This window comes from Oceanobacillus sp. CFH 90083 (assembly GCF_009389585.1).
GTDB lineage: Bacteria > Bacillota > Bacilli > Bacillales > Amphibacillaceae > Oceanobacillus.
Window position 1 is genome coordinate 1 of record NZ_VIYG01000017.1, and the last position, 57,671, is coordinate 57,671.

General features: G+C 40.1%; 51 protein-coding genes and 1 other annotated feature (1 of these 52 running past the window's edge). Of the genes, 17 read left to right on the forward strand and 34 right to left on the reverse strand.

Going from position 1 to position 57,671, the window contains the following annotated elements; genetic code table 11:
* Positions 1 to 158: 158 nt before the first annotated feature.
* Genes FLK20_RS18675 through FLK20_RS18685 form a run of 3 tightly spaced genes read right to left on the reverse strand, consistent with a single transcriptional unit; the run spans position 159 to position 3,133 of the window.
* Positions 159 to 515, reverse strand: coding sequence for a YxeA family protein (locus FLK20_RS18675; protein ID WP_152658112.1), 357 nt, complete (start codon positions 513 to 515; stop codon positions 159 to 161).
* A gap of 1 nt (position 516) precedes the next feature.
* Positions 517 to 2,379 carry an FtsX-like permease family protein gene (locus tag FLK20_RS18680; RefSeq protein ID WP_152658113.1) on the reverse strand — a complete coding sequence of 621 codons (1,863 nt, stop codon included), beginning with the start codon at positions 2,377 to 2,379 and terminating at the stop codon, positions 517 to 519.
* Entirely contained in the window at positions 2,366 to 3,133 is a 768-nt protein-coding gene (locus FLK20_RS18685) for an ABC transporter ATP-binding protein (RefSeq protein WP_152658161.1), read from the reverse strand. Before FLK20_RS18685 ends, FLK20_RS18680 begins: the two co-directional genes overlap by 14 nt.
* 425 nt (positions 3,134 to 3,558) lie before the next feature.
* On the opposite strand from FLK20_RS18685, the gene FLK20_RS18690 reads away from it, so the two are divergent.
* Positions 3,559 to 4,269 carry a response regulator transcription factor gene (locus FLK20_RS18690; protein ID WP_152658114.1) on the forward strand — a complete coding sequence of 237 codons (711 nt, stop codon included), beginning with the start codon at positions 3,559 to 3,561 and terminating at the stop codon, positions 4,267 to 4,269.
* A 67-nt stretch (positions 4,270 to 4,336) separates the two neighbouring features.
* Positions 4,337 to 5,713, forward strand: a complete 1,377-nt coding sequence (locus tag FLK20_RS18695) for a sensor histidine kinase (protein ID WP_152658115.1) — start codon at positions 4,337 to 4,339, stop codon at positions 5,711 to 5,713.
* Positions 5,714 to 5,841: 128 nt separating this feature from the next.
* On the opposite strand, the gene FLK20_RS18700 is transcribed toward FLK20_RS18695, so the two are convergent.
* The 5 genes from FLK20_RS18700 to FLK20_RS18720 all read right to left on the reverse strand — a co-directional run bounded on the left by FLK20_RS18700 (position 5,842) and on the right by FLK20_RS18720 (position 12,117).
* Positions 5,842 to 7,386: a solute symporter family protein gene (locus tag FLK20_RS18700; protein WP_152658116.1), complete on the reverse strand. Its 1,545-nt coding sequence runs from the start codon at positions 7,384 to 7,386 to the stop codon at positions 5,842 to 5,844.
* A complete protein-coding gene (locus tag FLK20_RS18705; RefSeq protein WP_370453215.1) occupies positions 7,383 to 7,730 on the reverse strand; it encodes a DUF485 domain-containing protein in 348 nt (115 codons plus the stop codon). The genes FLK20_RS18700 and FLK20_RS18705 overlap by 4 nt, the downstream gene beginning before the upstream one ends.
* 327 nt (positions 7,731 to 8,057) lie before the next feature.
* Entirely contained in the window at positions 8,058 to 8,810 is a 753-nt protein-coding gene (locus FLK20_RS18710) for a LytR/AlgR family response regulator transcription factor (protein WP_152658118.1), read from the reverse strand.
* Positions 8,807 to 10,576 (reverse strand): LytS/YhcK type 5TM receptor domain-containing protein, encoded by a 1,770-nt coding sequence (locus FLK20_RS18715; RefSeq protein ID WP_152658162.1) that lies wholly within the window; start codon positions 10,574 to 10,576, stop codon positions 8,807 to 8,809. The genes FLK20_RS18710 and FLK20_RS18715 overlap by 4 nt, the downstream gene beginning before the upstream one ends.
* Entirely contained in the window at positions 10,576 to 12,117 is a 1,542-nt protein-coding gene (locus FLK20_RS18720) for a solute symporter family protein (RefSeq protein ID WP_227995157.1), read from the reverse strand. The genes FLK20_RS18715 and FLK20_RS18720 overlap by 1 nt, the downstream gene beginning before the upstream one ends.
* 317 nt (positions 12,118 to 12,434) lie before the next feature.
* Between FLK20_RS18720 and FLK20_RS18725 the strand changes: the two genes are divergently transcribed.
* Positions 12,435 to 13,322, forward strand: coding sequence for a fructose bisphosphate aldolase (locus tag FLK20_RS18725; protein ID WP_152658120.1), 888 nt, complete (start codon positions 12,435 to 12,437; stop codon positions 13,320 to 13,322).
* Between the two features lie 79 nt (positions 13,323 to 13,401).
* Here FLK20_RS18725 and FLK20_RS18730 read toward each other — a convergent pair whose 3' ends face one another.
* From FLK20_RS18730 to FLK20_RS18750, 5 genes are all read right to left on the reverse strand, one after another.
* A complete protein-coding gene (locus FLK20_RS18730) occupies positions 13,402 to 14,841 on the reverse strand; it encodes a YfcC family protein (protein WP_227995158.1) in 1,440 nt (479 codons plus the stop codon).
* Positions 14,842 to 14,954: 113 nt separating this feature from the next.
* A complete protein-coding gene (locus FLK20_RS18735; RefSeq protein WP_152658121.1) occupies positions 14,955 to 16,106 on the reverse strand; it encodes a M20 family metallopeptidase in 1,152 nt (383 codons plus the stop codon).
* 411 nt (positions 16,107 to 16,517) lie between these two features.
* Positions 16,518 to 16,853, reverse strand: coding sequence for a hypothetical protein (locus FLK20_RS18740; RefSeq protein WP_152658122.1), 336 nt, complete (start codon positions 16,851 to 16,853; stop codon positions 16,518 to 16,520).
* 2 nt (positions 16,854 to 16,855) lie between these two features.
* Complete coding sequence (locus tag FLK20_RS18745; protein WP_152658123.1) at positions 16,856 to 18,772, reverse strand: DUF6792 domain-containing protein; 1,917 nt, start codon at positions 18,770 to 18,772, stop codon at positions 16,856 to 16,858.
* A 14-nt stretch (positions 18,773 to 18,786) separates the two neighbouring features.
* Positions 18,787 to 19,464 carry a hypothetical protein gene (locus FLK20_RS18750; RefSeq protein ID WP_152658124.1) on the reverse strand — a complete coding sequence of 226 codons (678 nt, stop codon included), beginning with the start codon at positions 19,462 to 19,464 and terminating at the stop codon, positions 18,787 to 18,789.
* Between the two features lie 361 nt (positions 19,465 to 19,825).
* On the opposite strand from FLK20_RS18750, the gene FLK20_RS18755 reads away from it, so the two are divergent.
* On the forward strand, positions 19,826 to 20,413 hold the full coding sequence (locus tag FLK20_RS18755) for a LysE family translocator (RefSeq protein ID WP_152658125.1): 588 nt from the start codon (positions 19,826 to 19,828) through the stop codon (positions 20,411 to 20,413).
* A 246-nt stretch (positions 20,414 to 20,659) separates the two neighbouring features.
* Here FLK20_RS18755 and FLK20_RS18760 read toward each other — a convergent pair whose 3' ends face one another.
* The 3 genes from FLK20_RS18760 to FLK20_RS18770 all read right to left on the reverse strand — a co-directional run bounded on the left by FLK20_RS18760 (position 20,660) and on the right by FLK20_RS18770 (position 23,481).
* Positions 20,660 to 21,607 carry a nucleoside hydrolase gene (locus FLK20_RS18760; RefSeq protein ID WP_194165687.1) on the reverse strand — a complete coding sequence of 316 codons (948 nt, stop codon included), beginning with the start codon at positions 21,605 to 21,607 and terminating at the stop codon, positions 20,660 to 20,662.
* 10 nt (positions 21,608 to 21,617) lie between these two features.
* Complete coding sequence (locus tag FLK20_RS18765; RefSeq protein ID WP_152658126.1) at positions 21,618 to 22,559, reverse strand: nucleoside hydrolase; 942 nt, start codon at positions 22,557 to 22,559, stop codon at positions 21,618 to 21,620.
* Between the two features lie 61 nt (positions 22,560 to 22,620).
* A complete protein-coding gene (locus FLK20_RS18770; RefSeq protein WP_152658127.1) occupies positions 22,621 to 23,481 on the reverse strand; it encodes an oxidoreductase in 861 nt (286 codons plus the stop codon).
* Between the two features lie 144 nt (positions 23,482 to 23,625).
* On the opposite strand from FLK20_RS18770, the gene panB reads away from it, so the two are divergent.
* Genes panB through panD form a run of 3 tightly spaced genes read left to right on the forward strand, consistent with a single transcriptional unit; the run spans position 23,626 to position 25,671 of the window.
* On the forward strand, positions 23,626 to 24,438 hold the full coding sequence (panB, locus tag FLK20_RS18775; RefSeq protein ID WP_152658128.1) for a 3-methyl-2-oxobutanoate hydroxymethyltransferase: 813 nt from the start codon (positions 23,626 to 23,628) through the stop codon (positions 24,436 to 24,438).
* Entirely contained in the window at positions 24,435 to 25,295 is an 861-nt protein-coding gene (gene panC / locus FLK20_RS18780) for a pantoate--beta-alanine ligase (RefSeq protein WP_152658129.1), read from the forward strand. The genes panB and panC overlap by 4 nt, the downstream gene beginning before the upstream one ends.
* The gene (panD, locus tag FLK20_RS18785; protein WP_152658130.1) at positions 25,288 to 25,671 is read left to right on the forward strand and encodes an aspartate 1-decarboxylase; all 384 of its coding nucleotides are present in this window, start codon (positions 25,288 to 25,290) and stop codon (positions 25,669 to 25,671) included. Before panC ends, panD begins: the two co-directional genes overlap by 8 nt.
* Positions 25,672 to 25,792: 121 nt before the next feature.
* Here the strand turns inward: panD and FLK20_RS18790 are convergent, their stop codons facing one another.
* The 3 genes from FLK20_RS18790 to FLK20_RS18800 form a co-directional block, all read right to left on the reverse strand.
* Positions 25,793 to 27,679 carry a beta-glucoside-specific PTS transporter subunit IIABC gene (locus tag FLK20_RS18790; protein ID WP_152658131.1) on the reverse strand — a complete coding sequence of 629 codons (1,887 nt, stop codon included), beginning with the start codon at positions 27,677 to 27,679 and terminating at the stop codon, positions 25,793 to 25,795.
* A gap of 69 nt (positions 27,680 to 27,748) precedes the next feature.
* Positions 27,749 to 29,164 carry a glycoside hydrolase family 1 protein gene (locus FLK20_RS18795; protein ID WP_152658132.1) on the reverse strand — a complete coding sequence of 472 codons (1,416 nt, stop codon included), beginning with the start codon at positions 29,162 to 29,164 and terminating at the stop codon, positions 27,749 to 27,751.
* Between the two features lie 284 nt (positions 29,165 to 29,448).
* The gene (locus FLK20_RS18800; protein ID WP_194165688.1) at positions 29,449 to 31,347 is read right to left on the reverse strand and encodes a BglG family transcription antiterminator; all 1,899 of its coding nucleotides are present in this window, start codon (positions 31,345 to 31,347) and stop codon (positions 29,449 to 29,451) included.
* Between the two features lie 112 nt (positions 31,348 to 31,459).
* Here FLK20_RS18800 and FLK20_RS18805 point away from each other — a divergent pair, with 112 nt between their 5' ends.
* Together FLK20_RS18805 and FLK20_RS22320 are read left to right on the forward strand one after the other, a co-directional pair.
* Positions 31,460 to 31,582, forward strand: coding sequence for a DUF454 family protein (locus tag FLK20_RS18805; protein ID WP_370453217.1), 123 nt, complete (start codon positions 31,460 to 31,462; stop codon positions 31,580 to 31,582).
* A gap of 61 nt (positions 31,583 to 31,643) precedes the next feature.
* The gene (locus FLK20_RS22320) at positions 31,644 to 31,877 is read left to right on the forward strand and encodes a DUF2269 family protein (protein ID WP_370453216.1); all 234 of its coding nucleotides are present in this window, start codon (positions 31,644 to 31,646) and stop codon (positions 31,875 to 31,877) included.
* Positions 31,878 to 32,148: 271 nt separating this feature from the next.
* Here the strand turns inward: FLK20_RS22320 and FLK20_RS18815 are convergent, their stop codons facing one another.
* Entirely contained in the window at positions 32,149 to 32,925 is a 777-nt protein-coding gene (locus tag FLK20_RS18815) for a MurR/RpiR family transcriptional regulator (protein ID WP_152658134.1), read from the reverse strand.
* 129 nt (positions 32,926 to 33,054) lie between these two features.
* Here FLK20_RS18815 and pfkB point away from each other — a divergent pair, with 129 nt between their 5' ends.
* The 5 genes from pfkB (at position 33,055) to FLK20_RS18840 (ending at position 38,135) form a co-directional block, all read left to right on the forward strand.
* Positions 33,055 to 33,975 (forward strand): 1-phosphofructokinase, encoded by a 921-nt coding sequence (pfkB, locus tag FLK20_RS18820; protein WP_152658135.1) that lies wholly within the window; start codon positions 33,055 to 33,057, stop codon positions 33,973 to 33,975.
* A gap of 17 nt (positions 33,976 to 33,992) precedes the next feature.
* On the forward strand, positions 33,993 to 35,894 hold the full coding sequence (locus tag FLK20_RS18825) for a fructose-specific PTS transporter subunit EIIC (RefSeq protein ID WP_152658136.1): 1,902 nt from the start codon (positions 33,993 to 33,995) through the stop codon (positions 35,892 to 35,894).
* Positions 35,891 to 36,829, forward strand: a complete 939-nt coding sequence (lacD, locus tag FLK20_RS18830; RefSeq protein ID WP_152658137.1) for a tagatose-bisphosphate aldolase — start codon at positions 35,891 to 35,893, stop codon at positions 36,827 to 36,829. Before FLK20_RS18825 ends, lacD begins: the two co-directional genes overlap by 4 nt.
* Before the next feature lie 238 nt (positions 36,830 to 37,067).
* Complete coding sequence (locus tag FLK20_RS18835; protein ID WP_152658138.1) at positions 37,068 to 37,559, forward strand: hypothetical protein; 492 nt, start codon at positions 37,068 to 37,070, stop codon at positions 37,557 to 37,559.
* Between the two features lie 177 nt (positions 37,560 to 37,736).
* Positions 37,737 to 38,135: a (deoxy)nucleoside triphosphate pyrophosphohydrolase gene (locus FLK20_RS18840; protein ID WP_152658139.1), complete on the forward strand. Its 399-nt coding sequence runs from the start codon at positions 37,737 to 37,739 to the stop codon at positions 38,133 to 38,135.
* A 79-nt stretch (positions 38,136 to 38,214) separates the two neighbouring features.
* Here FLK20_RS18840 and FLK20_RS18845 read toward each other — a convergent pair whose 3' ends face one another.
* Genes FLK20_RS18845 through FLK20_RS18875 form a run of 7 tightly spaced genes read right to left on the reverse strand, consistent with a single transcriptional unit; the run spans position 38,215 to position 44,670 of the window.
* Positions 38,215 to 39,060, reverse strand: coding sequence for an SDR family oxidoreductase (locus FLK20_RS18845; protein WP_152658140.1), 846 nt, complete (start codon positions 39,058 to 39,060; stop codon positions 38,215 to 38,217).
* 2 nt (positions 39,061 to 39,062) lie between these two features.
* Positions 39,063 to 40,139 carry a mannonate dehydratase gene (uxuA, locus tag FLK20_RS18850; protein WP_152658141.1) on the reverse strand — a complete coding sequence of 359 codons (1,077 nt, stop codon included), beginning with the start codon at positions 40,137 to 40,139 and terminating at the stop codon, positions 39,063 to 39,065.
* Positions 40,140 to 40,158: 19 nt separating this feature from the next.
* On the reverse strand, positions 40,159 to 41,175 hold the full coding sequence (locus FLK20_RS18855) for a zinc-binding alcohol dehydrogenase family protein (protein WP_152658142.1): 1,017 nt from the start codon (positions 41,173 to 41,175) through the stop codon (positions 40,159 to 40,161).
* 15 nt (positions 41,176 to 41,190) lie between these two features.
* Complete coding sequence (locus tag FLK20_RS18860) at positions 41,191 to 42,465, reverse strand: TRAP transporter large permease (protein ID WP_152658143.1); 1,275 nt, start codon at positions 42,463 to 42,465, stop codon at positions 41,191 to 41,193.
* The gene (locus tag FLK20_RS18865) at positions 42,462 to 42,950 is read right to left on the reverse strand and encodes a TRAP transporter small permease (protein WP_152658144.1); all 489 of its coding nucleotides are present in this window, start codon (positions 42,948 to 42,950) and stop codon (positions 42,462 to 42,464) included. Before FLK20_RS18865 ends, FLK20_RS18860 begins: the two co-directional genes overlap by 4 nt.
* Positions 42,947 to 43,966, reverse strand: coding sequence for a TRAP transporter substrate-binding protein (locus FLK20_RS18870; protein ID WP_152658145.1), 1,020 nt, complete (start codon positions 43,964 to 43,966; stop codon positions 42,947 to 42,949). The genes FLK20_RS18865 and FLK20_RS18870 overlap by 4 nt, the downstream gene beginning before the upstream one ends.
* A 29-nt stretch (positions 43,967 to 43,995) precedes the next feature.
* Positions 43,996 to 44,670 carry a GntR family transcriptional regulator gene (locus FLK20_RS18875; RefSeq protein WP_152658146.1) on the reverse strand — a complete coding sequence of 225 codons (675 nt, stop codon included), beginning with the start codon at positions 44,668 to 44,670 and terminating at the stop codon, positions 43,996 to 43,998.
* Positions 44,671 to 44,766: 96 nt separating this feature from the next.
* Between FLK20_RS18875 and allD the strand changes: the two genes are divergently transcribed.
* Positions 44,767 to 45,777 (forward strand): ureidoglycolate dehydrogenase, encoded by a 1,011-nt coding sequence (gene allD / locus FLK20_RS18880; RefSeq protein WP_152658147.1) that lies wholly within the window; start codon positions 44,767 to 44,769, stop codon positions 45,775 to 45,777.
* A gap of 89 nt (positions 45,778 to 45,866) precedes the next feature.
* On the opposite strand, the gene FLK20_RS18885 is transcribed toward allD, so the two are convergent.
* Complete coding sequence (locus FLK20_RS18885) at positions 45,867 to 47,081, reverse strand: MFS transporter (protein ID WP_152658148.1); 1,215 nt, start codon at positions 47,079 to 47,081, stop codon at positions 45,867 to 45,869.
* A gap of 60 nt (positions 47,082 to 47,141) precedes the next feature.
* Positions 47,142 to 47,398: a binding site (T-box leader), on the reverse strand.
* A 170-nt stretch (positions 47,399 to 47,568) separates the two neighbouring features.
* Between FLK20_RS18885 and FLK20_RS18890 the strand changes: the two genes are divergently transcribed.
* Positions 47,569 to 48,531: an L-lactate dehydrogenase gene (locus tag FLK20_RS18890; RefSeq protein ID WP_152658149.1), complete on the forward strand. Its 963-nt coding sequence runs from the start codon at positions 47,569 to 47,571 to the stop codon at positions 48,529 to 48,531.
* 540 nt (positions 48,532 to 49,071) lie between these two features.
* Here FLK20_RS18890 and FLK20_RS18895 read toward each other — a convergent pair.
* The 3 genes from FLK20_RS18895 to FLK20_RS18905 all read right to left on the reverse strand — a co-directional run bounded on the left by FLK20_RS18895 (position 49,072) and on the right by FLK20_RS18905 (position 52,879).
* Positions 49,072 to 50,511 carry a four-carbon acid sugar kinase family protein gene (locus FLK20_RS18895; RefSeq protein WP_152658150.1) on the reverse strand — a complete coding sequence of 480 codons (1,440 nt, stop codon included), beginning with the start codon at positions 50,509 to 50,511 and terminating at the stop codon, positions 49,072 to 49,074.
* Position 50,512: 1 nt separating this feature from the next.
* Positions 50,513 to 51,415, reverse strand: a complete 903-nt coding sequence (garR, locus tag FLK20_RS18900) for a 2-hydroxy-3-oxopropionate reductase (protein WP_152658151.1) — start codon at positions 51,413 to 51,415, stop codon at positions 50,513 to 50,515.
* Positions 51,416 to 51,502: 87 nt separating this feature from the next.
* Positions 51,503 to 52,879, reverse strand: coding sequence for a GntP family permease (locus tag FLK20_RS18905; RefSeq protein WP_152658152.1), 1,377 nt, complete (start codon positions 52,877 to 52,879; stop codon positions 51,503 to 51,505).
* A gap of 969 nt (positions 52,880 to 53,848) precedes the next feature.
* On the opposite strand from FLK20_RS18905, the gene FLK20_RS18910 reads away from it, so the two are divergent.
* On the forward strand, positions 53,849 to 54,463 hold the full coding sequence (locus FLK20_RS18910) for a GntR family transcriptional regulator (RefSeq protein WP_152658153.1): 615 nt from the start codon (positions 53,849 to 53,851) through the stop codon (positions 54,461 to 54,463).
* Positions 54,464 to 54,803: 340 nt separating this feature from the next.
* Here the strand turns inward: FLK20_RS18910 and FLK20_RS18915 are convergent, their stop codons facing one another.
* From FLK20_RS18915 to FLK20_RS18925, 3 genes are all read right to left on the reverse strand, one after another.
* Positions 54,804 to 55,571, reverse strand: coding sequence for a 2OG-Fe dioxygenase family protein (locus tag FLK20_RS18915; RefSeq protein WP_152658154.1), 768 nt, complete (start codon positions 55,569 to 55,571; stop codon positions 54,804 to 54,806).
* Positions 55,572 to 55,941: 370 nt separating this feature from the next.
* Complete coding sequence (locus tag FLK20_RS18920) at positions 55,942 to 57,027, reverse strand: DUF871 domain-containing protein (RefSeq protein WP_152658155.1); 1,086 nt, start codon at positions 57,025 to 57,027, stop codon at positions 55,942 to 55,944.
* 84 nt (positions 57,028 to 57,111) lie between these two features.
* Positions 57,112 to 57,671: the 3' portion of a PTS transporter subunit EIIC gene (locus tag FLK20_RS18925; protein WP_152658156.1), read on the reverse strand. It continues 808 nt past the right edge of the window; only the last 560 of its 1,368 coding nucleotides appear in the window; the start codon falls outside the window, past its right edge; it ends in the stop codon at positions 57,112 to 57,114.

The following is a 57,671-nucleotide window of genomic DNA, read 5'->3' on the forward strand; positions in this document are numbered from 1 at the left end:
TCTGTTTTTACCGGGTTTTGTCCCAGCCTCATTTTTTATACGAAAACAACCAAATTAAAAAACCTCCGCTTAAGCATATAGACTTAGCTTTGTTACCATTTATTAAAAAAAGCCATATAAGGTGCAACATATCTTACACCTTATATGGCTTACTTTTACTACAGCACTTCCTCCACCGCAGCCGGCAATTCTTCTTCCGCCACTTCATCATACGACGAAACTTCATTATCCTTATTTACATAGAGCATAAGATACGCTCCTTGACGTAATTCCTTTTGCGCAGAGAATGTCACTTCGATTTCTTCTCCATCCTCTGTATAAGCCGGCTGTTCATACCAATACGTGGTCATCACTTCACCGGTATCCAATCGATCTTCTTCTGTATATGCCGGTTCATCAATCTCAACATAGACATGATCTTTCCCTGCTCTATTAAAGTCAACTGTTGCCAAAACCACAATCGCAGCAACAAATAACAGAACTACACTAAGCATCATTATGGTTACTTTCTTCATTTTAGCCCTCCTGCGTAACTGTTTGGGTAATTGTTTTATTAAATCCCCGAACCGTCATCACGTAATATAAAATATAAATCATTGTATAAGCTGCCATCCAAAGAATGATCGGCTCCCACAGATTCATCTGTAATAGATTAGAAAATGCCATCAATGCAACGGTTCCATGCATTAACCCTAAAACCAGCGGTGCCAGAAAAATAAGGCCGACTTGATAGCGGACGGTTTTTTTCATCTCTGTTTTCGAAACCCCGATTTTATATAGAACCGTATATTTACCCTTATCTTCTTCTGCCTCTGTCATCATTTTAAAGAAGATAATACTGCCTGTAGCCACTAAAAATACTAAGCCAAGGAAACTGCCGACAAACAGCATTGCTCCTGAAGACTCTATCGAATCCTGATAGTTTTGTACAGCACTGGAAAAATTCTCAGTTTTTGCTTCCAGCTCCTTCGAAAGATCTAAATGATTTTTAAAATCGTCTATCTGTACTGCTTGATAAGCTGTATGCTCACCGTCCAGCTCCTGGAAAGCTGTATCATCTACAACTACAGTGGTTCCCGGCAATGTAGGAATATTAAATAGCGGTTCTTCATAAAACTCTTCCACTTTCTTAATATCCCCAGCAGCTAATTCAATTGTTTCAGCCTGTTCCTGCCACCGCTCATCATAAAAAGGATCAACAACAATGGCTTCACCTTTTTCCAGATCGATATTATCTATATCCCAGCCCAGTGCTTCTGCCAGATTTAGAAAGGCGGTTTCATCAATAACATGATAAGATTCATCATATACTTCTCCTTCAACGACAACTTCTTTTGTCTCGAAGCTGACTTCACTTTCTATCAAGGCAGCAGGTATATCCTGCTCCTCCCCTTCCCACATAAAGGAAAAAGGCACAAACGCTTCTACATTTTTTTCTGTATTATAATACGTTCCAAATATCGCTCCGCCCGCTGTAATCGTTGTAGCACTCAGCGTCGCAATAATTGTTAATGTTTTTGCATTTCCGCGGATCCGGTAAAGGAGCTGGGAGGATGTCATTAGATTCAGGCCCTTCCAAGCCCAATTTTTACTTTTCTTCAATAGATTTAAAACATAAACAAGCACACTGTTAAATAAAAGATACGAGCCTAAAATCGTTAAGCCGATAATCACTAGGGGCATCGCCAGACCTAAAATCCGCCATGCCGGAGAGGTCATTAAATCCTGCAGCGCCAGCCAGTAAGCGGAAGCCAGTGACAGCACCCCGATAAGTGCTGAAATCATACGTGCTTTCGGCTGCTCTTCTCCTTTTTTCTCTGCATGGAATAAATCAATCAGTTTAAATTTATAAATAACCCGATAACCAAGCAACGAAGTAACTAAAAAGATAAGGAAAAAGACAACCACGGTCTCCATAACTGCCTGCAGCGAAAAAGCAAAACCGACAGAAAGAGATAATCCCATTAATTTTAATAAAAGGGATAGTAAAGCCTGGGACAATAAGAAACCTGACCCAACACCAATTACTAATGAAATAAGTCCGATCACGATATTCTCAAAGAATAATAAAAAGCCGATAGATCGTTTACGTACGCCCAGCAAGGAATAAAGAGCAACTTCTTTCTTCCTTTTTTTCATAAAAAAGGAGTTTGAATACAGAATAAAAATGGCTACAAAAATCATCAATACAAAGGCAGATGAACTCATAATTGCCTGCATTTGCTTGGAAGTTTCCGCTAAACCGCTAATATCATCACTATGCTTTAATACCGCAAAGGTAAAATAAATAATAATAGAGAAAATCGTGGAGCCGATATATAACCCATAGCTCTTCATGTTTCTGCGAATATTTTTTAATGCCAGCTCAAACAAGGTCATTCCCGTCACCGCCTACTTCTGCCAATTCATCTAATATCATCTGGAAGAATTCCTTCCGTGTGCATGTTCCGCGAATAAGCTCCTGTGACAGACCTCCATCTTTTATAAATAAGATACGTCTGCAAAAGCTTGCTGCATAAGCATCATGCGTTACCATCATAATCGTGGTTTCATGCTCCTTATTCAGCCCGCTCAGGCTCTCTAGTAAGTCCGTAGCAGATTTGGAATCCAGGGCTCCTGTTGGTTCATCGGCAAAAATAAGTTTTGGATTCGATACAAGCGCACGGCAGGAAGCTGTACGCTGCTTTTGACCGCCAGAAATTTGGTACGGATACTTATCCAATAAATCCTCTATGCCAAAGGAGCGGGAAATGGTATTCACTTTTTCTTCAATTTCCTTCGCCGGCTGTTTGGCAATTGCTAATGGCAGCAGGATATTTTCCCGCACCGTTAAAGAATCTAATAAATTATAATCCTGAAAAATAAAGCCTAAGTGGTCCCGGCGAAAATCTGCCAATTTATCCTCTTTCATCTTGGCGATATTGTCTTCCTCTACATAAATATCACCTTTTGTCGGTGTATCAATCGTTGCCAGTACATTGAGAAGTGTTGATTTCCCTGCACCGGACGGTCCCATCACTCCGACAAATTCTCCATGATCAATCGTAAAGGAAATATTCTTTAGCGCTTGAAATCTGTTTGCGCCTTTTCCATATATTTTTTCAACATTATTTACTTTTAATAGATGTTCCATCATCTTTGCACCTCTTTCGTATATCCTTACTATAAACCCTCATCCTTAAACAACGATCAAGGTAACCTTACAAAATGTTTAAATCTTACTCATAGTTAACGAATTCCTGTTAAAATAGTAATAAATCAACTTCTTAGCTAATAATAAAGGGGCTTCATTAAAATCTATAGACAACAACTTAGATGTAATTTTGATTTAAGCAACCGCTGCGGAAAAACACGAACTAGTTTCTTTATATTTGTTCATTAATTTCGCCAATATGTTTCGTATTGCCCCATAATAAATACAAAATTACTTGAAATATTACTATAAGAGGATGTTCAAAAAGTCCCCAAATGATAAGCGGCGAATCTCTGCCTTGACCTTCTTGCTTCTAAATTTAGTTACTTTTTGAACACACACTGTAAGAAAGGCGTGAACTTTACATGGAAAAGCCAAAAATATTAATTGTTGATGATGAGCAGGATTTATGTCAATTAATGAAAACAGCTCTGCAAAAAGAGGGAATGACGGAGATTGCTACAGCAGGATCTATCAAGGACGGATGGCGGCAATTTAAGACGTTTGAACCGGATCTGGCGATATTGGATGTGATGCTTCCTGACGGGGAAGGCTATGATTTATGCCGGAAAATCCGGGAAACATCACGAATCCCGATTCTGTTTTTGTCCGCTAAATCGGATGAAATCGATAAAATACTTGGACTTGCGATTGGCGGAGATGATTATATTACCAAACCCTTCAGCCCTAAGGAAATGGCTTATCGAGTAAAAGCACAGCTGCGCCGGGCAGGCGTATATACAATGGAGGCTGCCAGCTCTCATGCCCCGGCTCAGGCAGATAAAAATATTGGTGTATTTACAATCAATGGGGATGAAACCGAAATAAGCAAGAATGGCGAGGTTTTAGAGCTGACAGCGAAAGAAGTCGGGTTAATGGCATGCTTTATGCGCAATCCCAAGCATATTTTAAGCAAGGAAACCTTATTTGAAACCGTATGGGGTGAAGAATTCTATGGAGCAGATAACACCCTGATGGTACATATCCGCAGACTGCGGGAAAAGATTGAAGAAAACCCGTCAGCTCCTGCTTATATTGTCACGGTCAAAGGGCTGGGATATCGTTTTAATCCGTAAACTTTTATGTCCTTGCATAATGAAAAGATTTTTATATTTTTGAGTTTGAAAAAGGAGCAAATACACCATGAAATGGAAACTCACTATCCGCTATCTTATTTCCATTCTCAGTATTGTTTTTATCGTCAGCATTGTGAATACAGTTATCCTGATTGCACTAATCATTTCTCAGCATAATGAAGACCCGGAAGACATTATTCATGATACCGGGGAAAACTTTACCCGTGCCTTCTATCAGCATTTATCTATCGAAAACGGTGTACCGGTTGTCTCAGAGGAAGGAAGGGATGCACTGACCCGCTTTGGAGCCTGGCTGCAAATATTAGATGGAAACGGGAATGTTATCTCAGATGAATATGCACCCGACAGTGCTGTTACACACTATACCCCCATAGACTTGGTGCATAAATATAAATATATGGATAATGATTTTAACACCTATTTTATCGGAGAGTTTGAGGACTACAGTTATATCGTTGGTGTTCCGGATTCCAAGCAGCAACGGACCATCATTATGGCTGATCCACAGCAGGTACTTACTTATGCTTCCCAGTTCTTAGGTGCGATTATTATTGTTGACTTAATTATCGCCTGTATTGTCGGATTTTTGTTCAGTACGGTGCTGACCAAGCCTGTTTCCCGTATCATCGAGCGAATCAGTGAACTGAAGGAAAGAAAGTTTGAACCGAAAAAAATGAGACGCCCGGGAGTTTTCAAACGTGTTTTTGCCAACTTAAACGACGTATCTGAAACCTTGCAGGCACATGAAAATGAACGGCAAAAGCTGGAGCAGATGCGTAATGAATGGATCAGCAATGTTTCTCATGATATTAAAACACCGCTTGCATCCATCCGTGGTTATGCAGAGCTGCTGCGCAATGACGAAATCTCTCCGGAAGAAAGGCTGGAATACGCCGGGGTGATTGAACGACAATCTCTTTATATGAAGGAACTGCTGGATGACTTTAACTTAACCATGCGCCTCCGGAATCAGGAAATGTCGCTCAACCTGCAAGATATTCGGGTAGAAGGCTTTGTCAGAAAGATGATTATTGATTTATTAAATGACCCGCAATTTCAAACACATGACATTGAATTTAACAGCAACGCACCTGAATTAACCTGGGAGATAGACCAGCATTTAATGAAAAGGGCTTTATTAAATTTTATTTTAAATGCATTAATCCACAATGATGACGATGTAAAAGTGACAGTAGAAGTAACAGAAAATGGAATTATTATCCGTGATAATGGGAAAGGAATTAAAAAAGAAGAGCAGGCACAAATTTTTGACCGTTATTACCGGGGTACAAATACTACATCACGTGGCACCGGTCTTGGTCTGGCTATTTCAAGGGATATTATTCAGGCACATGGCGGCAAAGTGGAAGTGGAGAGTGAGGTTGGAAAAGGGACGGTGTTTTGGATTAGTATGAAGCATTGATTACTTGCCCACAGAGCGTTATTGTTACCTATGGAGGCGATACATCGACTTAATAAGCTGCTTTTTGAGGTTCAAATATCCACAGAAAAAGCCTGCAGAAATTCTGCAGGCTCTTCTGTGTGCAGGTTCTAATGACTTACCCCACTGCGTTTATATCCCGTATTTGCCTTCACTTTTACCTCTGCATAACGCTTCATATCTGTTTCCTTCGATAAAATCGTACCTAAATATCCTCCCAGAAACCCGAGTGGAACCGAAACAAGTGCTGGATTTGTCAGCGGGAAGATGGGCTCCCCTACAAATAGTGCTGCTCCTTCCACCGGTGAAAACACGCTTGGACTGATTGACACAAGGATTAATGCAGAGAACAATCCTGTCAGCATCGCTGAAACAGCCCCTGCCGTATTAAATCTTTTCCAATAGATTGTGTACAGTATAACCGGTAAATTGGCACTCGCCGCAATGCAAAAGGCTAGTGAAACAAGAAAGGCAACATTTAAATATTGTGCAAATAAAGCCAGAACAATGGACAGCACAGATACAGCCAGAGAGGCATAACGTGCTGCTCTCACCTGTTCTCTTTCTGTTGCTTTTCCTCTTTTAATAATCTGACCATATAAATCATGTGCAAATGCGGATGCCCCGGAAAGTACAAGCCCGGCCACTACAGCTAAAATGGTTGCAAAGGCAACTGCTGAGATAAAGGCAAACAGGATGTCCCCTCCAATAACTTGCGCAAGTAACGGTGCAGCCATATTTCCACCCGGATTTGCCGCTAAAATGCTCTCATAGCCAACAAATGCTGCTGCTCCGAATCCTAAGAATAGTGTAAGTACATAGAATATGCCGATGACCCATGTCGCAATAACAACGGAGCTTCTTGCTGTCGGAGCATCCCGTACCGTAAAAAACCGCATCAGAATATGAGGTAATCCTGCTGTTCCAAGCACTAAAGCCAGCATAAGTGATATCGTACTGAGCGGCTCCGTATATTGTAATCCCGGCATTAAATACGCTTCTCCATGTGCCGTCACAGACTTGACATCGGTAAACATTTGTCCAATGTTAAAATTAAATTTTAACAAGACAAGAAAGGCCATAATGACCATCCCGGCCATCAAAAGAACAGCTTTCACAATTTGCACCCAGCTCGTTGCGATCATCCCGCCAAATAACACATAAATTGTCATCATCACACCAACGATAAGTACAGCAATCCAATAGTCAATACCAAATAAGAGCTGAATCAATGCTCCTGCACCAACAAGCTGGGCGATCATATAAAATGTACTGATTGTTATCGTGTTCAATGCTGCCGCTCCACGGACTTTCCTGGCGTCAAAACGCGAATTAATCATATCAGCCAGTGTAAATCTGCCAAGATTACGCAGCGGCTCAGCTACAAGGAAGAGAACCACTAAATACGCAATCAAAAATCCAATACTGTAGAAAAATCCATCAAATCCATATAACGCAATTGCTCCTGCAATCCCGAGAAAAGAAGCGGCGGATAAGTAGTCGCCTGCAATTGCCAGGCCATTTTGCATACCAGTAAGCCCTCCACCGGCAGTATAGAAATCTCCTGCTGTCTGTGTCCTTCTGGCAGCAAAAAAGGTGATAGCAAGTGTTAATACAACAATAGCAAGAAAGAGGATAATAACTGTTGCGCTCATCGTCCATCCCCTCCTTCTTCCATCTCCCTTATAATTTCATCTGCCTGCTTATCAAAGGCAGCTGCTTTCTTCACGTAGACTGTGCATAAAACCCACGTCATGATAAATTGCGCTAATGCAAACAGCCAAACCCAGGAAATATCACCAATTGCCGGTGTGTTTAAAAAAGTGGTATAAGAAGTTAAAATTGGAAGTAAGAAATAAAATACCAGGAAAAAGATTGTTAATGGTACAATAAATTTTTTTCGATCATGCATCAGCTTTTTAAAAGACTTACTTTCTGTTACTTGCACATAGTCAATTTCTTGTTCTTGCCCCTGCTTATATTCTTTCTCTGCACCCATCTGCATCCTCCTCGAAAACTGGAATGAAAGGTTTTCAGACCACCATCCCTCTGCCAAAAAACCTTTCATCTCTTTTTGAACATCCTCTTTTAGCTGTGAATCAGCTGCTCTCCTTCTCATTCCATCATCATTTCTCTGCTCTGTCCCTAATCAAACGTCTGGGCAGCTGCAATTATCTGCTCGAACTGGCATTCCTCCTTCATCCCTTTAGTAACCCTTTTTTGTAAACGCTTACTAAATTATAAAGGAAGTTAAAGGCTTGCTGATGGAATTTTGTTTCAATTGCTTCTATCGGCGGTTGAATGGTTGAAATTTTATGATGAATGGTCAATTCCCAAAAAAATCAAAAAGATGCTTTCTTGCTGTCCGGCTGACCGGAATCGTCGTCTGCTTTTTATCCTTTAATGTAATGTTACTCGCTCCATTAAACCACGGAGTAATTTCCTGTATATGATTTAAATTAACAAGATAACTGCGGTGCGTTCTAAAAAAATCATGTCCTTGCAGCTTTTTTTCCAGCTCCTGTAATGTCATTTTACTGTGAATCACCTTATCCTCTGTATGGATTTCTAACACCCGCTTATACGGAACAGCATAGTAAATAGCATCAGGAGACAGCACAACCGTTCGATCATCATCGTCTATCAGAAGCTTTGCGGATGAAGGAATCCCTTGATTTGTGACGCGCTCTTTTTTTCGCTCCAGCTGCTGCATCCGATTGCGAAGACGATTCATCGTCATTTGAAATCGTTCTGTATCATACGGCTTCAGCATATAATCCATGGCATCTATTTCAAATGCTTCTACGGCATATTCATCATAAGCAGTTGTAAAAATAAATAATGGTACTTTTAGATAAGCAAGCTCCATGATTTTTTTCGCCGCAGCAACACCATGTATTCCCGGCATATGGACATCCAAAAAGATAACATCCGGGTCATGTTCCTTATACAGCTCGATCAGCTGCTCTCCTGTCTCTGCACTCGGCAGCAGCTTCACATCTTTTTCCTTCTCCAACAAATAGATTAATTCTTCTCGTGCCAATTGCTCATCTTCTGCAATCATCGTATGAATTTTCATATAGAATCTTCCTTCCCGGTGTTTGTGATAGGACGATAGGGTAGTCGAAAATAAACCTCGCTTCCGCCCGCAGATAAATTCCGTACATGTAAACGTGCCTCTTCACCAAGCAAATTAATTAAACGTTGATTCACATTATATAAGCCTGTTCCGCCATGCTTTTTCCCTGTCAGTACGGTTTCTCCAGCCTGCGATATAATTGCCTTCGGAAAGCCCCTTCCATTATCACAGACACTTATTTTTATATACTCTCCGATGCGCTCCATCCTCACATCTACTCTTCCCCCTTCTGAAATATGTTCTAATCCATGTCTGATACTATTCTCAACAAGCGGTTGAATCGATGATGGCGGGATTAACAGATGGGAAATTTCCTCTGGCTGAAAAAAATGGATTTGCATCCTGCTCGTAAATCGTGTCTGGATAATTTCGATATACGCTTTAACATGCTCTGTTTCCTTTTCCAAAGGGACAAGCTGTGTGGATACAAGCTTCAGGTTAAATCGCATAAAGTGTGCTAATTGAACTGTAATATGCCGCGCTTTTTCAGGATCCTTCCGAAATAATGCAGCAATCATATGCAGGGTATTGAACAAAAAATGCGGATTAATTTGTGCCTGTAAATTACTTAGCTCTGCATCACGCGTATGTAATTCAAGCCGCTCAGCTTTAATCGTTTTTAATTGATTAGCGATCAATTGACCAAGCCCCTCCGCCAGCATCAGCTCTACCGGACGAATATGCTGTGGTTTACGAAAATACAATTTAATCAGCCCAATGGTCTGGTTTGTCTCCAAAATCGGAATAACGATCACAGCTTCTAATGGACATTTTTTATGCGTACATTGAATCTCTGTATGTGAATATGCTACCAGTATATCCTTTGACGCTAATGCCCGCTGCGAAATTTGCGTCACTAACTGGTTTCCAGTCTCATGATGATCTCCTCCCAGTCCTTTATGCGCCATTACCTCCTTTTCATTTGTTACTGTTACAGCCGCTAATTTTAAACGTGCATATAACAAATCAGCAAGTCCCTCTGCCTTCTTCTGAAATGATTCCTCCTTTAGAAAGGGCAGCGCCTCCTCTGCAATGGTTAATGCCTGCTTCGTTGCGAATGCTGCTTCATTTTCCTGTTCCCTGAGGACAATAGCAATCATTGCAGTAAAAATAGCGATAGCAAGGCTGTTAGACAATACAACAGGTAGTCCGATTGTGTTAATCAGCTCAACCATCGTCCTATCCTGTGAATCAAATATAAGCAATAAATGCATCAGTAAGATAGGAGGAAATATCCCGATAAAGAGCGCTTTCGTCGGTGATATCACACGCTCCTGTGAAAAAAAGCGTGCTGTAAACCCGGCAAGCAGCCCGGTCAGTGGATTCACAAGGCTATTCGCAAAAAAACCAATTCCACCTAGAAAAAACAAATGCATGCCAGCAATGATTCCCGCCCCCAAGCCGACAACTGGACCTCCTAACAGCCCGGCAATCACAATAGCAACCAGACTGGAGCTTACCACCATTTGATCATCTTCTACATTCCAGACAAATACATTCATCACAGTAAAGTCACTTCCACCGATAACAACACCTGTTAATGTCCCGGCAATGCCAAACAAACCAAACACGCACGCATGAATTCCTGCCATTTTGAAGCTGAATTCACGATAAAGCAGCGATCTAAAGCCAGGACTTCGAGTAAGTACAAAAGCAATGACCAGCAATAAACCTAAACGTTCGAATAAAACGATTGTCAAATTCATCACGAACGATCTCTCCTTCTATTCATCCCCGTTTGTGCCTGCAGATAAAATGCTGAAAATGGAACAGCACTCCCCTTTTCCCGGGATAACACTGTCCCCAGATATGCTCCTAAAAAGCCGGCAGGAATGGCAATAATCCCAGGATTATAAAGCGGAATCACCGAATTGGCGGCAATCCAGCCTTCATCAGCATTCATCACATGCGGTCCTAAAAAGAAAAGAATCAGGGACATAGTTAAACCAGAAATCATTCCGGTAATTGCTCCAGTCTGGTTGAAGCGCCGCCAGTAAATCGTAAATAACAGGACAGGCAGATTGCTGGATGCAGCTACAATAAATGTTAGAGAAACCAGAAACGTCACATTCATATTGCGCAGTCCAAGTGCGAGCAGCGTAGACAGCAGACCAATAAAAAAAGCCGTCCAGCGTGCAGCACGTACACGCTTCTTTTCTGATGTATTTCCTTTTTTGATAATATGATAATAAATATCATGTGAGAAAGCGGTTGTTGCAGAAATAACTAAACCAGCTACAACTGCAACAATGGTGGTAAACGCAATGGCCGCGATAAATGCCATTAAAAAATCTCCGCCTAAGCTCTCCGCTAATAATGGTGCCGCTAAATTTCCGAACGGATCCAGCAGCACCAGCTCTTCAAACCCGACCAAAGCCACCGCACCTAAGCCTAAAACAAGCGCAATCAAATAAAATGCACCGATAATCCAGCTTGCCGTTAACAGTGATTTACGCACTTCTACTGTATTCCGTACCGTAAATAATCGGATTAAAATATGTGGCAGTCCGGCCGTGCCCAATATTAATGCCAGATGAAGCGACAGCGTTTCCAACGGATTATTGAACAAATGCCCCGGTACGGAAAATTGCTCTCCTAAAGGGGAGCCCAGCGTCACTTGCTCTAACAGGTTGGGAAGACTCCAGTTAAATCGTGCAAAAACAATGAGTGCAAGTAAAAATGTGCCGGATAACAGCAGTACCGTTTTGACAATCTGGACCCAGGAAGTAGCAAACATCCCCCCAAAGACAACATAGACAGTCATTAATACTCCTATGACTAGAACAGAGGCAGAATAATTAATATCTAACAATAAGCGAATTAACAATCCGGCAGCAACCAGCTGTGGAATCATATAAAAAACGGAAATAATCAAAGCACCAACAGCCATTACTCCGCGCATTTTATAGCTTGGAAAACGTGCACAAATCACATCACCTAATGAATACTTTCCTAGACGATGGACCGGTTCAGCAATAAAGAATAAAACAATGAGATATGAAACTAAAAAACCAATCGCATATAAAAAACCGTCAAAACCATTAATTGCGATGGTGCCTACAATCCCCAGAAAGGAAGCTGCACTAATATAATCCCCTGCAATCGCCATCCCGTTTTGCGTACCCGTTAAGCTCCCGGAAGCAATATAAAACTGATTCGTCGTTTTACTTTGCTTTGCCGCCCAATAGGTAATGATAAGCGTACAAACAACAATACAGAGAAAAAACAGGAGGTAGGTAATGTTCATAAATTCACCGTCCATCTTTAGAGCGCTATTTTCTAATACTACCAAGATTATTGAGAGATGTTTAAAATATGTAAAAATTGGTTAAATTTCATCTTTTTATTTTACTATAACTTGTATATTATGCAAAAGGAAAATCTGTAAAGATATACTTATCTGCCATCCAATGCTTATAACAGATGTTCATCTCTATTTTTCATTCTTCTTTAGGGAATCACTATAATCCAGCATTATTTAGTGCTACAATAAGAAGTGGAGGCTACTTCAAACTGTTTTTTAAAGCCGAATTACAGGCTAAACAAAAAAAAGGAGTGAAAGTGATGCGGCAAAATCAATTAGAAAAAATGAAGAACGGAAAAGGATTTATTGCAGCACTGGATCAAAGTGGAGGAAGTACACCAAAGGCTTTGGCAGCCTATGGAATCCCGGAGGATGCTTATCAAAGTGAAGCAGAAATGTTTGACTTAGTCCATGAAATGCGGACGCGAATTATTACATCGCCTTCCTTTAATTCCGATCAGATTATTGGTGCCATTCTTTTTGAACAAACCATGAACCGTGAAATTGAAGGAAAGTATACAGGTGATTATCTCGCTGAAGAAAAAGGGATTATTCCATTCCTGAAAGTGGACAAAGGGCTCGCCGAAGAAGCAGAGGGTGTCCAGTTGATGAAGCCGATTGATAATTTACAGGAAACATTAGACCGCGCCAATAAACGTCATATTTTTGGTACAAAAATGCGCTCTGTTATTAAAGAAGATAACCCGGAAGGTATCAAAAAAGTGGTTGATCAGCAATTTGAAATCGGAAAGCAGATTATTGCTGCAGGGCTGGTACCAATTATTGAGCCGGAAGTAGATATTCACAGCCCTTCCAAAGAAGCTAGTGAAGACAGGCTAAAAGCTGAAATTCTTGCGCACTTAAACCAGCTTGATTCCGATCAGCTGGTTATGCTGAAACTGACTATCCCAACAAAGAATAACTTATATAAAGAACTTATCGAGCACCCGAATGTTGTCCGTGTTGTCGCATTATCGGGAGGCTACTCCACAGACGATGCGAATGCAAAGCTGAAAGAAAATAATGGACTTATCGCCAGCTTCTCCAGAGCATTAAGCCAGGATTTAAATGCAAATCAATCGCAGGAGGAATTCGATGCTGCTTTGAAACAGGCGGTTGATTCTATCTATGAAGCATCTATTTCATAAAGAAGCTGTTCAAAAGAGGAAATGTAAAATAGGTTAGGAGCAGACATTTTATGCTATCTGCTCCTAACCTTTTTCTAAACTAAGCCGTCCAAATAAACATATGAACAATTGTCAGAATAATACCTCCGATAAGGTAAGACAGGAGAATCCATGGAATGACCCAACGGAACCAGGTTGTCCATGGAATTTTAGCTATGGCTAAGGAAGCCATCAGCACTCCGGATGTCGGTGTAATCGAATTGGATATACCATCTCCCAGCTGGAAGGCCATTACTGCAGTCTGTCTGCTTACTCCGGTAAGGTCGGATAATGGTGTCATAATCGGCATCGTTAAAGCCGCCTGTCCACTTCCTGATGGAACTAAGAAGTTAAGCAGACTCTGGAACACATACATTCCTATCGCCGAAAAAGCAGTCGGCAGCTGACTTACCAGATTCGATGCAGCAAATAGAATCGTATCAATCGTATTACTTTCCTCTAAAACAACCAGAATCCCATAGGCAAAGCCGACCACTAACGCCCCGACAATCAGCTCTTTACAGCCGTTAATAAACGATTCCGCAATTTGATTCACACGCAGCTTGCCGACAAAACCGGCAATCACTCCCATAATTAAGAAAAGAGAAGCAATCTCTAAAATATACCATTCGAAATAAATGACTCCTATTGCAAGAATAACAATGGTAGCTACCAGTAATCCAATAATAATGCCCTGCCTGACAGTCAGCTTATTATACTGCCCGCTTAAGGAATCATCAAGCTTTCTCTCTTGATCTATCTTGTACATGAAGCTCTTCTCTGGATTCTTCTTAACTTTTTTTGCATAAATCATAACAAAAACGATACTAAATGTAACAAAGATAACCCACATGCCAAAACGGACACCCATTCCCGAGAAGGTAGGAAGCTCCGCAATCCCTTGAGCCACTCCAACTGTAAATGGGTTCATAAATGATGCTGTAAAGCCGGCACCAGAACCGATAATAACCATTGCTGCCCCCGTCATGGAGTCAAAGCCTAATTTCATCGCTAAAGGCACTAAAATCATAATGAATGGAATCGTCTCCTCTGACATTCCAAACGTTCCGCCGCCTAAAGCAAATAGCGTCATGACAACAGGAATCAGATAAATTTCTTTATCAGCCATCTTCATCGATAAATTAGCAAGCCCTGTTTCAATCGCTTTCGTTGCGTTTAAGATTCCAAAAGCACCACCAACAATAAAAATAAAGAAAATAATATCAGCGCTCTGTGTCATCCCTTTATGAACCGTCTGGAAAACTTCAAAAAATCCAGTCGGGCTTCCTTCCGATTCATGGTATGTATCATCAATAACAACGGTTCTTTCCGTTTCATTAACAATTTTTGTCTCCCGTTCGTACTCTCCAGCCGGAATAAAATATGTCATTACCGCCGTAATAATAATCAGTCCAAACATGAGAGCAAAAACATGCGGAAATTCCCATTTCTTCTTCGGCTTCTGCGTGTTTCCTTCTGCCATATTTACATTTTCGCTCACGGTAGCATCTCCTTTTCACTATTTTACACACATTCTAATAAAAAACAGGCAGTTTACTACTTTTATCAAGAAATAAACTACCTGTTCTGATGAGATATCATCTCATTCTATCCTTACCGATTTTCAAATTCTTCTTTAATCGCCTGTAGTAAATCTTTGTTGACTATAATATCGTACCCTGTATGTGCCAGAGCCAGGACCGCATCATGAATAGCGGCTTCTCCATCTGGCGTTATTGTTTTATCTGCAAATTCCTTTGTATGGAACACAAGTCCAGGTTCATTTAAGCCGGCAAAAGGATGAATCGACGGAACAACCTGACTGACATTTCCCATATCCGCCGACCCTGTTGCCGGAACAGCCGGATAAACAGGATTGGCACTATATGCCTTCATATGCTTTGTAAATGTATCTGATAAAACCTGGTTGGTAATCATATTATCGTAGCTTAACTCATAATTTGAAATTTCTACCGAAGCTCCTGTCATCAAACAGGCTCCTTCTGCAATCTTTCTTACTTTTGCGCCAATCTCATCTACCAGTTCCCGTTCATTGGCCCGAATGTAAAATTGCGCTGTAGCTTCTGCCGGGACAATTCCGGCTGCTTCTCCGCCTTTTGTAATAATACCATGGATGCGCACATCATCTGGTACATGCTCACGCAGGGCATTGATGCCATTAAATAATTGAATGACTGCGTCAAGAGCATTGATTCCCTGCTCCGGGGATGCCGCTGCATGTGCTGCTTTCCCTGTAAAATCAAATTGTAAAGCATCCATTGCCAGCATTGGCCCACTTTCCGAAGATACATCTGCACCATGTACCATCATAGCTACATCAATATCGTCAAAAGTCCCCTGCTCACTCATCGGCACCTTTGCACCATTCGTTTCCTCTGCCGGTGTGCCTAAGACAACTACCTTTCCGCCAATTTCTTCTACATGCTGACGGAGAATGACACCTGCTCCTACAGCAAATGTAGCAATCAGATTATGACCACAGCCATGTCCGATTCCAGGCAACGCATCATATTCTGCTAAATAAGCAATGGTCGGCCCCGGTTTACTGCTTGTATACTCTGCCCGAAAAGCAGTCGGGCGGTCGACAATGCCTGTCTCTATTTCAAAATCATAGGATTTTAAATATTTAACCAGTAATTTCATGGATTCAAATTCCTGATCCCCGAGCTCTGGATTTTCATATAATTGATTGCTGATTTGAATCAGCTCATTTTGGATAGCTTCATAGTTTTTTTCTAATGACATTTGCGTATAACCTCCTCATTCAGAAAATATAATTATACCACAAAATGTATTTTTATGCAAAATGATGCGTTGTTATGCATTATATCATAACTCAAAAAGGAGCGAAAAAAATAAATGCAACAATAGGAAGCAAATTTACACATTTAAAAGGGTGCTTCAGAAGATTTTATACGGGAGGGGGCAGGCATGATGGCATTTGATGTGAAAGTCAGTTTCTTTTGAAGTTAATGGCTTAGCTTATGTATCTTATTTTTAGGAATCTTATGCCAAACCGACTATGATTCTGCATTTTTTCTCTCACATCAAGCAGCAATTAACCATCATTTTAGTATTTTTGTTCACTCCCTTTTATTGTTTTCCTTATACTAAAATAACTATGTTTTATATTCGGATCAAAAGTATTGTATAGAACTACATTTCATCAAGAGTTATTATTTCATAATACAATATTACTTTTTGCATCTTCATGTCATTAATGATTTCCGTATAGTTAATTGCAAAACGCTGCATATCCAATTTACTCTCTTCAAATAGCTGTAGATTCTTGTTTGAGGTGGTATCAACTTCTTCGATAATACTTGTAATTAACTCCCCTTCACTATCTTCCAAATTATTCTTTACGAGCCGATTCAAGCTCTCTGTAAAAGCTTGTAGCTTGTTTAATTCCGCTTCGAATAACTCTGCCTTGTCAGTTAAATCCTCCAGCTTTTCAAATTGATAAAAAAGGCTTTCCTCTCCCGTCTCCATCCTCATCCCCCCTGAAATATAGAATGTGCTATTTCTTCTTCTTTTTCAAAAAATTGTTCTACAGTCTTCCGGATAGTTTCTAATGATTGCTGTGATTTTAATATTTCCGTTTCCAAATGCTCCATAAGATTTTCAAAGGCCTCTTTGAAACGAATATCTGCAGGAATATCGTCATCTACTTTAATTCTGCTTATCTTGTGAACCCGGAATACACCTGGAGGAAAATCGCCAAGTAAATATTGATAATCATATGGATTTGATTCCATATCATCTATTTTTTCTACCAGTCGATTTCTTCTTTTCTCGAAATCATCCAAGTATTCTATTTCGTATAATCTTCTCATATCATCAAGAGTTGTTTGCTGTTCATCTATCAATGCGATACCACGTTCATAAATTTGAATAGCGGAAGTCAAATTTAATTTTATCTTTCCACTCGAACTACTTGTAATTGTTACCATAACTCCTGATTTAGTATATTCCATCCCTTTTAAAGCACCTAAAGCATTAATAACTGCACCTAATTTATGAGATTCGGCAGATTGCATGAAAGCTTCTTGAATGTCCTTTGCTTCCTCTGAAATCCTTCCTAAACTATCCTTTATAACTTCATAGGATAGATAAATGGTTACCAGTGAATTGACTGTCTCGAATATATTCCACACATTTACTTTTTGACTTGCTTTTTCAATAATTTCTGTATTTTCTTCAATAATTTTTGCTTCCTCTAAAATACGATGCTTCTGTTTTTCTGATAAGTATCCTAATTCCTGAAATTTAGTTAGTATTGTTGGTAGATGCGTATTCAATGTTTGTATTTGTTGCTGGAATTGAGGAATCTTCTCTTTAATGTCCTCAATCATACCAACGGCGGAAGAGAATAAATTATAAGCCGATTCCATATTATCTATATCTGACCAATCATACCCAGTCACATTCAATACTCTAAACAAATCATCCATAGCCTCTCCATCAATACCTGTTACTGCTTGAAACAGGCCATCAAAACCGGTTTCACGATACACTTCACTATAATTTTCTGCTAAGAATACTTGTATGTCAGACACTACTTCATTTGGAATCGCTTTGACTAAATCGCGCAAATCATCTAACTCTGCATTGTCTACCCCTTCAATAGCTGTAGAAGTTCCTGTTTCGATAAAAATATCCAATTCACTTAAAACATGCATTATTTCATTGTTCACATACCTATGATGAATATTTTCACCATTTTCTTCGTAATACGCTTCTGTAAAAGTTTTTAGTTCTTCAAGGTCAATGTTGTAGATTGCTAACTGATCAGATATTTCAATTCCGAACTCCTCAGATAAATCTAATAAGAAATCAAAACTTATATTAGATAACTGAACAGGAGTAGGTGGTGCATGATTAGTTGTATATACCTCTTCAAACCTCCCAGTTACCAATTCTGCTATTGTGATTAAATTGCCACCTAGTGAATGTCCAAGTCCTATCTTTACTAACTCTTGATCATCACTTTCGCCAATACCTAATAAAATTTCATTTGTTACTAATTCATCAAAAGATACCAGAGCTTCATATTGGCTAATATCCTGTCCTGCTAAAATCCCCATTGCATTATACGCCCAATCCTCAGGTCGCCATTCGTTATCAGTTAGTTCTATTCCTTCACTACCTCTAGCTATCGTATACGATTCATTTATTTTCCTTTCTTTATCATAGAAATGAATAATTGTTCCATTAAAACCGTTGGAATTTTTCTCATTAACATAATCATCAGAATAATAAATCTCTATTGTTTCAGGTGGATTTTGTCCCGTTTCTTCTTTATAAATTTCTTCAACCTTGTCTTTTGTTAATTTACCATATTCTTCGTTTATCAGTCGATCTTGTATGGATGGATCTTCAAGAAGAATATCTGAATTTTCATTAGACATAAATCTAGACCTCCTTACTTCGTATTGCGAAATTCTACTGATTCTATCATCTCTAATACTTCTTCTTCAATATTGTCTAAATCAATATTATTTTCAGTATGGGTCACTATATTATAATTGTAAGAAAGGGATTGATTATTTTTAGGAGATTGAATTATTCCCAAAAATTGATATGAGATTCTTCCTCCTTTACGAGATACAGAATCTGTAGTGGCATAATTAATAATTTTATCTTCAGAATCTATTGTTTCATATTCTCCATTGTAATTAGTACGAGATTCCATTAACACTTTTAATTCTTCAAGGTTATTAGCTCGCTCCCCATGGTTATACGTTACTCGAACAACGTACTCATATTCTTTTTCCTCAACATTCTCAGTGTATTGGATTGCTTCGTAACCATCAGATGGACTTTCATAATAAAGGTTATCTAACCGCGCATTTTCTGGATACATCATGGTATACCCACCCGTTTTGGATTGAAATAGATAATACCCTTCTTTGATTGGTTCTGTTGAAATCATAAATTCACGTGTAAACTCATCTCGAAACGCTGTTACATCTGGTAATTCCTCTACACTCATCTCCATAATGTTTTCCTCTTTTTCTTCTCCTCCCATATCTTTACAACCTCCTAACCCTAAAATGAGCAGTAATAATAAGACTGAATAAATCGTTAATTTTTGATTCATTTTCGGAGATGCTCCTCTCCACTAACTATTTATTAGTTATATAGTAACATACTTTCAATTTTATGTAATATTTCACCAAGGTTTTGTACATACTCCCCTTCTTTTTCAAGCAAAAAACGTTGGTCATCTCTATTACAAGGCTGCTGTATAAAACTAAGTTTTTATCTTCACCGGCAGTCAACAGCTCCTTGTTCTATGATAAAGAAAACTTGGCAAGCCAAGCCTGAAAGGCGCAGGGTTGCCTTAGTTGCACTTATACTTTCTTAAAGTGTAAAATAAGCAGCTTCAAGGCTGTATTCTTTGATTTCATTTATGTATAATAAACTTTATTCTGAACCTTTGATAAAGGAGCTTTACATTCATGCCTATTTTACCTTTTCTTTCATTTGTTTTAATCAGCAGCTTTACTCCCGGTCCAAATAATTTCATGGCTGTTTCTTTCGCAAACCGCTATGGATTTAGAAATACATTATCGTTTTGTACAGGTGTGGGAACAGGCTTCTTTCTGATTGCTGTCATTTGCAGCTTCTTTAACCGCGCTCTCATTGAAGTTCTGCCCATTATAGAAACACCTTTAACATTGGTAGGTGTTTTCTATATGCTTTATCTCGCTTACAAAACATTTACCAGTTCGCCGAGTAAAGAAGAACCCTCCGCCAAAGCAGATAAAAACTTATTTATCGTCGGTACATTGATGCAATTTATTAATCCAAAAGCGATTCTCTATGGTATTGCAGTTGTGTCCACGTTTCTATTACCCTATTATAGTTCATATGTAAGCTATACCTTATTTTGTCTTTTTCTCGGAATCGTTGGTATATGCAGCACGATCACCTGGAGCTTATTTGGTTCCATCCTGCAAAACTACTTAGCCCGTTATCAGACTGTCTTTAATATTGTTATGGGCTTATTGCTTGTGTATAGTGCTTTTGCCATTTTAATAGGGTAAAAAATACAGCTCTAACCCACTGTCAGCCTTGCATCGTTTCCTTTCTCCAGTCACAATAATAGTAAGACAAAACCTGTGAGCGAGGAGAGTCATGATGAAAAGAGGCATTCGTTTTATTTTAGGCTTCTTAGCCGGCGTACTGATTTATGTTTTCTTTATTCTTTAAATCCTGTTAAAAAGGCTTCCTAATCTAAAGAAAAAGCCGGGTCCCATAAAAAGACCCGACTTTTTCCTTGTATATCCTATTTACTTAATTGCTTCTAAAACTTCAAACAGATTCTTCTTAAACCGATCACGGTCTACCGCTTCACAGACACGGACATTTGGCTTCTTCTTCAATCGATTGTTTATATCAACCAGACTATAGCCTCTTGTCAGCTCCCCTTTTATTTCAATATCCACATAGTAATCATGTGATTCCGTCATCAGGCTTTCATCCGCAGCGATGGCAACTAACAGTGTATCTGGATGAGTTGTCCCATTTAAGCGGTGCACGGTTTTATTAAATTGCATCACGACACGATTAATATCAATAAAGAACTGAGCTCCTGCTGTTTGCAGGTCGGCAATTTCAGCGTGGTCATTGTCGTCCATAATAGAATAATCTATACACATATCCCAGCCGACCATCGTAATTGGAATTCCCGAATGCAGCACAAGTCTTGCTGCTTCTGGATCAACATAAAAATTATACTCCGCTGACGGTGTAATATTTCCGAGGGTATTATTTGTACCACCCATTATATAAATATGTGGAATATCCTTGATAATAGAAGGGTCCTTCTGAATTGCCATCGCAATATTCGTTAATGGCGCAATCGCTAATAAATTGATTTCACCGGGATATTCCTTTACTTTTTCAATAATAAAATCAACAGCATGCCCTTCCTCTGGACGCTGTACTGCCTTTGGAAAATGAGCACCACCCATGCCATCCTCGCCATGAACATCCTCCACTGTGCGATGCTGCTCCTGTCCAGTCGCCAATAGCGGACGTTCATAGCCTTTATAAACAGGGATTTTCTCTTCCGGATTCGCTACTTGAATCGTATAAAGTGCATTTTCTACCTCTTGATCAAAGGCTACGTTCCCTCCAGTGATGGTTACACCTTCTACCTTAAAGTGATGGATCGCTGTCAGCAGCGCAATCGTATCATCACCAGCTGTATCTGTATCAATAATCACTCGTCTCATCCGATTCACCTCATTTTCCCTGTCTTGCCAGATCTGTAATATAGTCAAAGAATGCATCCCGATCCACTTCATAGACTAAATGGACAGCACGGCCGGATTCAGAAAGCTCTGTTTTTCCCTGGCTGGCACCGTCTGGATGCACAATACTTTTCACTTCTTTTTTCTTTACCAGCTCCGGCTTACCAATGGTTGCAGTTGTCAATACATCCCATAAGAAGTACGTTGAATTTGTTTGAAAGTGGACAAGCGGCGGTACCATCGCATAGCACTGCCCAAGAAAATCAATTCCCAGATCCCGTCGTTCTGCTGCCCATTTATTCCTTACATCCACTGTTAACGGAACCATGTTCGTGCTTTCCAAAGCGATTAAATCAATCTCTATCGAACTGTCCCAAACCGTTTTTGCCGCTTCCGGGTCCCAGAAAGCATTCCACTCTGCTGTTCCATCATGCTCCGGCTCTTCGACATTACCATTTTCTAAAAATGTTCCGCCCATCCAGACAAGCTTTTCAATTTTTTCTTCAATATCCGGGGCAATTTCCAACGCTCTGGCTAAATCGGTTAATGGACCAATAAAGACAAGCGTTATTTTCTCCTCACTCGCACGCAGTACCTTCACTAAATGCTGATGTGCGGCTTCTTCTGCAAGCTTTGCTTCTACTTTTCCAGACTCATTTAATATCGGCAGCGCATCTACAAAGAATGCGTGCATACGCCAATCTTTCGGAAAAGGATTTTTCCCGCGGGAGGTTGATGCAGCCACTTCCACATCCTTTCCTTTCCCAAATCGGTCAATAATTTTTCTGCTTGCATAAACAGCCGGCTCCAAATAACAGTCTGCCGGAATAACCCCGACACCTGCTAAATCGACATCTTCCATTTGTAATAATAAAAACAGCGAGATTAAATCATCTACACCGCCGTCATGATTTAAGTATACTTTTTTTGGCATATTTAAAAACTCCTCCATTAAAATTTTTTACACTTCAACGAGATTCCCGCTTGATGCTTCCTTATGCTCTCATCTCACTCGCCAGCAACAGACTATACACCGTATCCAGACAAGGCGTATCTAAATGATGCTCTTTACTTTTTTCATATAAATAACCTTGTATATAAGCAATCTCCATTGTTTTTCCCTCTATCATATCATAATACATGCTTGTCCCCATATAAAGAGGGTAGCCGGCATAGATATGCATAATTTCTTCTACCATCTTCTCCTGAAAATGTATTCCCTCTGCCGCAGCAATGGTCATCCCTTCCTGAATCAAGTTTTCACACAGCTTCCTTACTTTCTCCTCCTGCAAAATAAGTGCCGTATTTCTGCTAAGTGCTGTCACAGAATTAATCGCTAAGTTAACGATTAGTTTATACCAAACTTCATCACGATAATTAGAACGCAGCTGCAAATCAAGATTACTTTCCGTAATGACTTCTTTTAATTTTTTCGTCACATTATTCTCTGGTAAAATCAAAATGCGGTCACGAAAATGCGTGATAACATCCGCTTTTTTCTGTCCGCTAATGTAAACAACAGCTTGAAATGCACCCGGAATTTGGAATTCTTCCAGCTGTCCATAGCCATTCTGACAAAGAATACAAACTGTATTTGCATGCGTCAGCTTGTCCAGGTATGGCATAATCCCTTCTAATTGCGTCCCTTTTACTGCAATAAATAGATAATCAAAGGCTGTCTTCACTTCCGAAATGGCTTCAACAGACAATGCAGCAAATTCTGTCGTACCTGCTCTTTCCACACAAACTGATCCCGCTTCCCGTCCGATTAACGTGACCTGATAGCCGCCATTTTGCAACGATTCCCCAATGACAGAACCGACTGCACCAGGTCCAATAACTCCAAATGTATACATTTTAGCTCACCTCCTTTTTAAAACTCCCGCATTCACATTATCATTTTATCCATTTCCAGCATGTAAGCTAATAACTTGCCATTGTGAATCTCTACATATAATTTTATAATAAGAAAAAGAATAAAAATAGTAGGTGATTCAAAAGTGAAACTCCTTAAAGATTTTATAGACATGAAAAATAACGGAGAAAAAATAACCATGCTTACGGCGTATGACTACCCAAGCGCAAAGCAGGCAGAGCAGGCTGGCATAGAGACGATTCTAGTCGGGGATTCTCTCGGCATGACTGTCCTCGGCTATGAAAGTACGGTTCAGGTGACACTTCAGGATATGAAACACCATGCTAAAGCGGTACGCCGGGGAGCAAAAGATACATTTATGGTCGTTGATATGCCATTTGGAGCAGTTGGTATTGATGATAAAACAGATATGCAGCATGCAGTGGAATTATACCAGGAAACAAACGCCAATGCCCTGAAAATCGAGGGCGCACATACGGCTCCATTAATTAAAAGGTGCACACAGAACGGAATTCCTGTCGTTGCTCATCTGGGCTTGACCCCGCAAAGCTTCGGCATTACCGGTTATAAGCTTCAGGCAGCATCGAAGGAAGCTGCCGAGGCATTGATTGAAGAAGCAGAGCTGGTCGAAAAAAGCGGTGCTGTGATGCTTGTACTGGAAGCCATCCCAAGTGATCTGGCAGCAACCATCACAAAAAAAATATCCATTCCGGTGATTGGCATCGGCGCCGGTGCAGATACAGATGGGCAGGTACTCGTTTATCATGATGTATTAAACTATGGAGTTGATCGCAAGCCAAAGTTTGTCAAACGCTACGGGGACTTTACAACAGGTGTGGACGCATTAAAAGCCTATCACGAAGAAGTAAAAGCAGGTGTATTTCCATCCGCTGAATTCACTTATAAAAAGCAAGTAATGAGTGAGGTAGACGCATGACAAAGCGAATCACAACTGTTCAAGAAATGCATGCTGTTATACGTACATTAAAGAAAGAACAAAAGCAAATCGGCTTCGTTCCTACGATGGGTGCTTTACATGATGGTCATTTAACGATGGTCAAAACCTCGTTACAAAACAATGATATTACTATCGTCAGTGTGTTTGTGAACCCGCTTCAGTTTGGTCCAAATGAAGATTTTGATGCCTACCCAAGAAATATTGACAGCGATCAGGAAAAATTGGAAGCACTTGAAACGGATTATATTTTCTATCCAAGCGTCAAGGAAATGTATCCGGAGCCATTAGCCATTTCCCTAAAAGTAAACCGCATGGCAGAGGTGCTGGAAGGTGCGAAACGTCCCGGGCACTTTGACGGCGTTGTGACGGTCGTCAATAAACTGTTTAACATTATCCGGCCTGATTACGCCTATTTCGGAAAAAAAGATGCACAGCAGCTTGCTATTATTGAAAAAATGGTGCAAGAGTTCAATCATCCCATTGAAATTATCGGGGTTGACACGATACGAGAAGCAGACGGTCTTGCAAAGAGCTCTCGCAATGTCTATTTAACCGAACAGGAACGGCAGGAAGCAGTTCATTTATATCAAAGCTTAACTCTGGCAAAAGAAATGTATGACGCAGGAGAAAGAAGCAGTGACGCCTTGATAAATGCAATGCATGAGCATCTATCAGCAAATACCTCCGGAAGCATTGAAGATATTGCTGTTTACAGCTATCCGGAGCTGGTAGAACAGCAGCAGGTTACAGGTCAAATTTTTATATCTCTGGCTGTGAAGTTTTCCAGAGCCAGACTGATTGACAACATTATTCTTAAAGGAGAAAAACATGATTAGAACAATGATGAATGGCAAAATTCACCGCGCACGTGTGACAGAAGCCAATTTAAACTATGTCGGCAGTATTACGATTGATGCAGATATTTTAGATGCCGTCGATATTCTGCCAAATGAAAAAGTGGCTATTGTGAACAACAACAATGGTGCACGTTTGGAAACCTATGTCATTGCCGGAGAACGGGGAAGCGGAAAAATCTGTTTGAATGGCGCAGCTGCCCGCCTGGTACAGATTGATGATGTGATTATCATTATTTCCTATGTTCAGTTAAATCAGGAAGAAGTAAAAACGCACACACCAAAGGTTGCAGTGATGAATGAAAAGAATGAAATCGTGGAATTGATTCAGGAGAAGGAAAATCAGCTGGTTTTCTAACCTTTTTTAGAAATACAATAAATACATCAGCCGAATAGGAAGAAACGTGCTGACTCTAATAATAGAAGAGCAGCACGTTTTATTTATTTCTCTTTATTATACCTAACGATAAGCTCCTAAATTACTCCTTCACCGCTCTGACAAGCCATTCGTCCAGCTTCACTAAGCCAGCTTGATCATTAGCGAGTATATCCTGATAATCCGAGCTGTTTGTGACAATAACAGGAGTAACTGTCGGATATCCAGCTTCCTTAATTTTATCGCTATCAAACGAAATAAGCAGATCCCCTTGTTTGACAGCTTGTCCCTGTTCTACATGCGCTTCGAAATACTTCCCTTCCAGATTGACGGTATCCAGACCGATATGGATTAATAACTCCAGACCATCCTCTGAACGTAAACCAATCGCATGCTTTGTTTGGAACAGCGAAACAATCGAGCCATCAAAAGGAGCAATAACCTTTCCCTTTGTCGGTTCAACAGCTACTCCTTTCCCCAATAGCCCCTCTGCAAAAGTTGGATCACTTACTTCTTGAAGCGGGACAACTTCTCCTTCCAGGGGACTGTTCACTATCATTTCTTTACTTGTATCCTGTGGTTCACCCTTCACTGCCGGAGCCTCTTTTGTCCCATTCGTTCCTTTTTTACTGTCTGCATCTTTAAATCCTAGTACAAATGTAAGCACCATCGTAACTGCTATCGTGATTCCCAAGCCGATAATAAGGTAAATAAATCTTGGACCGCTAAATACAGGCAGGCTTGTCAAGCCGGGTAATACGAACGCAGATGCCGTTACCCCAAAACCTGTTATAAAGGCACTTCCAACACCTGAACCAATTAACGCTGCAATAAACGGTTTTTTCAGCCGCAGGTTTACACCATACATAGCTGGTTCCGTAATACCAAGGAAAGCAGACACCGTAGAGGAAGCAGCTATTGTTTTCAAATCTTTATTTTGCGTCTTTATAAATACAGCAAGAGCTGCCGCTGCCTGTCCCATATTTGCCAGAAAGAATACTGGAATCAAATAATCAAATCCAAGAACTGCCACATTCTGTATGGCAATCGGCATTAAGCCATAGTGCATCCCGACAATAACTAACAGCGGACGTGTTGCTCCCAGAATTCCTCCAGCAAGAATACCAGCCTGTTCAAATAGCCAGGTTATTCCATCGGCTAAGCCTATCCCAAGATACGATCCAAGCGGACCAATTGCCACCAGTTGGAAAGGAATCATAATGAGCAAAACAATGGTCGGTGTAAAAATAATTCGAACTGCACTTGGCATAACAGCATCTACCCATTTATTTACATAGCTTAACAGCCATATAGAGATGATGATTGGAATAACCGTAGAGCTATAATTTATAAAAGGCAGCGGTATACCCAATAACGATAATCCTTCCGCTCCGCCTTCAGCAATTGCTTTGGCCCCTTCAATCAATGTTGGATACATCAATCCGCCAGCCAAAGCAAGCGCAATAAACTCATTCGTTTTAAACTTCCTCGCAGCTGATACAGCAAGAAAGAAAGGCAGAAAGTAGAACACAGCATCCGCAACAATATTTAAAACAGCTACAATATCACTGTCTGCCGGTGCCCAATTCAAGGTAGTAACTAAGCCTAAAATCCCTTTAACTAACCCCGCCCCGGCGATTGCCGGAATAATCGGTGTAAAAATAGAGGCAATCACTTCAAAAAAACGGCCGATAATATTACCCTTTTTTTCTTCCTGTACAGTGTTGTCGCTCTCTCCACTCTGGAAGTCTCCTTGTTTCTCCAGCTCCTTGTATACTTTTCCCACTTCATTACCGATAACTACTTGAAATTGTCCACTTTGGATTTGGACGCGTATGACACCATCAAGTGATTCAATTTTTTCTTTATCAGCTAACTCATTATTTTTTAAATGGAAGCGTAATCTTGTATAACAGTGGGTAACACTTCCCACATTTTCCTCACTCCCAACAAGCGAAAGAATATCCTTTGCTAACTGCTTCTGATTCATACCAAATCCTCCTTTATTTGAATGATGTATTTTTAAATTTAGACATGCGTAACATTCTTTATAAGGGAATTACAAATCCTCGCCATTGGAAGCAATTACCTTTTGATACCAATGGAAACTGTCCTTCTTAATTCTCCGCATATCCTTCAGGTCAAAATCTGCGCGGTTGATGTAAACAAAACCATAGCGCTTCTCCATACCGTTCCGGCCACTGACCACATCCATAAACGACCATGCACAGTACCCTAACATGGTTACACCATCGTTGATAGCCAGCTTTACTTGCTTAATATGTTCTCTTAAATAAGAAATCCGGTAATCGTCTCGGACAATATCTCCTTCTTCCAATTTATCGTAAGCACCAATACCATTTTCCGTAATAATCATTGGCAGCTTATAGCGTTCGTGAAGCTCTCGTAATGTCAAGCGCAGCCCAACTGGATCAATCTCCCATCCCCAGTCTGTAGCAGCAAGATTCTCGTTTTTCACAACTTCGAATACACCAGCTTCTGCTTCAGGAAGGAGAGATTTTTTTTGATATCCAATTGGAAACTCTTCTGTAGCAGGAAAAGCACGGACCGCTTCAGAGAAGTAATAGTTTACCCCCAGCATGGTAGGCGGGTATTGCTTCATTAACTCTAAGTCCCCATCTTCTATAGCTGGCATAAAGTCTCTCTCCTCCAGATAGCTTTGGAAGCTGTAGCTGTATTCTCCATAGCAATGTAAATCCATTAAATAATTGTGCTTAATTAACATCGCATCCTTACTCGCAAGAACATCATCCGGGTGAGAGCTGGCTGGATGAACCATGGAATAAGAAACGGCAGGACCAATCTTTCCTTTCATTCCTAATTCATGAAACGTCTTAATAGTAAGTGCAGTTGCCACACACATATGGTGATTTGCCTGATATCCGAGTCTCAGCTGTTCATAATGGTCATCCCCGGTTAATCCCAGGCGTGACGGAATACGTACAACGTGATCCTGTTCATTAATTGTCAGCCAATATTTGACGCGATCTCCATATGTTTTAAATAAGAACGCTGCATAAGACCGGTAGTCCTCAATACTTTCTCTTGAAATCCAGCCTCCGTACTGCTCGACAAGACTTTGTGGATAATCGAAATGGTATATGGTCACTAATGGCTCAATATGATGTTTTATCAATGCATTAATTAATCGATTGTAAAAAGCTACTCCCTCTTCATTGACCTCACCGTTGCCATCTGGAAAAATACGTGTCCAGGCAATAGAGAAACGGTAGACTTTCAAACCCAGCTCCGCCATGAGAGCGACATCTTCCTCTATACGATGATAATGGTCTGCAGCGACGGAAAAATCTGTGATAGCAGGATTCTTTGGCATGACATCGATGACAGAAAGTCCCTTTCCACCCTCTTCAGCTGCTCCTTCCACCTGAAAGGACGCTGTAGAAGCTCCCCACAGAAAATCTGGATCAAAAGAAGTATACGCTTTATATTCCATTTATAAATTCCTCCCTATTGTGAATAAGTATTAATTTAGAAGCTTTAAGTAACATAAATAAGCCAGGAAAGATGCAAGCTGTTCCAAATTGCTATTTTTTAGCATGCACGATTGATTCCACACTAGAATTATCCGCTTTCAAAAAACGAAAAATCTTCATCCTCATTAGCTTTTATGGGTGTTTCCTTTTAGCTTCTTTATAGCTCTAAGATAATCGGAAGAACGCAAAAAGACCATTTAGTTTTTTGTCCGCTTTTCAGCTAAAAAAACTAAATGGTCTGTTATTAGTCAAATATCTTCTTAAAATCAAGATAGTCCTTGACTTTGCCTAACTGATTACTTTGATTTGGCTCCAGTAAAAAACGGATACATTGATAATAAGAACGTGCTAAGGCATAGTCATTTTTATCATAGAACGAGATTACAATGGTATGAACCGATTTATTCCGGTAAGTTATACTCTTTGGCAATTGACCAATGAGAATCCTTGATCGGCCTGGACGCTCGGTCATGATAGAAACATAAGCTGTTTTCGTATCATTGGGTATGAAATGATTATCTATAACCATATCGTTATCCAGCGCTTCCTGATATCCAGGCTGTTCGAGAAGATAATGGACGCAATCATCGAATTCCTTCAATGTGTCAGGAATCTGAAGGAAATGATCCTGTCCAACAGCTCGGCTTTCCACCTCCTGCAGTCTCTTCATTTTAGACTGCTTCAGATAATTATTCAGAAGCGAGTGTAAAAAATCCTGCTCCGTTTTCCCAAACAATGACTGGATAAAAATAATATTATGTTCATGACTTACATTAATTTGCTCTGTTGTTAAAATCACATCCACATTGTTTAAAAACAAATCAGCATTTTCCTCCAATAAATAAGTTGGTATTGCATTTACAATCTGTGCAGATGTCCCCATCAAGCGTTCCACCTCAGATACAACCCAATTTACCAGCGCCGTATGTTCATCTGAAATAAACAACAGCTTTAAGGGCTGCTCTTTCGTTTCCAGCAAATCGCCCAGGAAAAGCGTAATATAAGCCAGTTCTGCGTCTGAATACGTCATTCCGATATCACGCAAATATGGTTGACAGTAGGATACAATGCTTGCAGACATCGGAAACATTCGATTAATTTGCCTTTTATAAAAATTGGTATAGTCATGTCCGTTTTTTGCCCGTTGATTTAATTGGTTAATATAAAACAAAAAGTTTTCCTCAAAATCGGGATATTTCATAAAATCAATCTGGAAAAACTCCTTCACCACCCGAGTGAATAACGATACAATTTTCTGGTCTGCTGCATCCCCATTTTCATTTGTATAGGGATAGAGATGATTTTGTTCCATGATAAATTGTTGTATATAGATCAAATCAGCATTTGTAAAAGCTATCTCTGTCTCCGCCTTTAAATGCTCCTCTAACTCTTTCATCATAGGCAAAAGCGGCTCGTCCGCCTTATCGGCCAATGGATATCCCAACTGATTCCGGATAGCCGTTATTAAAAGACCGGCACTTACCAATCCAAATGCTTTTCCAGAAATGATAAACTGATGTTGCACAATAGCTTTTTTTAACATTTTATTCATTTGGGAATATATTTCAAATATGCAGAAATTCCTGTCTGGAAATACATACTGTAACGTCTTCTCCAAATTTAATCCTTGAAGGATCATTTTAGCCAAAAAGTAACGGAAGTCTTCTTCACTTCCTTCAAATTTCAGTCCCTTTGTACTGGAAACGATAAAACGGATACCAGATACTCTGCTAATTAACTTCTTAATTTCTGTTACGTCTAAATTAATCGTTGATTTGGAAACATAGAGCCTTTCAGCAAGCTCTTCCATACTTATATAATCTGATTCAAAGAAAAGCATCCCCATAATCGTGTAAATCCTGTCCCAAATGACGTGGTTTTCTATATTGTTTTTATCCACAAATATTGGATTTACCAATAACTTTTTAATCGTTTCTTTCCCTCCGTCTTTTATATAACATTGACCTTTCTTTGAAATTTGTACCTGCGTTCCCGTTTTAGAAAGGAGGAGATTAATATTTTCCAGTTCCATTCGAATGGTACGGATAGAAACTTGCATCATGTCAGCAAGCAGATCAAGTTTTATCGGCATATTGGTGTACAAAATATAGGACAATATTATTTTTTGCCGTTTACTGAACATCTTCTTCCCCCTTCTTTCCTTTCCGGTTTTAAAATAATATATCCTTATTATACTCCTTCTATAACATTTCATCTGTTGTCAAAGCTCATATCATAATATATGTAAGGTTTTTATAAGCTGCGGCTCCCTGCCTCTGATTCTGGGAATAATCGGGATTCTTTTACCACTGGTACCTACGACGCCATTTTTATTACTTGCTGCGGCATGCTATGCACTTAAAAAGCATGCCTTCTAGCAATGGCTTCTCTGCTGCCATAAATGAACGCATGCTGTTTGATTTGGGGGTAATTTACAATATGACATTTTATGAAATTCTCGTATTTATCCATATATTTTCTGCTATTTTAGGGATGGAGCCAGGTTTTGTGATGACTCCAATTGCTAAAAAGTCCCCCAATATGGCAGAGCTGAGGCATACGTATGCAATAAGAAACAAGCTGCATCAATTTGTGATAATTGGCGGTACGTTGTTATTGGTAACAGGGATATGGATGGGGTTGTTAAATATGCATCTTTTCCAGCAAGGGTAGTAGTATATTACAAGTTTAATTCTTTTCTTACTTGCTCTGGTATCTGGCCCCACTGTATTAGTTTCCAGCTCTAAGCCGATTACAGCTCTATTGAAGGAGCATAAAGGAGAAGAAATTCCTGCAGAATATTTCACATTTTCCAAGCTGATTAATACGCTATGTTTAATTATTATTGCTTTGATGATTGCAAAGCCTTTTTAAGTTTAAGGAAATACTGCTAAAACAGAACCTTTTTAACTATACTTATCACTTTACCGGCAAGCATCAGCACCTACTTAAACCGAATCACATAAGCATCCAGAAATATCCGCGCCAACACCTGCAGCGGCAGACGAGAACGTACCTCATAATCCGGGAAAAAGCTCTGCTTCGACTTATACCCTAATAAATTAATATCGCACAGCTGAAACAGACTGCTCTCCTTATTCGTTGTCAGCAGTATTGTTTTTACATTATTCTGCTTGCAAAATTGTGCTGCTTCCACCAGTTCCTCAGTCTCTCCATTTAACGAAACAAAAATAACTAAATCATCCCTTGTAAATTTTTTCGCTTTAATACGGATAATATTCGGATCTGTATGCTCTTCACAATGCTTATCAAGCAGCTGTAGCTTCACCGTCATCTCATTGGAAATATGCTCTGAAAAACCTCTGGCGAATATCGTAATTTTTTTACTATATTTCACAGAAACTAAAGCGTCTTCAATCAGCGAGGAATCCAGATAATTCAACGTATTTATCACTTCCTCCTGATTCTTGAAGATAGCAGACTGAATTTGTGAATCAATATTTTTTATTTTCTCTAATGCTCCCGGAAACTGCTGTGACTTCTCAGAGACAAATTGAAATTTAAAATCTGTAAACCCCCGATAATGGAGTTTTTTCATACATCGGACAATCGTGGACGTGGAAACATTTGCTTCCTCACTAAGCTGGGTGATTGAAATATCCCCGATTGTCGCATCGTGTGATTCAATATAATCCAATAAATGCTTGTCACTGCTGCTTAATTCATTGTAGTAATGTTGAATCCGCTGTTGGAAATTCATACTAAACACCCGCCCATTTCAAACATCATGATGAAATCTTTTTCATCTATTTTCTAACTATACCACATAAAATGCAAACATTTTCATTTCACGCTGTGCCATACTTTAAAATAAGAAAGGATGAATGCCATGATTTATACATGCACGTTAAATACAGCGATTGATATGTTCATCGAAATGGAAGATTTTCTTCCTGACAAGGTGAACCGAAGCATATACGATGAATTCCAGCCAAATGGCAAGGGAGTTAATATATCTATTATTTTAAATAAACTTGGAATCCCTTCTACAGCTCTGGGTTATATAGCCGGATTCAGCGGGCATTATATTCAGGATGAGCTGAAAAAAATGGGGATCGCTACGGATTTTACAGAAGTAGATGGCGTTACAAGGATTAATGCATTTGTAAAATCAAATCAGGGCGAGTACAAAATCGTCAATAGCGGTCCGCAAATTACGGATACAAAAATAGATGAATTATTAAATAAAATCGCCGGATTTACAAAGGAAGATGTTCTGTTTGTATCAGGCAGTCTGCCCAAGGGCGTTGAACCGGCCATCCTGGCAGGCATAGCAAAGCACGCTTCTGATATCGGGTTTCGATTAGTTTTAGATATAAGTCATCCGATCTTAAGTGAATTAGCTCACTATCAGCCTTATTTAATTAAACCGAATGACGAAGAGCTTCAAAACCTGTTTCCAGAGGATAACCTGGATTCAGAGCAGGCAATCATTCAAGCAGCCCGAAAATTATTAGATAAAGGCTGTCAAAATATCTTAGTTTCTATGGGAGGACAAGGAGCTTACCTTGTCAATAAAGAGACAACACTCTACTGTCCCGCACCAAAAGGGGAGGTAGTGAATACAGCCTGTGCCGGAGATACAACGTTAGCTACTTTTTACAGTACTTTACAGACTAGCACACCTGAAGCAGCATTAAAAAAAGCTGTAGCTGCCGGCTCCTCTACTGCTTTCCGTTCCGGGCTAACCGATTTTGAGGATGTTGAACAATTGATGGAAAACTTAGAAGTAAAAATAGTAACTGTATAAATGAAAGGGTGAAAATCATGACATATCGTTTTTTAGGCGTTACCGGCTGTCCAACAGGTATCGCGCATACGTTTATGGCTGCAGAAGCACTGGAGAAAGCTGCCGAAGAGAAAGGTGTTTCTATGAAGGTCGAAACCCATGGACAAAGAGGTACTGAAAACCAGTTCACTGCCCAGGAAATTAAAGATGCAGAGGTCATTATTATTGCTGCTGACAAAAACGTGGACATCGACCGGTTTCATGGTAAAAAAGTGATTAATGTTTCTGTTTCAAAAGGAATTAAAAACCCTAATGAATTGATTGACAGAGCCATCTCAGGAGATGTTGCTGTTTATAAAGGATCAGGTGAGGCAACAGCATCCAATAACGACAACAACGATCAGGGATCAGCCAATATCTGGCACCAGCTCTATGTGCATTTGATGAATGGTGTCAGCCACATGCTTCCCTTAGTTGTTGCCGGCGGGGTGATGATTGCTGTTTCCTTTATGTTTGGAATTTATTCAGCGGACCCTGAATCATCCCAGTATAATGTCATCGCCGAACAAATGAATACCATCGGCGGATTGGCTATGGGGCTGATGGTTCCGGTATTAAGTGCATATATCGCACAATCCATTGGTAACAGGCCCGGCCTTATCATCGGTTTTATTGTCGGTATGATTGCCGATACAAACGGTACAGGATTTTTAGGCGGAATTGTTGGTGGTTTCTTAGCCGGCGGTCTTGTTTTATTGCTCATGAAAGCATTAAAGAACCTGCCAAAATCACTTGACGGTTTAAAAGCAATTTTCTTAGTTCCTGTTCTCGGTATCTTTATCGGCGGATTCGCCATGTGGTATCTATCCGTTCCTATGGAAGCAATTAACCAGGGAATGATGAACTTCCTAAGCAGCTTCCAGGATTCTAATCCGCTCTTATTAGGATTGATTGTAGGTGTGATGAGTGCATTTGATATGGGCGGCCCGGTCAACAAGGCTGCTTATGTAACAGGTACAGCACTCCTGGCACAGGGTAATTTCTTATTTATGGCAGGTGTTTCTGCTGCATGTATCGTTCCGCCGCTGGCAACAGGTTTCTCTGTATTGTTCGCCCGCCGCCAGTATAGTCAGGCAGAAGCAAGTGCCGGCTATGTCAATTTCCTATTAGGATCAACGCATATTACAGAGGGAGCTATACCTTTTGCAGCCAAACGTCCGTTTACCATTATCCCAATTTTAATGGTCGGTTCTTCTATCGCTGCCATGCTGACGCATACGTTTAAAGTTGAAGTACCTGCACCACATGGCGGATTTATCGTGCTGCCCGTTGTTACACATGCTTTCTTATGGGTGCTGGCCATTCTAATCGGTGCCGTTATTTCAGGATTCCTGATGGCATTAGAACAAAAAAGACATCAACGGAAAAACAGTGCTGAACAAGCAGCTGCTGTGCCAGTGCAAAAAGAACAGCCTGCTTCAGAAGAGCAAGGAAGCCTTTTAGAGACAAATCAAATTCACCTGCAGCAAAAGCTAGGTTCTAAAGATGAAGTTCTGACATTTATAGCAGAAAAAGCGAAAGAATTAAATATTGCAGCAGATGCAGAAACAGTAGTAAGCGGACTGCAAAAAAGAGAATCAGAAGGCTCAACAGGTATGGAGAACGGCATTGCTATCCCGCATGTAAAGAGCGAGACGATTCAACAGGCCAAATTAATGGTCGTACAATTAGCAGAAGGTATCAATTGGCCTGCAATGGACGGAAAACCAACCGACTTCGTTATCAGTATTCTCGTGCCGGATGGAAGCAGCAGCGAACATTTAGATATCTTATCTGCTCTTTCCAGAAAATTGATGAATCAAGCATTTATTGACCAGCTAAAGGCTTCTCAATCCGAAGCTGAAATAAAAGAATTATTACTTGGAGGAGTTAAAAAATGAAAAGTTTAGATAAACTAATGAATGATCAGGGGATTATTTCCGCACTTGCTATTGACCAGCGCGGTGCATTAAAACGAATGATGGGAGAAGATATTTCCGGTGAGCAGATCTCCACTTTCAAGCAGCTTGTATCTGAAGAGCTTACTCCTTATGCTTCTTCTATCCTGCTTGATCCTGAATATGGATTGGCAGCAGCGCAGAAAAGAGATGCAAACTGCGGATTAATACTTGCTTATGAACAAACAGGCTACGACAAACAAGAGCCTGGGCGTTTCCCGGATTTAATTCCGAATTGCTCTGTGAAAAATCTGAAGGCTGAGGGCGCTGACGCCATTAAATTGCTCATCTATGTTGACGTAGATGAAAACAAAGAAATTAATGACGTCAAGGAAGCCTTTGTAGAGCGTGTCGGCAGTGAGTGTGTCGCTGAGGATATTCCATTGTTCTTAGAAATTCTCACCTATGACGATTCGATTGGTAATGAAAAAGGGTTAGAGTTTGCCAAAGTAAAACCGAAAAAAGTTATTGAAGCTATGAAACGCTACAGCGAACCAAGATTTAATGTAGATGTGTTAAAGGTCGAGGTTCCTGTCAATATGAACTTTGTGGAGGGCTATGCAGAAGGAGAAACAGCTCAAACCCGAGCAGAAGCAAAATCCCTTTTCAAAGAGCAGTCTGAAGCAACGAACCTGCCATTTATCTTTTTAAGCGCAGGAGTTACACCGGAATTATTTCAGGAAACATTGCGTTTTGCCAAAGAAGCAGAATCTTCTTTTAACGGTGTTCTCTGCGGCAGAGCAACCTGGAGCGGCGCAACATCCGAATTTAAAAATGTTGATGGCGAAGCTGCTGCTGCATGGCTGCAGACAGAAGGTATGAAAAATATTCAGGAATTAGATAAAGTGGTTCAAGCAACAGCTACATCTATTTCGTAATCAAGACAGAAAAGCTCCAGTTTCATACTGGGCTTTTTTTGCAATCTATCAACTTTTCTGCTGCATAAGTACGCGGTTTTCATAGGGCAATCGTAACGGGTCGCCTGAGGCTGTCTCCTAAAAACGTAGTGACAGCCTCAGGTTTTTAATCATATTCTTTCTACTTCTTATTCATAGTATGTTATCATTCCATTTGTTGCATGCTAATCATGGGACTATATTATAAGGAGCGAAATCCATGCCTAAAAAACACATCATTATCAGCAGTAGTATCCTTGCGTTTATTATTATTATTTTGCTCATAGCTATTTTCTTCTTTAAAATCTCCTTTACCTCCCTGCCGACAAACTTTCCAATTGTTTTAGCTGATGAGCTAAGCATCGATGGAGAACGAAGACATATTGATTCGATTACCATTACAAAGTCTGATTCCAGTCATAGGAATAGTGACGAGCCTGTACTTTCGGAGATCGGGGATGAAATTGTACTAAATCAATTGGATGACATTACCAGGGTACTTATTGAAGATGTGCGAATTTACAATGGCGGACGAATTACAAGCGACACGCAAGAATATACCATAGACATGAACCTTTCCGACGGTACAAATCTATATTTATACATCACAAACGAGTACATCCGAATTGTTCCACCGGATCAAAGTGGAAAATTATATAAGGTTTTAGATAAAGAAAATGCTGTCTATGCATATTTCCATTCCTTATTTTAATGAAAACTTGGCAAGCCCAGCCTGAAATTCAACAGGATTAATCGCCTTCGTTGCGATTATACTTTATTCCTTAAAACCTTTATACTTGTGGAACAAAAATAAAGCGAACTAGCCTGTAACCCTATAATCATGCTACTCTATATATAGATTAATTATCAGGGGCAGGAGGTTTTCAGATTGAAGGAAACAGTTCAAGTTGTTGCCGCGATTATAGAGAATAAGCATCATGAAATTTTATGTGCACTACGGTCCCAGCATATGTCTCTTCCAAATATGTGGGAACTCCCCGGCGGTAAGGTAAAAGACAAAGAAAATCTATTTACCGCATTAGAGCGTGAATTATATGAAGAAATGTCCTGCCGGATCCAAGCACAGGAAGTTTTTTATGAAAATGTACATGAATACAATACCTTTATTATCCAGCTTATAGCGATCAAAGCAAATTTAATTCAAGGTGTTCCGCAAAAAAGCGAACATGCCCAGCTTATCTGGCTGCAAAGAGAAAACCTGATCTCTCTACGCTGGGCTCCCGCCGATGTGCCAGTGGTTAAGGCACTTATGGATGAATTAAAATAAAAGAATCCTGCGTAAGAGCAGTCGAGGATGCACTTATGCAGGATTCTTTTTATGGTATTTTTTTAGCTATCACTGTTTATTAAACACCCGGATAAGCCATAAATCCACCATCAACGGGGACTGTAATTCCCGTTACAAACCCAGATGTATTGTCATCTGCCAGCCATAACAGAGTTCCCAATAAATCTTCCGGCTTTCCAAACCGCCGCTGTGGTGTATGGCTGATAATTTTCTCAGCACGCTCGGATAAAGAACCGTCTTCTTTGAGTAAAAGCCCCCGGTTCTGTTCTGTTAAGAAGAACCCCGGCGCAATAGCATTAACACGAATACCTGCTTCTGCAAAATGGACGGATAACCATTTGGTTAAATTATCAATACCTGCTTTTGCTGCGCTATATGCAGGAACTTTGGTCATTGGAGCCGGTGCCGCCATGGAGGAAATATTAATCACATTCCCACCGCATTCCGTCATATTTTTTGCAAACACTTGCGTTGGAATCAGTGAACCAACCAGATTCAAACGAAAAACATGGTCAAAGCCGCTCAATTGTAAATCGAAAAAGGATTTTAGAGAGGTATTTTCAATATCGCCTGCTTCAAACGTTTCCTTGTCTGTAATCGCATCTGGATGGTTTCCTCCTGCTCCATTAATCAACAGATCACATTCTCCTAATTCCTGCTTCACAACCTCATAGGCTTCCTTCACATTTTCTTCATTTAACACATCACAGGATACTGCAATCGCCGTACCGCCCTGTTTTTTTATTTCATCCGCTACCTTCTGTCCTTTCTCCACATTCCGATTCAAAATAGCGACTTTCATCCCTTGACGGGCAAGCTCCTTTGCCATCGCCTGACAAAGGACACCACTTCCGCCTGTAACAACAGCTATCTTTCCAGCTAACCCTTCATATGTTGGTAACAAAATTATTCACGCTCCTCTTTCTTTTTCACTAATTCATAAGCATCCCAAAGCCCCCACAGATGCATGATACCTAAAGCCCGGTCATATAATCCATAGCCAGGACGGCATTCCTCATTCCATAAATGTCTGCCATGATCCGGACGGGCATATCCTTCAAATCCATTTTCATGATATGCTTTGACAATATCGTCAATCGGTACCGAACCATCTTGCGTTCGATGGGATGTTTCAATAAAGTCTCCATTTTCATAGATTCGCACATTACGAATATGTGCAAAAGCAATACGGTCATGAAACCGGCGGATAATCGCAGGAATATCGTTATTTGGATTAGCACCCAAGGAACCGCTGCATAGCGTTAAGCAATGTGACGGGCTGTCAGAAATGGCTAAATATCTTTCGATTGCCTGCTCACTCGTAATAAGGCGAGGTAAGTTAAACACAGGCCAAGGCGGATCATCCGGATGAATCGCCAGCTTGATATCCACTTCCTCAGCAACAGGAAGCACTTCCCGCAGGAAATATTCCAAATTCGCCCATATCTGTTCTTCATCTACTTCTTCATAAGCCTTGAACGATTCCTTAATCGTTTTCAAACGCTCCGGCTCCCAGCCGGGCATCGTGTAGCCTGAATTGGTTATTTGCTTAATCAAATCATTCGGGTCCATGTTATCAACCTTTGCTTTTTCATAAAACAAAGCAGTGGAACCATCTTCTAATTCTTTATATAAATCGGTACGTGTCCAATCAAAAACCGGCATAAAATTAAAGCAGACTACCTTTGCCCCAGCCTTTGCAACATTTCGGATACTGGTTTTATAGTTTTCAATATATTCATCTCTTGTTGATTTTCCCAATTTAATATCTTCATGAACATTTATACTTTCTACAACATCCAGATGAAATCCGTAAGCATCCGCTTGCTTTTTGACTTCCATTATTTCTTCTTCCGGCCAAACTTCTCCTGCTGCACGGTGATGCAATGCCCAAACTAAACCGTCTACACCAGGAATTTGTTTAATTTGATCAAGCGAAACAGAATCATTATTCTCGCCGTACCATCGAAACGTCATTTGCATAGCCTGTCAACTCCTACAATTAAAATGTCAATACAATTTTCCTTACTTCCTCTGGATTACTTTCCAGTAAATCAAATGCATCCTTGATTTGCTCCATGGGATAGCGATGCGAGATAATCTGACTTGGATTCAGATTTCCTTTTTCCACTTTCTCAATAACACCCTTAAATTGATGTGTCTGCAACCTTGATCCAACTACCTTGAGTTCCTTTTTGGTTAAAAGTAATGAAGGAATGGAGGAGGCTTGTTCATTAAATCCTAATGTTACAACTGTTCCTGCAATCGATGCAAGCTCTACTGCCTGCTGAAAGGTCTGTGGTAACCCTACGGCATCAATGACCACATTTGCTAACTCCCCATCTGTCAATCTATCTATCTCTTCCGCGACATCGGCATCTTCGGGCTGAATAATGACATCCGCCCCAATAGAAGCAGCATAATCTAATCGAGTTTGATTAAAATCAGAGATAATTACTTTTGCACCATGTTCTTTAGCTAGTAGAAGACAAGCAATCCCTGTTGGGCCTGCACCGATAATAAATACGGTGTCACCTTCCCTCACCTCTCCTCTAAATGTAGCTTGTGCACCGATCGTTAAAGGTTCAATTAAAGCCGCAGCTTCTTCGGAAACATGCTCCGACACCTTATGCCAATTGTTTTCTTCAGCTATCAGCCATTCACTCATTCCGCCATCCCTGTGGACACCAAAAACCTCCAAGGATTTACAGACATTCGGCTGTCCCTTTCGACAAGCATAGCATTCTCCACAATAGACAATTGGTTCCAAAGCTACCAAATCTCCAACTTTCAGTGCAGTTACTGCTTCTCCAATCTCTTCAACAATACCGGAAACTTCATGACCGATAATTCGCGGATATACTGTGAATGGATTGCTGCCATGATAGATATGAACATCAGAACCGCAGATACCGACATTTTTCACCTTGACAATAACATCATGTGCTCCCTCCAAGGCTGGTTTACTTACTTCTACAATATCTAACTGACCAGGTTTTTCAACTTGTATTGCTTTCATATTTCAACACATCCTTTATTCAAATAGACTTGGTAAGAACAATGATAGAGAAGGTACAAATGCTACAATGATTAATACCAGTATCGCTATACCGAAGAATGGAAGTAATTCCTTCGTTGTTTTTGTTATTGGTACCTTAGCAAATGCTGAAGCTACAAATAGACAAACCCCTACAGGTGGTGTTGATAGTCCAATCATTAGCGATAATACCATTACGACACCAAAATGAATTGGATCCATTCCAACACTTGAAGCAACAGGAAGTAATACAGGGAACAAAATAACCAGCGCTGCAATTGTCTCCATAAACATTCCAACAAGCAAAAGTAATAAAATAATTAATAACGTGACAAAGATTGGATTATCTGTAATAGATAAAATTCCATCTGCGATAAGAAGCGGTACGCCCTCACTTACTAAAATCCAGCCAAACGTATTTGCAAATCCAACAAGTAAAAGAATAGATGCGGTAGAACGTAAGGTTGTTAGTAAGATAGCTGGTATTTCCTTTAACTTTAGTTCTTTATAAACAAATTTTCCAACAATAAAAGCATACACCACACAGACTACTGCTGCTTCTGTCGGCGTAAAATAACCGCCAAGGATTCCCCAGAGGATAATCACAACCATTAGTAATGCCCAAAATGCACCAAGAAAGGTTTTACCAATCACTGAAACCGGTTGTTTTTCTCCCTTTGGATATTGACGCTTCACGGAAATAGCGTAGGTCACAAGTAAAAATCCGATCGCTAATAACACACCTGGAATTGCTCCTGCTAAAAATAAATCCCCGATGGAAATACTAGCAAGTGTTCCAATAATAATCATTGGTAAGGAAGGTGGGAGCATTGGCCCTACTGTTGACGAAATTGACGTAACCGCAGCAGAAAACCCTGCACCATAACCTTGCTTCTTCATGGCTGGAATCATCACTGACCCTATACTCGCCGTATCAGACAAAGCTGTACCTGAAATACCAGCAAAACCCAATGAAGAGGCTACATTGGTTAAGCCTAAGCCGCCCCGTATATGACCAACGACCGCATTTGCAAAGTCAATAATCCGGTTGGTGATCCCGCCGGCATTCATTAAATTACCTGCTAAAATAAAGGCAGGAATCGCCAGCATGACAAAGGAATCCAATCCTGCAAACATAGTTTGCGGAATAACTGTCAAAGGAACTCCAGCGATCAGCAAGTAAACCAATGAAGACAGCACTAAACTGAATGCAATGGGGACACCGACTGCAATTAAAAATAAAAATAATCCAAAAAGTAATAAAGCCATCATACTTGCTCTTCCTCCTTCCTCTTCTGTTCTTCATCATGAAACTGATCCACGATATATACAATTGAATAAATAAACAATAAAATAGCCAGTAACGGAACTGCTGCATAAGCATATGCCATAGGAAATCCTAATGTAGGAGCATAAAAATCAGCGCCTAAGTTCATTAATTGAATCCCATAGACAAATAAAACAACGGAAAACACAAGAATGAGAGTAGAAATAACGCTTTCATAAACTCTTTGAACATGCTTAGGTAAAGCTTCGATCAGCATATCAACCCGAATAAATTCCTGCTTTCTCAACGCCAGTGGAGCTGCTGTAACAATAGAATAGACAAATAAATAACGGGACAGCTCTTCCGTCCATATGAAATCATACGGAAAATAACGGCTCAAGATTTGGATAATCACCACGAGCAGTAAAGCTGTGAATAGTGCCATTGTTATGATTCCAAGTATTTTATCAACCTTCTTCATCGCATTCATTCTTCACTACCCCCGTTCTCATCCGCAGCATCTAATATATCCAGGTACAGCTCTAATTGCTCATCTTCAAAATATTCTTCCAAAGCTGGCAGCATCGCCTCACGAAAAGCATCCTGATCAACATCCTCGTTGATTTCCATGCCTCGTTCCAGCAATCTTTCACGCACTGCTTCTGTTTCCTCTTCTAATAAATCCTGCGCATATTGCTCTGCTTCTGATGCAGCTTCTTTAACAGCTTCCTGCTGATCCTCCGGGAGCGCTTCCAATTGCTCTGTACCTACCACGACATAAATCCATGAACGAACATGCTCTGTTAAATTCAAATAGTTTTGTACCTCATAAAATCCGTTACTTTCAATTAAATCATTGGGATTTTCCTGGCCGTCAATCACGCCCTGCTGCAATCCAGTAAATACTTCATTCAAGCTAATGACTTGCGGCTGTGCCCCTGCCTCAGACCAGGAATCCAGAAACAACGGTACATTCGGCACACGCATACTGAATCCTCGTAAATCCTCTGGTGTGGAAATAGGATAATTGGAGGTCAAATTTCGAGGTGCACGTTCCATATAAAACAATGGCGTCAAACCAATATCACGTTCAATATCTTGCTCAATGATCCCCCCAAGCTCCCCTTCGATCACGCTGCGCATGTGCTCCTCACTTTCAAACGCATATGGCACCGCTAACATAACAGCATTAGGTGTCCAAACCTCTAACGTTTCCCCCGTAATCGTCAGATCCGTAGCACCATACCGGATGGAATTAATATTATCCACTTCGCTGCCAAGTTGACTATTAGGAAAAATTTCAATCAAAACCTTCCCATCTGTTTTTTCTTCCACCAGATTAGCAAACTCTACAGCTGTACGATGCCATAGATGACTCGCATCCGAAATATGTGTCATCTTCCAGTGCGTAACGCCATCTTCTTCTGCGGCAGAACCTTCATTAGATGAGCAACCGCTCAAAACAAGAAATGTAAATAAACCAAATACGAATAACTTTTTTAACATGATACTCTGCCCCTTCCTCTCATACTTTTTTAACTAAAATAATCTGGATAGTTCTCCCTTAATGCCTTTTGATCGTATATTAACAATGCCAAATGCTCTCGAATCAGCTCCTCAGCCTTTTCCTGATTCTTTTCCTTTATTGCCTCTACCATTGCCTCATGTTGATCAACTAGTTTTTCCCAATTAAATTTTAATGCCATGCTTAATTTCCGAAGTCGCATCGAGTGTGTGTCCATCCTTTGAATCACCTTCCATACACGCTGCTTGTCTGTTCCTTCTGCAAGCAGACGATGAAATTCCCTGTCCAGGACAAACAATGTGTTCTCATCATTTTCATCACGGGCTTTTTTTTGTTCCTTCAGGTTTTGTTCCAATTGTTCCAAATGTTTTTCTGAGAAGACCTCACAAGCCAGACGAATAATTCCTACTTCCGCTTGTTCCCGTAAAAAACGCGCTTCTTCTACATGATCTAAATCGATCAAAGCAACAAAAGATCCTCTTTGCGGCAGTACCGTTAAAAGCTCATCCTCCGTTAATCTCAGGAAAGCCTCTCTAACTGGCGTGCGGCTGACCTCTAATTCCTCAGCAACCTCTTTCTCAGAAATCGCTGTGCCCGGTGGCAATTCCAAATCCATAATCGATTCTCGCAATGTATCATAAACAAAATCTCTCGTTGAATGTTTAAATTTAGTACGATTTAACATTTTCTTAACTCCTTTCTGAAATTCATTCTACCACACTACCATACAAGTATGCTAGTATAAATTTAAGCGTTTGCATAAAAAGGAGGAGAAATTTTTATGATTTCGAGAAAAGAGTTACTGGATACAACTAAACAAATCTTTATAAAGTATGGTGTGGCAGAGGATGCCGCTGATGCTATTGCGGATGTACTTGTTCATGCAAATCTGAGAGGTGTAGATTCTCATGGCGTTTTAAGAGTAGAGCATTATATTAAACGAATTCAAGCCGGCGGAATTAATCCAGCGGCACAGCTGCAAGTAACGGAAACCTCTCCTTCGACCAGCATTGTAGATGGAGATAACGGATTTGGACATTATATTTCGAAAACAGCCATGGATATCGCCATCAACCAAGCGAAAGAAGCAGGGACTGGAGCTGTGGCAGTAAAGAATAGCAGTCATTGCGGTGCCTTATCTTATTTTGTTGAACAAGCCGCACAGCATCATTTAATCGGTATTGCAATGACGCACACGGATAAAATCGTTGTTCCTTTTGGCGGATCAGAGCCCTTCTTCGGCACGAATCCAATTGCTTTTGGCTTTCCGGCAAAGAAGGAAGAACCAATCATATTAGACTTTGCCACAAGTACCGTAGCATTGGGAAAAATTTTAAATGCAAAAGAAAAAGGAGAAAGCATCCCGCATGGCTGGGGAGTTGACGAAAGCGGGGAGTCTACCCATGACCCAGATAAAGTAGTAGCGTTATCACCCTTTGGCGGGCCAAAAGGATACGGTCTGGCCATGGTTGTTGAAATATTCTCCGCCATGCTGACTGGAGCAGCTTTTGGACCGCATGTTTCCAAAATGTACGGAGAATATGATAAAAATCGGGAGTTAGGACACTTCTTTATGGCAATCGATCCAGCAAAATTTGTTTCCGTTGATGTATTTACCGCTCGTCTTGATCAAATGATTCGGGAATTAAGAGAAACTTCTCCAGGTCCGAATGTGGAAAGAATCTATGTTCCCGGAGAAATAGAAATGATAAATGCACAAAAAAGAGAAAAAGAAGGTATTCCGTTGCCAGATTCCGTCCTTGCATATTTAAAGAAAGAAGTTGAAAAATAAGTTAAAGCGTATCAGGTTAATCATTTATATAGAGGGAATAAAAACAGCCTTTCCCTCTATACTGATTTTCGTCATCACCTTTCATATTTTCAATTACCTTGATAATATTTTCGATAATTCCTCCTTTGTATTATAAAATAAAAGCCCATTCCCAATCCTAAAAACAAGAAAGAACCCACTATATAAACCAGTCTAATGTCCATTAACTCAGCAGCTATTCCAATCGCTAATGTCAATAAAACAATAAAAGCCGCTTCCACCATACCAAAAACCGCAGAAAAACGTCCCATAATCTCCACAGGAATATTATTCTGATAAAAGGTCAGAAAGCCTGTGTTGGCAAAGGAAAGTGCAAAGGTTAATAGAAAAAAACCGATTGCTGCTGTTCGAAAATCTGTTGAGAAAGCAAAAATCAAATAACCAGCAGGAGTAAGTATAACCCCAAGCCCCATCAGCACATTGATTTTTAAAAGCTTAGCAAATAAAGCATTAATCAAAGATCCCGCTACAATTCCTGCGCCTGCAATACTAACCAAAAAGCTATAGGTGCTTTCATCCAATAACAGGACCTCCATCGCAAAAGCAGCCTCCAACGAGTCTAGCCCAGTCATGAAAACTGTTACGCCACCAAATAAAATATAAATCAAGGTAATATATTTATGATTACCACCATACGCAAGAATCCTCTTCCAATCCGAAATGACTGACTGCATATTCATACTATCGTGTACCTTAACTTGCCCATGCAGGTCAGGAAGAAAAAGAATAATTATGGCAGAGATACATAATGCTACAGCATTCATAAATATAGCAAAGGAAGGACTGCCCATCATAAATAATGCTCCTGCAACAGACGGTCCCAAAATAAATCCGCAAGAATTGATAAAGTTACGGAGTGCATTGAACCGCTGTCTATCTCTTTTAGGGATCAGCTTCGTCATATAGACAACAGATGCCGGCTCAAACATTGCGCTGGCTACATTAACGCCAAATACTAAAATATAGATAAGCAATAATGAGTCTAGAAAAGGAAGAATAAAAATAAGTCCCGCCCGAAATACGTCCAGGCTAACCATCATATGCTTTTGATTCAAACGGTCAATCAATGAGCCTGCCCAAAAATTAGTGAACATTGCTGCCAAGGGAATCAGAATATACAGTACAGAAACAGCAAGCGGAGAGCCTGTCATTTCTAAAATAATTAAATTTAATGCAATCAGGTATACCCATGCTCCTAAATTAGATACACCAATCCCCGTTAATAGTAATGAGGTGTTTTTCCACCTTTCCCAAGTTCCTTCCATCAAATCTCTCCTCTCTTTTTTTTAAATAAAAAAAGCCCTCATCCTCAAAGTTATTTAAACTTTGAGGACGGGACTTCTTATATCACAGAAGGTCGTGGTACCACCTCATTCTGTTTCTGCATCACTGCAAAAACCTCTATAAGCAACAGAATCAATCATTGCTTTTCTCGATAACGGAAGAACCGGCACATCATCATTCAATAATCCGATGTGCAGCTTCGAGGCTTGGTTCCATATAGTTCCACACACTCCTTCTCAGCTTCTGGAGTTCTCTGTTATGCTTCCCTTATATGTACTCTTCTCTTCAACGCTTTTAATAGCATATATCTAGAGTTTAGAAATATTATACATGTTCCCACTAAAAAGACAAGTATTATTTCATCCTTCTATATCCGAAACAGCCAAGAAACTATTGACTTATATTGTGATATAATTCACAATGTAAGTAAGAAATAATTTTCATACTACTTGAAGGATGTGTTTTGAAATGAAAGCAAATGATAACAAAGTAAATCGCGTCGTATTAATCGGATCCGGCTCCGTTGGTGTCAGCTATGCATTTTCACTCATAAACCAGGGGATTACAGAAGAGTTAGCTATTATTGATTTATTTGCAGATAAAGCTCTTGGCGATGTATGGGACCTGAACCACGGGAAAGCTTTTGCACCTGCTCCGACCAATGTTTGGCTGGGCGAATATCAGGACTGTAAAGACGCAGATATTGTTTGCATTTGCGCCGGAGCGAATCAAAAGCCGGGTGAAACACGTTTAGACCTTGTAGAAAAAAACATGAAAATATTTAAAGGCATTGTTCATGATGTGATGGACAGCGGTTTTGATGGCATCTTCCTCATTGCAACAAATCCTGTAGATGTCTTGACACAAGCCGTTATTGAATTCAGCGGCCTGCCTGCCCATCGTGTCATCGGCAGCGGAACAACATTAGACTCTGCCCGCCTTCGCTATAAGCTTGGAGAATATTTCGACATCTCACCAAAAGCTGTACATGCTTATATTATTGGTGAACATGGCGATACAGAGCTTCCCCTTTGGAGCCGGGCAACCGTAGGCCCAGTACCGCTTGATACGTATTTGAAAAATCATGAAGGCTATAAGACAGAAGATCTTGACCAGATCTTTGAAGAGGTTCGGGATGCAGCTTATCATATTATTGAGAAAAAAGGCGCAACCTTCTATGGGATTGCAATGAGTTTAGCACGAATCACAGAAGCTATCCTAAGAAATGAAAATATTGTTTTGACAACGAGCAGTTATTTACAAGGACAATATGGTGTAGAAGATGTATGTATTGGCGTTCCATCCATCATTAACCGCTCCGGCATCCGTGAAATCATTGAAGTGCCGATGAATGAGGAGGAACAGGAAAAGTTCAACCATAGTGTGCAAACGTTAAAATCTATTTATGAACCTGCTATGAAGCGTTTATAAATAAGTAATGTGAAACAGGATTTACGATCACTTGTTCGTTCTATCGGATTTATGATACAATAAAAAAGTGTGCAGCACACAAGTTTACTTGCGTGTTTCGCATGCAAAACCCTCCTGGAAGGGAGGTGCACTCTCAAGTGAACAGAAAGAAGCGTAAGCAAGAAAAACTACGTGAGAACCAACGTAGAAGAAAGGATATAATGGAAGGCCTAATCAACCTTTGTAAAATTATATCCCACATCAAAGACTGGTTTTCCTAGTTTTTTCCGCCATGTAATGTTGCATGGCGGTTTTTTTGTTTTATACTTGTTATAACAAAAGAAAAAGAGCTGGTAATCAGTCAGCTCTTTTTCACACTCTCAAGTGATTCGCGTAAGTCTTTCTTTACACCCTTATTCTAATCCAAGAGGGTATCATCTGTCAATGCAATACCTTTGGTTTTTAAAAGAACAAAGGTATAATATAGTATACCCGTTATACAAAAATGTATGCATTGATTTTTCATTTTAGATGATATTTTTTGAGCTTAGCATAATTTTTTTATGCCTTCCCTTCTAAAACAGCAACAACATCTTTTAATGTTTCTGGTTGCCCCACATTTCCCGGAAAGATAATATACGCAGAATTTGGAAATTTACTCTCTGATCCTGTCCTCCAAACTGGAATCCCCGGTTTTACCTGTCCTGCAACTTCTGCTCTTTTTACAGATAAACCTTCCGTACCAATACTGCTGGAGGTAATTCCTCCTTTGGCAACGATATAGCTCGGCTGCACCGCCAGATCCTTTACAATGCTCGTTACAGCATCAGAGATTTTAACAGACTGCTTTAGTTCTTCTTCTCTTTTGTTTTCACCCAGATCAAGACGCTCTCTGCGTGTATAGTAAACGACAGATTGACCATTTTTAATGGCTTTTTCACAAGCAAGGCGAACCCGCTCTGTTTCTTTTTTAAACTTTTCTTCATCCTGAACGAGGTGCACATCAAATTCAATTCCCTGTACTAGTCCACTATCTAATAAATGCTGCAACTGCTCCGTTGTCTTTTTCACATGCGAACCAACTGCTACTAAACCGCCGTTTTCTCTGCTTTTAGAAATAAGCATCTCTTCTCTCGTTAATAAAGGCTTGTCGCTAATTCCACCGAGCACTTTTGTTAAAGCCGCGGCACTGCGGCAAATAAAATACTTACCGGCACGAGTAGCTTGAATAAATGCGGTAGCAAAAACCTCCACATCCTCATAGCCGGCTGCATTGACAACAATTTTTTGAAAGTCCTTTGCCGCAAGCAGTTGTTTCTTAATTTTATCTACTTCCTGATTGCGTAAATCTTCTAAGGAAATATAGATCGTATTTTCTTTTGTATAACGTCCATTTGTTTTTTCCTCTACCCATTCTCCAAGGTCTGAAGCAGTAAAGCCAAAGGTTCTATCCTTCGCAAATTCGGTCTGTCCAGCCGGAACTAAGACATCCCCATCTTGTACATAGTGAATATTATTAATCGTAAACCTGCCGCCCTCTTTAAAAAATGGAATAATCACTTCCCCGTCAAAAGAGGCTGCTCCTTTCTCTTCAATAGTCTGTCTGAGCACCTCTGTTTCTAATGGATAATGCCCGCGCATGGTAGAATCTGAACGGCTGATTAGCATATAAGGAATACCTTTCTCTTCAGATACAGCTTGTACACGATCAGCAATATCTGTATGACAGCGAATGGTTTCCTGCTCTGTAAAGCCGCGTGAATTTGTTAAAATGAAAAACATACTCTCTTCTTCATTAAATCCGGCCTCAATCGATTTTTTATCCCAATTTGTATACACAGATACGCCGTGTACTGTCTGGATTCCTGTTGGATCATCATCGAGAACAACAATTTTATAAGGAGAATCCGCTAATTCTGCTTGCAGCGCAGATCGTGTTTGCTCTCTATCGACTTCTTTGATCTTGCTCAAAGCCTCTTTTGCATTTAGCGTTTCTGCCATCTTACTCCACTCCCTCTCTTTTCACTGTTACATTTGCTAATTTTTCATAGTGCTGCACAATACTCGCATGATCCAATGCTTCTTTGCCATCGCTGGCTAAGGAGTGGAAAATCTCCAATAGTTGACTGGACAGCGGCAGTGGCACATGCAAATCATGGGCAGTGTCCATCACATTTGTAATATCTTTCATATTAATATCTATACGCCCACCAGCGACAAAATTACGATCAAGCATCATCGGCGCCTTCGCATCAAGAACCGCACTTCCAGCCAACCCTCCGCGGATAGCCTGATACATCTTCTCTACATCAATACCCGCTTTGGCCGCCAGCGTAACCGCCTCGGATACAGCTGCAATATTCAAATTAACAATAATCTGATTAGCTAACTTCGCTGTTGAACCACAACCAGAATCACCAACTAAAACCACATTATTTCCCATTGCTTCTAAGACCGGCTTTACATTTTCAAAATCGGATGACTCCCCGCCCACCATGATAGCAAGTGTTCCATCGATGGCTCCAGGCTCTCCACCGCTTACCGGAGCATCTAAGAAGGAAATCCCATGCTCTTTTGCATCAAGGGATAATTGCTTCGACTCTGCCGGTTGTACAGAGCTCATATCCACGATAACTGTCCCTTGTTTCGCTCCTTCTACCACACCACCCGGACCAAAAAGAGCTGCCCGAACATGCTCTCCTTTAGGAAGCATTGTAATAATCACATCACTATTTTCTGCTGCTTCTTTTCCCGATATCGCTGGTATCGCACCTTCCTCAGCAATAGCTTTCACAGCCTCCTGATTCAAGTCGAAAGCAGTTACCTGGAATCCTGCTTTTAATAGATTCCTTGTCATCGGCATTCCCATAATTCCTAATCCAATAAATCCAATACTTTTTTTCATATTTTTTATCCACCTTTTCCTCTGAAATTTAAACGTACAAGAGGGCTGTTGACATGAAAGCATCAACAACCTCTCTCCGTTATATTATTAAAGACCTGGTAAGAAACCAGAAATGGCACTCAATAGATGTACCATCACCAGTGCTGTCACACCGGCTGCAAATCCACCTAAGCTCCATACACGAATGGTTTCCGGGACAGATAAGCGTCCAAATTTATTTACTACCCAGAAGCCGGAATCATTTGGTAAGGATAGACCAATACCACCTGCAGCAATTGCAAGTCCTAACAGAACCGGCGATGCACCTAAGTCTGCCGCTAATGGCCCTAAAATCGTTGATGTTGTAACTAACGCCACAGTTGCACTTCCTAAGGAGGCCCTTAAAATCTGCGCAAAAATAAATCCTAAAATGAGTGCAGGCATCTGAAGCCCTGTCATCAAATCTACAAGTAAATCTCCCAAACCAGTTTGCTGAACAACCTGTCCAAAAGCTCCACCAGCACCGGTAATTAATAAAACCATTCCTGAAGAATCAAATGCCTCTTTCATGACTGTGCTTGTTTTCTCTTTAATATACGGACTTAATACAAAAGTAGCAACAATGACACTGATAAGTAATGCACTGTTTTTATCACCGATGACAGCAAAAACTTTTCCGAGCAAAGCTTCTGGATTGTCACTGAGGATAACGTTATTAACAACTGTATTAGATAGAATCAATACAATTGGTAAAGCAAGCATCGCATAAGCTAACCAAGTTGGAATTTCCTTGCGGTCTGGATCTCTTTCTGCTTTCGCGTTCTCCTTTAGTTCCTCCTTTGCATCATCTAAACGATTTCCATTAGGAATTCGACTTCCGATTATTTTTCCATAGATGACTCCGCCGACAAGCGTTGCCGGAATCGCTACGAGTAACCCATATAAGAAGAAAACACCAATATCGACACCCATTTGGTCAGCAACAACTAATGGACCCGGTGTTGGAATAATTAAACTGTGAGACACAATCAGCCCAATAGATAAAATTGCTACTAATGTCGCTAAAGAAATCTTTGTCCGTAATGACAAGCTATACACCAATTTATGCAGAATAATAAATGCAGCATCAAAAAATACCGGAATAGCAACAGTTGTTGATGTTGCAGCAAGTGCGTACGGTGAATTTTTTACGCCAAAAGTTTTCAGCATGGAGCTGGCAATCTTTTCTATTGCACCCGAAGCAGCTAAAAATTGACCAAAAATAATCCCTAAGCCAATTAGAATCCCTACACCGGCAAGCGTATTACCAAAGCCTGTCGCGATAACGCCAGGCACCTCATTAGCCGGAATAGTTGAAACTAGACCAATCCCAATCGCAACAACTAATAATGCAATAAAAGCATCCCATTTAAAACGAATAATCAGTACAAACAGAATTACTAAAGCAATAATAAACCCAATAATTAATCCATTACCCGTCAACATATTTTATCTTCCCCTCTATTGTTTGCTCTCTTACTTCCCGATCTCTTCCCTGCTGAATAAAACCTTCACCGTTAAAGCGTTTTCATAGCGAATATGTTTTATCCTTTTAAAATCAGTCTGCCCACTGTTTAAAAAGTCAAATTTTCCTTCCTTCTGTAACTTCTCAGGGAAGAACAAAATGCGATGCTAAACCTCTACAGCTTGGTTACCCATGCTGAGCATGCCGTTATCAGTGAATATGCATTTACTTATAGGACTGGGACTGCAATTACGCATCCAGCCAAAAACATTTACAAAACTTTTATCTTCTCTTTCCCCGTAACGGAATTCTTTATTTATAAACTAAATTCTATTTGCAAACGATTTCTTTTTTGGCCATTTAAAAATTTTTAACAGCTGCTCCTCCTCTCCGGTTTCATACCCGTTATACAACTACTTGATTTTTATAAAAGGTAGCCTAAGACCGTAGTTATATTACTTCAAAGCCCTATTTCATCAGGAAATCCCTTTAAAAATACGACTCTCACAAATCACTTAAAAATTATTCTAGCATGATAATTAGCCATTTACAACAAAATGTATACAATTTATTATTTTTAGTATACATTTTTAGAAAACGGTTACAAATAATTTTCTTACCCGCTGCTAAAATTTATAAAAGAAAATACAGAAAGGTGTGATGAGAGAAATAAGCTGCTGGTCAGCGTGACTTTCTTTAAATTTAGCATTTTTTATTAAAAGAGGAGAATCCACTACAAGAATCCTTTCCATTTGTACAAATAGAAAATATGTTGCTTTAAAACCTCTTTTGATATAATTATCAATAGAGGTTTTTTATTAGACATAAAATATCCTTTTCGCGGTTCATAGTACCCTGCCGATTCTCATGTTTCTTCTAAAACAGGAGAGAAAAACCATTAAGAGAACGAAATAAATCATTTTACTTAAGTGAATAAGGAGAACTTGAAAATGACCAAGAAAGCAAAAACTGCTCAAATTTATGCCTATGAAACAATTAGAGACCGTATTTTACAAGGCAAATATGAAGGACAAACAAAACTCATAGAAGATAAATTAGCAAAAGAATTACAAATTAGCCGCACACCTGTCAGAGAAGCTATCCGGCGTCTGGAGCAGGAAGGTTTAATAAAAAACAAGCGTATCTTGCAGCCTTCCCCTACAGATATTCGCCATATGTTCGAGATGCGTATCCTTATTGAGGGGTATGCTGCTTCAAAAGCCGCTAAATTCATGGTTCCGGATAATATTGCCATCATACGTTCAGCCATTGAAAAAGCCAAGCAGGCTGAGGACCCTGAAGAAATTATTCACTTTAATAAGCAGTTCCACGATTATATTGTCAAAGAATCCCGCAACCCTATTATGATTGAGACGGTCGATCGTATGCAGGCAATTATCTATATGTTTAGCCATACTGTTGTTTTTCATAACAGACCTTTCTTACTGGATGAACACAGCAATATTTGTGACGCTATTGAAAGACATGCCCCGGAGGAAGCAAGTAAGCTGATGCAAGAGCATTTACAGGCTGATTTAGAGTTTGTATTAAATATAGCAGAGTAACCGGCGACAAAAACAGTGAACTAGCATTCATCTATAGCCCCTATCACATACCATTTTTTATAGGGGCTTTGTTTTCTGATGACTCCCACATCTAAAGAAACGGGCTTTCTTATTCGGAGACCTTGCAGAAGAACAGCCCACTCTTCCTGACGACTCACCGTCATTCAAATGGACTGTCCTTTGACACTTTTATCGCAGTGTAACCGGCTGGGACTGGGACTGCGATTACTCGCCCCATCGAAGAGCTTTTGTAAGACTCCCACTTCAAGAATAGAGAAAGATCAAAAATTCTAAGTGGGGATGAAAAGCCCCCCACTGAATGAAGTTTCACTTTATCTGCTTATTTATCATCCACATCTGCTACAACCGTCTGCTGATAATCAATGAGGATCACAGACCGTACACCCGCTTCATCAGCATCTCCTTTTTCAATCGGGCTGACATAATGAGAAACAGCGGAATCCTTTACACCATATGATTCCAATGGCTTTGTTATTTCAAAAACCTCTATCACATCATCCTGATCAACCGTATCAAAATTTTCCCCGGCTGCTTTTGGAAAACCGATAGCATTCGTACCCCCTTTGACATTCTCTCTTTTCATTAAATGAGCAAAGGTAAACGGTTCTCCATCCTGATGAAAACAATTCGGTGAAGAAACAGCTTGATCCGAATCATTTTCTACATAAAGCTTTACAAAATGTACACCAACGTGGATCGGCATAATCCTGTCTTCTTCCTTCCAAAACGTTTCATGGTAATCAAACAGAATAATTTTTTCTAATAGTTTATTCGCCTGTATTTCTTTATCTATACAAGGAAACTCCCGGTAAGAGCCTGGATACTCCGGATTAAATTTCCCTTGGAAGTATGCGGAATATTCCTTCTCATTTTTCATTAATGTCGGCAGCCATCCCACCTTACCAGAGGTTGGCAGCACCAGTGCACGCGAATATCTTCTATAACGATTTAACTCTTTCGCGTATTCATCTATAGGAAGATCATCGAAATAGTCTAATAAAGCTTGATAATCCGCTTCTATTCCTTCATAGGCTAATTGCCGCATCAAATCATACCGCGCATAACCTTTATCTTTTAAATAACTCATCTTTCCTGCTCCTTTATCATGTAAACTTCTTGTTTTCCAAATAAACTTGGTCCCAAAGAATGATGATTCCAAATTATCATTTTAGATGATTTGAATTGAAAAAACAAATGGAACAGAAAATGTAATTATCCCTTGTGATTATATTTTTCATGGCAAATAGTTTAATACTATGAAACATCAAATGAAGGATCGTCACATAGCATTATATATAAATAAAGTTCGTATAAAGAAACACTGGGTATCTTGGTTTTGAGGGGTTATTTTTGAAACATTGAGGTGGATCATAAAATAAAACGAGCGCTTTTAGAAGTCGAGATGATAAAAGTGCCCGTTTTATTGAAGTACAACTTTATTCCGCAAGACAAATCATTCACCTCGACCTGTTGTCACTAAGCTGAAATCGGAAAGCTGTACCCCCGCCTATATAATCAAGGAGCTGGATATCTTTTTCATGTATCTGTCCAAGGACATTAACACGTGTATCTGCTGGTAAATCAACCTTTGTTATTTGTACTTCTCCCTGGTATCTGCCATAAAGCTCATTATCTATGGTAATTGATCCTTTTGGACGGGCTGCTGTATTCTCCGGTTCAACAGATTGGCTGCCTGGCAGGGCATAGCCTCTCGATTCCTGTGATCGAATGACATCCCTTGCTGCATCCATGCGATTGGTATGTCCACTGTTCAAAAGCCCTAATAAACCCCTGTTTTCCACGGCTGGCTTTGCCTCCAAAAGAAAGGTATTATCCTGATGATAATGCTTTAATTGTTCCATTGTTTTTGCTCCCAGTCCTGGATCACCAATATAAATATGGTCCACCCATTCATTATGCGCTAATTCAATAAAAGCAGAAAAACTTGAACTATACCGATGCTTTTCCAGCGTAGGAAGCCGCTCATAGAGTGGCGCACGCAATGTTTCTTCACCGGGAACAAATGCCATTACCCCGATTCCAAGCTGATGCAGCCATTGATTCTTTTTATTAAAACCCTCTAAATCCAGCCCTGTTTCCGGGCGCGGATAATAATTATGCCACGCTTCCATCTGGTTTAGATTTCCTCCCAGCGATTTCATATGCTGGATACTCGCTTCCGTCATCGTGCTGGCATTTAAAGCCACCTTCATCACATGTGATAACTGAGCGATAATTTCTTCCTCGATACCGTAATCTACCCGCAGACCAGTCACCCCCCACCGGATCAGCCCTGCTGCTGTCTCCCAATCATATCCCAGATAGCTTAACGACTTGGGGGAAACATCTGCCACCAGCTCCATTTGATACTTCTTTGCCAGTCCACCTAATGCCTTTAACCGTTCCTGATAGACAGCTGGATCATCTTCAGGGATATGTAAGGATGTAAAAATTCCCGCTGCCCCGGCCTGGCTCATTTCTTGCAAATAACTTTCCCATATTTCCGGTGAGCCCTCATTTAGAAAAATAGATACACCATACATTTTTATTCCTCCATTCCTTTTCTTCTATATACACGAATGGGAATAAGCCTCCCAGCATCTGAGACCCTTATTCCCATTTTGGAATTATCCTAAGTTATCTGCCATTTCCTCTTTATATCCAAAGAAATATGTGACGATGAATCCTGCTGTATACGTGATAACCAGCCCGATGAAATAGATGAAAAACTTATTATCCACAATCAGCGGAATTAATGGAATACCAGAAACACCGATACCAGAGGAAGCTGTCTGCATCAATCCCTGGAAAGCTCCACCAACAGAAGCTCCGATACAAGCTGTAATAAATGGACGCCCCAGCGGCAGAGTTACCCCATAAATAAGCGGTTCACCAATTCCTAAAAACCCGGCTGGCAAGGCCCCTTTAATCACATTTTTCAAACGTTTATTCTTTGTTTTCACATAAATAGCAACTGCGGCACCTACTTGACTTGCTCCAGCCATTGCCAAAATCGGCAGTAATGCTGTCGCACTATATGCATTGATAAGCTCCATGTGAATTGGTGTTAATCCATGATGCAGTCCCAGCATAACCAAAGGAAGGAAGAATCCTGCTAAGATGGCACCAGCAAAAGCGCCGCCTACATCCAGCACCCAATGAATGCCCACCGTAATACCTTCTGTCA

Coding starts and splice junctions, on each gene's coding strand:
- FLK20_RS18745 (WP_152658123.1), bottom strand. CDS start 18,772: ATGTCTAATGAAAATTCAGATATTCTTCTTGAAGATCCATCCATACAA.
- FLK20_RS18910 (WP_152658153.1), top strand. CDS start 53,849: ATGACCAAGAAAGCAAAAACTGCTCAAATTTATGCCTATGAAACAATT.
- lacD (WP_152658137.1), top strand. CDS start 35,891: ATGAAAAGTTTAGATAAACTAATGAATGATCAGGGGATTATTTCCGCA.
- FLK20_RS18715 (WP_152658162.1), bottom strand. CDS start 10,576: ATGAATTTGACAATCGTTTTATTCGAACGTTTAGGTTTATTGCTGGTC.
- panD (WP_152658130.1), top strand. CDS start 25,288: ATGATTAGAACAATGATGAATGGCAAAATTCACCGCGCACGTGTGACA.
- FLK20_RS18700 (WP_152658116.1), bottom strand. CDS start 7,386: ATGAGCGCAACAGTTATTATCCTCTTTCTTGCTATTGTTGTATTAACA.
- FLK20_RS18895 (WP_152658150.1), bottom strand. CDS start 50,511: ATGGCAGAAACGCTAAATGCAAAAGAGGCTTTGAGCAAGATCAAAGAA.
- FLK20_RS18680 (WP_152658113.1), bottom strand. CDS start 2,379: ATGACCTTGTTTGAGCTGGCATTAAAAAATATTCGCAGAAACATGAAG.
- FLK20_RS18735 (WP_152658121.1), bottom strand. CDS start 16,106: ATGTCATTAGAAAAAAACTATGAAGCTATCCAAAATGAGCTGATTCAA.
- garR (WP_152658151.1), bottom strand. CDS start 51,415: ATGAAAAAAAGTATTGGATTTATTGGATTAGGAATTATGGGAATGCCG.
- FLK20_RS18815 (WP_152658134.1), bottom strand. CDS start 32,925: ATGAATTTCCAACAGCGGATTCAACATTACTACAATGAATTAAGCAGC.
- FLK20_RS18690 (WP_152658114.1), top strand. CDS start 3,559: ATGGAAAAGCCAAAAATATTAATTGTTGATGATGAGCAGGATTTATGT.
- FLK20_RS18685 (WP_152658161.1), bottom strand. CDS start 3,133: ATGGAACATCTATTAAAAGTAAATAATGTTGAAAAAATATATGGAAAA.
- FLK20_RS18835 (WP_152658138.1), top strand. CDS start 37,068: ATGCCTAAAAAACACATCATTATCAGCAGTAGTATCCTTGCGTTTATT.
- FLK20_RS18695 (WP_152658115.1), top strand. CDS start 4,337: ATGAAATGGAAACTCACTATCCGCTATCTTATTTCCATTCTCAGTATT.
- FLK20_RS18675 (WP_152658112.1), bottom strand. CDS start 515: ATGAAGAAAGTAACCATAATGATGCTTAGTGTAGTTCTGTTATTTGTT.
- FLK20_RS22320 (WP_370453216.1), top strand. CDS start 31,644: ATGACATTTTATGAAATTCTCGTATTTATCCATATATTTTCTGCTATT.
- FLK20_RS18725 (WP_152658120.1), top strand. CDS start 12,435: ATGCGGCAAAATCAATTAGAAAAAATGAAGAACGGAAAAGGATTTATT.
- pfkB (WP_152658135.1), top strand. CDS start 33,055: ATGATTTATACATGCACGTTAAATACAGCGATTGATATGTTCATCGAA.
- FLK20_RS18755 (WP_152658125.1), top strand. CDS start 19,826: ATGCCTATTTTACCTTTTCTTTCATTTGTTTTAATCAGCAGCTTTACT.
- allD (WP_152658147.1), top strand. CDS start 44,767: ATGATTTCGAGAAAAGAGTTACTGGATACAACTAAACAAATCTTTATA.
- FLK20_RS18890 (WP_152658149.1), top strand. CDS start 47,569: ATGAAAGCAAATGATAACAAAGTAAATCGCGTCGTATTAATCGGATCC.
- FLK20_RS18795 (WP_152658132.1), bottom strand. CDS start 29,164: ATGGAATATAAAGCGTATACTTCTTTTGATCCAGATTTTCTGTGGGGA.
- FLK20_RS18710 (WP_152658118.1), bottom strand. CDS start 8,810: ATGAAAATTCATACGATGATTGCAGAAGATGAGCAATTGGCACGAGAA.
- FLK20_RS18790 (WP_152658131.1), bottom strand. CDS start 27,679: ATGAATCAGAAGCAGTTAGCAAAGGATATTCTTTCGCTTGTTGGGAGT.
- FLK20_RS18770 (WP_152658127.1), bottom strand. CDS start 23,481: ATGTATACATTTGGAGTTATTGGACCTGGTGCAGTCGGTTCTGTCATT.
- FLK20_RS18825 (WP_152658136.1), top strand. CDS start 33,993: ATGACATATCGTTTTTTAGGCGTTACCGGCTGTCCAACAGGTATCGCG.
- uxuA (WP_152658141.1), bottom strand. CDS start 40,139: ATGCAAATGACGTTTCGATGGTACGGCGAGAATAATGATTCTGTTTCG.
- FLK20_RS18860 (WP_152658143.1), bottom strand. CDS start 42,465: ATGATGGCTTTATTACTTTTTGGATTATTTTTATTTTTAATTGCAGTC.
- FLK20_RS18875 (WP_152658146.1), bottom strand. CDS start 44,670: ATGTTAAATCGTACTAAATTTAAACATTCAACGAGAGATTTTGTTTAT.
- FLK20_RS18705 (WP_370453215.1), bottom strand. CDS start 7,730: ATGGGTGCAGAGAAAGAATATAAGCAGGGGCAAGAACAAGAAATTGAC.
- FLK20_RS18870 (WP_152658145.1), bottom strand. CDS start 43,966: ATGTTAAAAAAGTTATTCGTATTTGGTTTATTTACATTTCTTGTTTTG.
- FLK20_RS18885 (WP_152658148.1), bottom strand. CDS start 47,081: ATGGAAGGAACTTGGGAAAGGTGGAAAAACACCTCATTACTATTAACG.
- FLK20_RS18750 (WP_152658124.1), bottom strand. CDS start 19,464: ATGAATCAAAAATTAACGATTTATTCAGTCTTATTATTACTGCTCATT.
- FLK20_RS18865 (WP_152658144.1), bottom strand. CDS start 42,950: ATGAATGCGATGAAGAAGGTTGATAAAATACTTGGAATCATAACAATG.
- FLK20_RS18855 (WP_152658142.1), bottom strand. CDS start 41,175: ATGAAAGCAATACAAGTTGAAAAACCTGGTCAGTTAGATATTGTAGAA.
- FLK20_RS18760 (WP_194165687.1), bottom strand. CDS start 21,607: ATGAGACGAGTGATTATTGATACAGATACAGCTGGTGATGATACGATT.
- FLK20_RS18765 (WP_152658126.1), bottom strand. CDS start 22,559: ATGCCAAAAAAAGTATACTTAAATCATGACGGCGGTGTAGATGATTTA.
- FLK20_RS18800 (WP_194165688.1), bottom strand. CDS start 31,347: ATGTTCAGTAAACGGCAAAAAATAATATTGTCCTATATTTTGTACACC.
- FLK20_RS18920 (WP_152658155.1), bottom strand. CDS start 57,027: ATGTATGGTGTATCTATTTTTCTAAATGAGGGCTCACCGGAAATATGG.
- panC (WP_152658129.1), top strand. CDS start 24,435: ATGACAAAGCGAATCACAACTGTTCAAGAAATGCATGCTGTTATACGT.
- FLK20_RS18905 (WP_152658152.1), bottom strand. CDS start 52,879: ATGTTGACGGGTAATGGATTAATTATTGGGTTTATTATTGCTTTAGTA.
- FLK20_RS18720 (WP_227995157.1), bottom strand. CDS start 12,117: ATGAACATTACCTACCTCCTGTTTTTTCTCTGTATTGTTGTTTGTACG.
- FLK20_RS18740 (WP_152658122.1), bottom strand. CDS start 16,853: ATGGAGACGGGAGAGGAAAGCCTTTTTTATCAATTTGAAAAGCTGGAG.
- FLK20_RS18915 (WP_152658154.1), bottom strand. CDS start 55,571: ATGAGTTATTTAAAAGATAAAGGTTATGCGCGGTATGATTTGATGCGG.